This is a genomic window from Kitasatospora sp. NPDC097643 (assembly GCF_040302625.1).
In the GTDB taxonomy this organism is placed as follows: Bacteria; Actinomycetota; Actinomycetes; order Streptomycetales; family Streptomycetaceae; genus Kitasatospora.
Genome location: NZ_JBEOSA010000061.1, coordinates 1 through 56,455, shown reverse-complemented (window position 1 = coordinate 56,455; position 56,455 = coordinate 1). Strand labels below are relative to the sequence as shown.

Annotated in this window: 52 protein-coding genes and 2 pseudogenes; 7 read left to right on the top strand and 47 right to left on the bottom strand. The window is 72.9% G+C overall.

Going from position 1 to position 56,455, the window contains the following annotated elements; translation table 11 throughout:
* Positions 1–151: 151 nt before the first annotated feature.
* The 4 genes from frr to rpsB all read right to left on the bottom strand — a co-directional run bounded on the left by frr (position 152) and on the right by rpsB (position 3,659).
* Positions 152–709: a ribosome recycling factor gene (gene frr, locus ABTY15_RS30695; protein WP_350602363.1), complete on the bottom strand. Its 558-nt coding sequence runs from the start codon at positions 707–709 to the stop codon at positions 152–154.
* 99 nt (positions 710–808) lie between these two features.
* Entirely contained in the window at positions 809–1,573 is a 765-nt protein-coding gene (gene pyrH / locus ABTY15_RS30690) for a UMP kinase (RefSeq protein WP_350602362.1), read from the bottom strand.
* Between the two features lie 262 nt (positions 1,574–1,835).
* The gene (gene tsf / locus ABTY15_RS30685) at positions 1,836–2,675 is read right to left on the bottom strand and encodes a translation elongation factor Ts (RefSeq protein WP_350602360.1); all 840 of its coding nucleotides are present in this window, start codon (positions 2,673–2,675) and stop codon (positions 1,836–1,838) included.
* 129 nt (positions 2,676–2,804) lie between these two features.
* Positions 2,805–3,659 (bottom strand): 30S ribosomal protein S2, encoded by an 855-nt coding sequence (rpsB, locus tag ABTY15_RS30680; RefSeq protein WP_350602359.1) that lies wholly within the window; start codon positions 3,657–3,659, stop codon positions 2,805–2,807.
* Between the two features lie 590 nt (positions 3,660–4,249).
* Here rpsB and ABTY15_RS30675 point away from each other — a divergent pair.
* A pseudogene (locus ABTY15_RS30675) lies at positions 4,250–4,765 on the top strand (peptidoglycan DD-metalloendopeptidase family protein); the annotation flags it as partial.
* Positions 4,766–4,873: 108 nt separating this feature from the next.
* Here ABTY15_RS30675 and ABTY15_RS30670 read toward each other — a convergent pair.
* From ABTY15_RS30670 to proS, 18 genes and pseudogenes are all read right to left on the bottom strand, one after another.
* Entirely contained in the window at positions 4,874–5,458 is a 585-nt protein-coding gene (locus tag ABTY15_RS30670) for a TetR/AcrR family transcriptional regulator (RefSeq protein ID WP_350602371.1), read from the bottom strand.
* Between the two features lie 217 nt (positions 5,459–5,675).
* Positions 5,676–6,470 carry an RNA polymerase sigma factor WhiG gene (gene whiG, locus ABTY15_RS30665; RefSeq protein ID WP_350602369.1) on the bottom strand — a complete coding sequence of 265 codons (795 nt, stop codon included), beginning with the start codon at positions 6,468–6,470 and terminating at the stop codon, positions 5,676–5,678.
* A 609-nt stretch (positions 6,471–7,079) separates the two neighbouring features.
* Positions 7,080–8,273, bottom strand: coding sequence for a DNA-processing protein DprA (gene dprA, locus ABTY15_RS30660; protein WP_350602357.1), 1,194 nt, complete (start codon positions 8,271–8,273; stop codon positions 7,080–7,082).
* On the bottom strand, positions 8,270–10,102 hold the full coding sequence (locus ABTY15_RS30655) for a YifB family Mg chelatase-like AAA ATPase (protein ID WP_350602355.1): 1,833 nt from the start codon (positions 10,100–10,102) through the stop codon (positions 8,270–8,272). The genes dprA and ABTY15_RS30655 overlap by 4 nt, the downstream gene beginning before the upstream one ends.
* 1 nt (position 10,103) lies before the next feature.
* A pseudogene (locus ABTY15_RS39890) lies at positions 10,104–10,511 on the bottom strand (YraN family protein); the annotation flags it as partial.
* A gap of 390 nt (positions 10,512–10,901) precedes the next feature.
* Positions 10,902–11,228, bottom strand: a complete 327-nt coding sequence (locus ABTY15_RS30645) for a DUF2469 domain-containing protein (RefSeq protein ID WP_030056781.1) — start codon at positions 11,226–11,228, stop codon at positions 10,902–10,904.
* A gap of 55 nt (positions 11,229–11,283) precedes the next feature.
* Entirely contained in the window at positions 11,284–11,757 is a 474-nt protein-coding gene (locus ABTY15_RS30640) for an NUDIX hydrolase (RefSeq protein ID WP_350602352.1), read from the bottom strand.
* A gap of 112 nt (positions 11,758–11,869) precedes the next feature.
* Positions 11,870–12,634, bottom strand: a complete 765-nt coding sequence (lepB, locus tag ABTY15_RS30635; RefSeq protein ID WP_350602351.1) for a signal peptidase I — start codon at positions 12,632–12,634, stop codon at positions 11,870–11,872.
* A 145-nt stretch (positions 12,635–12,779) separates the two neighbouring features.
* A complete protein-coding gene (lepB, locus tag ABTY15_RS30630) occupies positions 12,780–13,784 on the bottom strand; it encodes a signal peptidase I (RefSeq protein WP_350602349.1) in 1,005 nt (334 codons plus the stop codon).
* Positions 13,785–14,026: 242 nt separating this feature from the next.
* Positions 14,027–14,809 (bottom strand): signal peptidase I, encoded by a 783-nt coding sequence (gene lepB, locus ABTY15_RS30625; protein ID WP_502893632.1) that lies wholly within the window; start codon positions 14,807–14,809, stop codon positions 14,027–14,029.
* A 145-nt stretch (positions 14,810–14,954) separates the two neighbouring features.
* Complete coding sequence (gene lepB / locus ABTY15_RS30620; protein ID WP_350602348.1) at positions 14,955–15,809, bottom strand: signal peptidase I; 855 nt, start codon at positions 15,807–15,809, stop codon at positions 14,955–14,957.
* A 77-nt stretch (positions 15,810–15,886) separates the two neighbouring features.
* Positions 15,887–16,237, bottom strand: a complete 351-nt coding sequence (gene rplS, locus ABTY15_RS30615; protein WP_030306736.1) for a 50S ribosomal protein L19 — start codon at positions 16,235–16,237, stop codon at positions 15,887–15,889.
* A 154-nt stretch (positions 16,238–16,391) separates the two neighbouring features.
* On the bottom strand, positions 16,392–17,210 hold the full coding sequence (gene trmD, locus ABTY15_RS30610; RefSeq protein ID WP_350602367.1) for a tRNA (guanosine(37)-N1)-methyltransferase TrmD: 819 nt from the start codon (positions 17,208–17,210) through the stop codon (positions 16,392–16,394).
* A gap of 128 nt (positions 17,211–17,338) precedes the next feature.
* Entirely contained in the window at positions 17,339–17,899 is a 561-nt protein-coding gene (gene rimM, locus ABTY15_RS30605) for a ribosome maturation factor RimM (RefSeq protein ID WP_350602346.1), read from the bottom strand.
* A gap of 125 nt (positions 17,900–18,024) precedes the next feature.
* Positions 18,025–18,264 (bottom strand): RNA-binding protein, encoded by a 240-nt coding sequence (locus ABTY15_RS30600; protein ID WP_030306741.1) that lies wholly within the window; start codon positions 18,262–18,264, stop codon positions 18,025–18,027.
* Positions 18,265–18,266: 2 nt separating this feature from the next.
* The gene (rpsP, locus tag ABTY15_RS30595) at positions 18,267–18,695 is read right to left on the bottom strand and encodes a 30S ribosomal protein S16 (protein WP_045700219.1); all 429 of its coding nucleotides are present in this window, start codon (positions 18,693–18,695) and stop codon (positions 18,267–18,269) included.
* 388 nt (positions 18,696–19,083) lie between these two features.
* Positions 19,084–19,662, bottom strand: a complete 579-nt coding sequence (locus ABTY15_RS30590; protein ID WP_350602344.1) for a hypothetical protein — start codon at positions 19,660–19,662, stop codon at positions 19,084–19,086.
* 397 nt (positions 19,663–20,059) lie between these two features.
* Positions 20,060–21,472: a proline--tRNA ligase gene (gene proS, locus ABTY15_RS30585; RefSeq protein WP_350602342.1), complete on the bottom strand. Its 1,413-nt coding sequence runs from the start codon at positions 21,470–21,472 to the stop codon at positions 20,060–20,062.
* A 195-nt stretch (positions 21,473–21,667) separates the two neighbouring features.
* Here proS and ABTY15_RS30580 point away from each other — a divergent pair, with 195 nt between their 5' ends.
* On the top strand, positions 21,668–22,501 hold the full coding sequence (locus ABTY15_RS30580) for a class I SAM-dependent methyltransferase (RefSeq protein WP_502893631.1): 834 nt from the start codon (positions 21,668–21,670) through the stop codon (positions 22,499–22,501).
* Positions 22,502–22,613: 112 nt separating this feature from the next.
* Here ABTY15_RS30580 and ABTY15_RS30575 read toward each other — a convergent pair whose 3' ends face one another.
* The 6 genes from ABTY15_RS30575 to nsdA form a co-directional block, all read right to left on the bottom strand.
* Positions 22,614–23,159, bottom strand: a complete 546-nt coding sequence (locus tag ABTY15_RS30575; RefSeq protein WP_350602338.1) for a GNAT family N-acetyltransferase — start codon at positions 23,157–23,159, stop codon at positions 22,614–22,616.
* A gap of 83 nt (positions 23,160–23,242) precedes the next feature.
* A complete protein-coding gene (ffh, locus tag ABTY15_RS30570; RefSeq protein ID WP_350602365.1) occupies positions 23,243–24,799 on the bottom strand; it encodes a signal recognition particle protein in 1,557 nt (518 codons plus the stop codon).
* 122 nt (positions 24,800–24,921) lie between these two features.
* A complete protein-coding gene (locus tag ABTY15_RS30565; protein ID WP_350602335.1) occupies positions 24,922–27,390 on the bottom strand; it encodes a [protein-PII] uridylyltransferase in 2,469 nt (822 codons plus the stop codon).
* A gap of 219 nt (positions 27,391–27,609) precedes the next feature.
* The gene (locus tag ABTY15_RS30560; RefSeq protein WP_350524594.1) at positions 27,610–27,948 is read right to left on the bottom strand and encodes a P-II family nitrogen regulator; all 339 of its coding nucleotides are present in this window, start codon (positions 27,946–27,948) and stop codon (positions 27,610–27,612) included.
* The gene (locus tag ABTY15_RS30555; protein WP_350602334.1) at positions 27,948–29,324 is read right to left on the bottom strand and encodes an ammonium transporter; all 1,377 of its coding nucleotides are present in this window, start codon (positions 29,322–29,324) and stop codon (positions 27,948–27,950) included. Before ABTY15_RS30555 ends, ABTY15_RS30560 begins: the two co-directional genes overlap by 1 nt.
* 288 nt (positions 29,325–29,612) lie before the next feature.
* Positions 29,613–31,067 carry a transcriptional repressor NsdA gene (nsdA, locus tag ABTY15_RS30550; RefSeq protein WP_350602332.1) on the bottom strand — a complete coding sequence of 485 codons (1,455 nt, stop codon included), beginning with the start codon at positions 31,065–31,067 and terminating at the stop codon, positions 29,613–29,615.
* A 603-nt stretch (positions 31,068–31,670) separates the two neighbouring features.
* On the opposite strand from nsdA, the gene ABTY15_RS30545 reads away from it, so the two are divergent.
* Positions 31,671–32,348 carry a bifunctional DNA primase/polymerase gene (locus ABTY15_RS30545; RefSeq protein WP_350602330.1) on the top strand — a complete coding sequence of 226 codons (678 nt, stop codon included), beginning with the start codon at positions 31,671–31,673 and terminating at the stop codon, positions 32,346–32,348.
* A gap of 81 nt (positions 32,349–32,429) precedes the next feature.
* Here ABTY15_RS30545 and ftsY read toward each other — a convergent pair whose 3' ends face one another.
* From ftsY to ABTY15_RS30515, 6 genes are all read right to left on the bottom strand, one after another.
* Positions 32,430–33,644, bottom strand: coding sequence for a signal recognition particle-docking protein FtsY (gene ftsY, locus ABTY15_RS30540; RefSeq protein WP_350602329.1), 1,215 nt, complete (start codon positions 33,642–33,644; stop codon positions 32,430–32,432).
* Between the two features lie 47 nt (positions 33,645–33,691).
* Entirely contained in the window at positions 33,692–37,333 is a 3,642-nt protein-coding gene (gene smc / locus ABTY15_RS30535) for a chromosome segregation protein SMC (protein ID WP_350602328.1), read from the bottom strand.
* A gap of 179 nt (positions 37,334–37,512) precedes the next feature.
* Entirely contained in the window at positions 37,513–37,716 is a 204-nt protein-coding gene (locus ABTY15_RS30530) for a hypothetical protein (RefSeq protein ID WP_045702518.1), read from the bottom strand.
* Positions 37,717–38,128: 412 nt separating this feature from the next.
* The gene (locus ABTY15_RS30525; protein ID WP_350602327.1) at positions 38,129–38,428 is read right to left on the bottom strand and encodes an acylphosphatase; all 300 of its coding nucleotides are present in this window, start codon (positions 38,426–38,428) and stop codon (positions 38,129–38,131) included.
* A 29-nt stretch (positions 38,429–38,457) separates the two neighbouring features.
* Entirely contained in the window at positions 38,458–38,961 is a 504-nt protein-coding gene (locus tag ABTY15_RS30520) for a winged helix-turn-helix transcriptional regulator (RefSeq protein ID WP_350602326.1), read from the bottom strand.
* A 92-nt stretch (positions 38,962–39,053) separates the two neighbouring features.
* Complete coding sequence (locus ABTY15_RS30515) at positions 39,054–40,415, bottom strand: DUF4381 domain-containing protein (RefSeq protein WP_350602325.1); 1,362 nt, start codon at positions 40,413–40,415, stop codon at positions 39,054–39,056.
* A gap of 293 nt (positions 40,416–40,708) precedes the next feature.
* On the opposite strand from ABTY15_RS30515, the gene ABTY15_RS30510 reads away from it, so the two are divergent.
* Positions 40,709–41,629 (top strand): DMT family transporter, encoded by a 921-nt coding sequence (locus ABTY15_RS30510; RefSeq protein ID WP_350602324.1) that lies wholly within the window; start codon positions 40,709–40,711, stop codon positions 41,627–41,629.
* A 6-nt stretch (positions 41,630–41,635) separates the two neighbouring features.
* Here ABTY15_RS30510 and mutM read toward each other — a convergent pair whose 3' ends face one another.
* From mutM to ABTY15_RS30460, 10 genes are all read right to left on the bottom strand, one after another.
* On the bottom strand, positions 41,636–42,514 hold the full coding sequence (gene mutM / locus ABTY15_RS30505; protein WP_350602322.1) for a bifunctional DNA-formamidopyrimidine glycosylase/DNA-(apurinic or apyrimidinic site) lyase: 879 nt from the start codon (positions 42,512–42,514) through the stop codon (positions 41,636–41,638).
* 41 nt (positions 42,515–42,555) lie between these two features.
* Positions 42,556–43,347, bottom strand: a complete 792-nt coding sequence (rnc, locus tag ABTY15_RS30500) for a ribonuclease III (protein ID WP_350602320.1) — start codon at positions 43,345–43,347, stop codon at positions 42,556–42,558.
* A 20-nt stretch (positions 43,348–43,367) separates the two neighbouring features.
* On the bottom strand, positions 43,368–43,541 hold the full coding sequence (rpmF, locus tag ABTY15_RS30495) for a 50S ribosomal protein L32 (protein WP_030056747.1): 174 nt from the start codon (positions 43,539–43,541) through the stop codon (positions 43,368–43,370).
* Positions 43,542–43,543: 2 nt separating this feature from the next.
* Positions 43,544–44,188 (bottom strand): YceD family protein, encoded by a 645-nt coding sequence (locus ABTY15_RS30490; protein ID WP_350602319.1) that lies wholly within the window; start codon positions 44,186–44,188, stop codon positions 43,544–43,546.
* A gap of 170 nt (positions 44,189–44,358) precedes the next feature.
* The gene (locus ABTY15_RS30485; protein WP_350602318.1) at positions 44,359–45,546 is read right to left on the bottom strand and encodes a F0F1 ATP synthase subunit B; all 1,188 of its coding nucleotides are present in this window, start codon (positions 45,544–45,546) and stop codon (positions 44,359–44,361) included.
* Positions 45,547–45,784: 238 nt separating this feature from the next.
* Positions 45,785–46,276 (bottom strand): pantetheine-phosphate adenylyltransferase, encoded by a 492-nt coding sequence (coaD, locus tag ABTY15_RS30480; protein WP_350602317.1) that lies wholly within the window; start codon positions 46,274–46,276, stop codon positions 45,785–45,787.
* A 49-nt stretch (positions 46,277–46,325) separates the two neighbouring features.
* Positions 46,326–46,910 (bottom strand): 16S rRNA (guanine(966)-N(2))-methyltransferase RsmD, encoded by a 585-nt coding sequence (rsmD, locus tag ABTY15_RS30475; RefSeq protein WP_350602315.1) that lies wholly within the window; start codon positions 46,908–46,910, stop codon positions 46,326–46,328.
* Between the two features lie 215 nt (positions 46,911–47,125).
* Positions 47,126–47,659 carry a hypothetical protein gene (locus tag ABTY15_RS30470; RefSeq protein ID WP_350602313.1) on the bottom strand — a complete coding sequence of 178 codons (534 nt, stop codon included), beginning with the start codon at positions 47,657–47,659 and terminating at the stop codon, positions 47,126–47,128.
* A 105-nt stretch (positions 47,660–47,764) separates the two neighbouring features.
* Entirely contained in the window at positions 47,765–49,996 is a 2,232-nt protein-coding gene (gene recG / locus ABTY15_RS30465; RefSeq protein ID WP_350602312.1) for an ATP-dependent DNA helicase RecG, read from the bottom strand.
* 40 nt (positions 49,997–50,036) lie between these two features.
* Positions 50,037–51,668 carry a DAK2 domain-containing protein gene (locus tag ABTY15_RS30460; protein ID WP_350602309.1) on the bottom strand — a complete coding sequence of 544 codons (1,632 nt, stop codon included), beginning with the start codon at positions 51,666–51,668 and terminating at the stop codon, positions 50,037–50,039.
* Between the two features lie 301 nt (positions 51,669–51,969).
* Here ABTY15_RS30460 and rpmB point away from each other — a divergent pair, with 301 nt between their 5' ends.
* Complete coding sequence (gene rpmB / locus ABTY15_RS30455) at positions 51,970–52,155, top strand: 50S ribosomal protein L28 (RefSeq protein ID WP_344639849.1); 186 nt, start codon at positions 51,970–51,972, stop codon at positions 52,153–52,155.
* A gap of 185 nt (positions 52,156–52,340) precedes the next feature.
* Here the strand turns inward: rpmB and thiD are convergent, their stop codons facing one another.
* From thiD to ABTY15_RS30440, 3 genes are all read right to left on the bottom strand, one after another.
* A complete protein-coding gene (gene thiD, locus ABTY15_RS30450; RefSeq protein ID WP_350602307.1) occupies positions 52,341–53,132 on the bottom strand; it encodes a bifunctional hydroxymethylpyrimidine kinase/phosphomethylpyrimidine kinase in 792 nt (263 codons plus the stop codon).
* A gap of 47 nt (positions 53,133–53,179) precedes the next feature.
* Positions 53,180–54,205, bottom strand: a complete 1,026-nt coding sequence (locus tag ABTY15_RS30445; protein ID WP_350602305.1) for a 6-phosphofructokinase — start codon at positions 54,203–54,205, stop codon at positions 53,180–53,182.
* Positions 54,206–54,385: 180 nt separating this feature from the next.
* Entirely contained in the window at positions 54,386–55,351 is a 966-nt protein-coding gene (locus ABTY15_RS30440) for a thiamine-phosphate kinase (RefSeq protein ID WP_350602304.1), read from the bottom strand.
* Between the two features lie 211 nt (positions 55,352–55,562).
* Here ABTY15_RS30440 and ABTY15_RS30435 point away from each other — a divergent pair, with 211 nt between their 5' ends.
* Together ABTY15_RS30435 and ABTY15_RS30430 are read left to right on the top strand one after the other, a co-directional pair.
* Positions 55,563–55,796: an Lrp/AsnC family transcriptional regulator gene (locus ABTY15_RS30435; protein WP_350602303.1), complete on the top strand. Its 234-nt coding sequence runs from the start codon at positions 55,563–55,565 to the stop codon at positions 55,794–55,796.
* A 20-nt stretch (positions 55,797–55,816) separates the two neighbouring features.
* On the top strand, positions 55,817–56,335 hold the full coding sequence (locus ABTY15_RS30430; RefSeq protein WP_350602301.1) for a DUF3515 domain-containing protein: 519 nt from the start codon (positions 55,817–55,819) through the stop codon (positions 56,333–56,335).
* Positions 56,336–56,455 lie beyond the last annotated feature (120 nt).

The following is a 56,455-nucleotide window of genomic DNA, read 5'->3' as shown; positions in this document are numbered from 1 at the left end:
CCCGGGACCGGCGCCGGCGCCGGGTAGTCGCCGTACCCCGGCGCCGGGTGCTCCGGCTGCCGGGGGGCCTGCGGCTGCGGCGCCGGGCGGTAGGGCTGGTACTGCTGGTCGGATGGGCCCCAATAGCCAGGGGCGTCAGGGGCGTCGTTCATCAGACTTCGAGCAGCTCGGCTTCCTTGTGCTTCAGCAGCTCGTCGATGGAGGCCACGTACTTGGCCGTGGTGTCGTCGAGCTCCTTCTCGGCGCGGCGGCCGTCGTCCTCGCCGACCTCGCCGTCCTTGACCAGCTTGTCGATGGCGTCCTTGGCCTTGCGGCGCACGGAACGGATCGAGACCTTGGCGTCCTCGCCCTTGCCGCGGGCGAGCTTGATGTACTCCCGGCGGCGCTCCTCGGTGAGCTCGGGCAGCACCACCCGGATGATGTTGCCGTCGTTCGACGGGTTGACGCCCAGGTCGGAGTCGCGGATCGCCTGCTCGATGGCCTTCAGCGCGGTCTTGTCGAACGGCGAGACGACCGCCATCCGGGGCTCCGGCACCGAGAAGGAGGCCAGCTGGTTGATCGGCGTCACGGCGCCGTAGTACTCCGCGACGATCTTGGCGAACATCGCCGGGTGCGCGCGGCCGGTACGGATGGCAGCGAAGTCGTCCTTGGCGACGGCGACGGCCTTCTCCATCTTCTCCTCGGCCTCGAGGAGGGTCTCTTCGATCACTGTGATCTCCCTGTCCGGTTCATCTGCTGTTGTCCCGACCGGTGCCGGCGCCGGGGCCGGTCGAGGCCCGCGACACCGTCCCGTACGGCTGGTTGCTGCTCAGGCCCGGACAGAATCCTGGCTGATGAGTGTGCCGATCTTCTCACTCTTCACCGCGCGCGCGATATTGCCCTCCGCCAGCAGCTCGAAGACCAGCATCGGAAGGTTGTTGTCCTTGCACAGCGTGATCGCGGTGAGGTCAGCGACCTTGAGGTCGCGCGCGATGACCTCGGAGTACTCCAGCGCGTCGAACTTGACCGCGTCCGGGTTGGTCCGGGGGTCGGAGTCGTAGACGCCGTCCACGCCGTTCTTGCCCATCAGCAGGATGTCGGCGTGGATCTCCAGGGCCCGCTGGACGGCGGTGGTGTCGGTGGAGAAGTACGGCATGCCCATACCGGCGCCGAAGATCACCACGCGGCCCTTCTCCAGGTGCCGGACGGCCCGCAGCGGCAGGTACGGCTCGGCGACCTGGCCCATCGTGATCGCGGTCTGGACCCGGGTCTCGATGCCCTCCTTGACCAGGAAGTCCTGCAACGCCAGGCAGTTCATCACGGTGCCCAGCATGCCCATGTAGTCGGAGCGGGCCCGGTCCATGCCGCGGACCTGCAACTCGGCACCCCGGAAGAAGTTGCCGCCGCCGATGACCACCGCGACCTCGGTACCGGCACGGACGACCGTGGCGATCTCCCGGGCGATCGCGTGCACGACGTCCGGGTCGACGCCGAGCCCGCCGCCACCGGCGAAGGCTTCACCGGACAGCTTCAGCAGCACCCGGCGGCCCGAGCCGACCTTGGTGTCCTGCGCGGTCTCCTGCGTCTCCTGCATGGACTTCTCCTTTTTGCACCTACTGGCTCACAGGCGAGGGTGTGCGGATGCCCTGCCTGCGCGTACACGCGAGGAGGCCACTGCCGCGGGAACCGGTACGGTGTCCTGCACGGCAATGGCCTCCTCGTCGTTCATGGTGCCGACGTGGCCCGCCCATAGACGGATGGCGCTGGGTGAGCCCGTTCGGCGTTCCGCCCGCCCCTGGTCAGCGGGCGGGGGTGGTTCCCAGCGTAAGGGCGCCGGGGACCAGGTGGAACGTGGCTCAGGCGCCGACGCGGAAGCGGGCGAAGCGCTTGAGGGCGACGCCGTTCTCCTCGAGGACCTTGGCGACGGTCTTCTTGTTGTCCTTGGCGAAGGCCTGCTCCAGGACGGAGTTCTCCTTCACGAAGCCGGTGACGCGACCCTCGACGATCTTCGGCAGGGCGGCCTCGGGCTTGCCCTCCTCGCGAGCGGTGGCCTCGGCGACGCGGCGCTCGTTCTCGATGTCCTCGGCCGGGATGTCCTCGCGGGACAGGTACTTCGGCGCGAAGGCGGCGATGTGCTGCGCGACGTCCTTGGCGACCTCGGCGTTCTCCTTGTCCAGCTCGACCAGGACGCCGACGGCCGGCGGCAGGTCGGGGCTGGTCTTGTGCAGGTAGACCGCGACGAAGCCGTCACCGTCGAACTGGGCGAAGCGACGGAAGACGATCTTCTCGCCCAGGGTCGCGTTGGCCTCGTCGACGAACTGCTGGACGGTCTTGCCGGCCTCGATCTCGGAGGCGAGGGCGGCGTCCAGGTCGGCCGGGGCGGTGGCGGCCACGTGGGCGGCGATCGCGTCGGCGACCTTGACGAAGTTGTCACCCTTGGCGACGAAGTCGGTCTCGCAGTTCAGCTCGACCAGGACGCCGGACTTCTTGTCCTCGGCGATCAGCGCGGCGACGGCGCCGTTGGAGGCGTCACGGCCCTCGCGCTTGGCGACGCCCTTCTGGCCCTTGATGCGCAGGAGCTCGACGGCCTTCTCGACGTTGCCCTCGGCCTCGTCCAGGGCCTTCTTGCAGTCCATCATGCCGGCGCCGGTGAGCTCACGGAGCTTCTTGACGTCCGCGGCGGTGAAGTTCGCCATGGTGTGAATCTCTTCTCGCGTCTCGCGTGTCTGCGGGGAGGTGCGCCGGGACCGGTGGTTCGGTCCCGGCACGGGAGAGAGGGGCACCTACCGGTTTCGTACCGGCGAGTGCCCCTCACCCTTGGTACGTCAGGCCTGCTCGGCCGGAGCCTCGGTGGCCGGAGCCTCGGTGGCCGGAGCCTCGGCGGCGGGGGCCTCCTCGGCCTTCTTCTCGCCCTCGATGAGGTCCTTCTCCCAGTCGGCGAGCGGCTGGTCGGCGCCCGGCTCGGCCTTGGTGTCGCCCTTGGCGACACCGGCGCGGGCCTTGAGGCCCTCGGCCACGGCGTCGGCGATCACGCGGGTCAGCAGGGTGACGGAGCGGATCGCGTCGTCGTTGCCCGGGATCTTGTAGTCGACCTCGTCCGGGTCACAGTTGGTGTCGAGGATGGCGACGACCGGGATGTTGAGCTTCCGGGCCTCGCCGACCGCGATGTGCTCCTTCTTGGTGTCCACGATCCAGACGGCGCTCGGAACGCGCTGCATGTCGCGGATACCGCCGAGGGTCTTCTCCAGCTTGTCGTGCTCGCGCTGGAGGACCAGGAGCTCCTTCTTGGTGAGGCCGGAGCCGGCCACGTCCGAGAAGTCCAGCTCGCCGAGCTCCTTCAGGCGCTGCAGGCGCTTGTAGACGGTCGAGAAGTTGGTCAGCATGCCGCCGAGCCAGCGCTGGTTCACGTAGGGCATGCCCACGCGGGTGGCCTGCTCGGCGATGGCCTCCTGGGCCTGCTTCTTCGTGCCGACGAAGAGGACGCTGCCGCCGTGGGCAACGGTCTCCTTGATGAACTCGAAGGCGCGGTCGATGTAGTTCAGCGACTGCAGGAGGTCGATGATGTAGATGCCGTTGCGCTCGGTGATGATGAAGCGCTTCATCTTCGGGTTCCAGCGGCGGGTCTGGTGACCGAAGTGGACGCCGCTCTCCAGCAGCTCCCGCATCGTGACGACGGCCATAGCCGTGCTCCTCAGGTGTTACGGCCCGGCTGTCGCAGTGAACGGCGGTTCGCGCGGTGGCGCTCCCCGCTCGCGCGGCTGCGTCCGGCCGGGTCAGGCTCGGTTTGTCCGTGGCGGCCAGGTGACAGCCACGCCTGACGCCCCGAACGTGCCGAGCCGCTTGCGCCCGTCCGGTCCGGGACCGGTCGGGCTCGGCGGACCGAGCGGCACTCGCACCGGGCGGGGGCTGCGGACGAGCCGCATCCGTCCACCGGTGGCGGGGCGTGCGAAGTCGACCCGGCGGACCGGGTCGCGTGTGAAGTGTACGGGAAGCGCCGAGGGGCGGGCGACTCAGTGAGTGGCGGAGGGCCTGCGGCAGGCGGGTCCGCGGGGGCGGCGGCGCCCCCGGCGGGCCGGTCCACCAGGGCCGGCGGGGAGTCGCCCGAGCCGCTGGTCCACCGGATGGCGGCACCCGTACACCCGTCCGTGCACCCCTCCGTACACCCGCCCGTACACCCGTCGGAGGGACAGCCGTTGTCCACAGGGGCGGTTTGTCCACAGGAATCCGGAAGTGGGTGGTGTGCGGGGCACGCCGCGGCGAGGCTCCGGCCATGACTGCTCGCACCGGGGTCCGGGCTCGGCTTCCGTTCACCACACTGCTGACGGCGGTGGTGGTGGTGGCGGCCGTCCTGCTGCTGGGCGCGGCCGGTGCGGCGGGGCGCCCGGTCCGAACCAGCGCCGCCACCTCCGTCGCCACCTTCGCCACTGCTTCCGTCGCCGCGTCCGTCGCCGCGGAAGCTCCCGCTCCGGGTGGCGGACGGGCCTGGCCGGTGGGCGGGCCCGGCGCTCTGCTCGGGCGGTTCGAGCCGCCGGCGCGCCCCTGGGCCGCCGGGCACCGGGGCGTCGACCTCGCCGCGACGGCCGGGGCCGAGGTCCGGGCGGCGGCGGCCGGGGTGGTCACGTACTCCGGGCTGGTCGCCGGGCGCCCGGTGCTGACCGTCACGCACCCGGGTTCGGGCGCTCCCCCGCTCCGGACCACCTACCTGCCCGTGGCCGGCTCCGTCCCGGTCGGGACCGCGGTCTCCGCCGGGCAACCGATCGGGCGGCTCACCCCCGGCGGGCGGCACTGCGCCGGCCACGACTGCCTGCACTGGGGGCTGCTGCGCGGCAACCGCTACCTCGACCCGCTGGCCCTGTTCGGGGCCGGCTCGGCCCGGCTGCTGCCGCTCGGCGGCTCAGGCGCCGCCGAGCCCGTGCAGGGCCATGGCGACGGCGGCGTCGGCGATCAACTCGGGGCTCTCGGCGGGGCGACCCGCCCGCCCGCCCTCGACGAGCTGCTCGGCGCTGCGGACGGCTGCCTCCACGATCCCCTGGAGCAGCGCCGCGGCCAGCCGGGGCTGTCCGTGGCCGAGTTCCTCCAGAGCCTGCACGACCAGACCGGCCAACCGACCGTGCGCCGCCCGGATCCGCTCACGCGCGGCCTCGTCGAGCTCCAGCGCCGAGATCGCCACCACCGCCCGGTGGCGGGGGTCGGCGGCCAGCACCAGCTGGCCCCGGACATACGCCTCGATCCGGCCGGCCGCGGTGTCACAGCTCCCCATCCCGGCCTCGATCTCGGCCGCCCAGAGCGGGAAGTCCACCTCGCAGAGCGCCTCGACCACGGCGGCGCGGGAGCGGAAGTACTCGTAGACCGAGGAGCGCGCCAGCCCGGTCCGCGCCGCGAGCGCGGGGAAGGTCAGCGCCTCCTTGCCGCCCTCGGTGAGCAGGGTGCGGGCAGCGTCGAGGAGGGCTGCCCGCTGCAGCTGGCGATGCTCGGCCACCGTGGCCGCTCGGATCTTCGGCACGCCCCCACTGTACGGAGCCCTACACGCGCCCGATACGGCGCCGCGCATCCGGCGGGGAGCGCGGGCGCACGGGTGCGCGGACCGGCGCGTGGTGGGGCGTGCGGCCCGAGCGTGCGGCCTGGCGTGCCGGCTCTCGTTGTTTGCCCTGCGTTGCCTGCGCTGCCTGCGCTGCCTGCGTTGCCCGGTGCCGGACCTACCGGACGTCGGACAGCTTGGCGCGCAGTTGGAGGACGGACTTGGTGTGGATCTGGCTCACCCGGCTCTCCGTCACCCCCAGCACCTGCCCGATCTCGGCGAGGGTGAGGCCCTCGTAGTAATAGAGCGTCACCACGGTCTTCTCCCGCTCGGGGAGGGTGTTGACCGCCTGGGCCAGCAGCCGGCGCAGCTCACGGTCCTCGGCCACCTCGACCGGGTTGTCCGCGCCGTGGTCCTCCAGGGTGTCCATCAGGCTCAGCCGGTCGCCGCCCTCACCCACCGGGTGCAGCAGTTCGTCGAGGGCCACCACGTTCGCCAGGGACAGCTGACTGAAGATGGCGTGCAGGTCCTCGGTCGCGATGCCCATCTCGGCCGCGACCTCGGGGTCATGGGGTGTGCGGCGCAGCCGCGCCTCCAGCGTGGCGTACGTCCGCTCGACCGCCTTCGCCTTCTGCCGCACCGAGCGCGGGATCCAGTCCAGTGCGCGCAGTTCGTCGATGATCGCGCCCCGGATGCGGCTGATCGCGTAGGTCTCGAACTTGATGGCGCGGTCGACGTCGAACTTCTCGATCGCGTCGATCAGCCCGAAGACCCCGGAGGAGACGAAGTCCGCCTGCTCGACGTTGGAGGGCAGACCGACCCCGACCCGCCCGGCCACGTACTTGACCAGCGGTGAGTAGTGCAGGATCAGCTGCTCCCGCAGCCGCTGATCCCCGGTCTCCTTGTAGGAGCGCCAGAGCTCTTCGAGCGCGGTGCGGCCCTGACCCGTCGTCTCCTGCCCCGGGCGGGACACGGGTCCGGGCGTGGACGCGGGCTCGGGCGCGGACGTGGGTTCGGGTGTCGACGTGAGCGTGGGCGTGGGCGTGGGCGTGGGCGTGGGTGTCGTGGGTGTGGGCGCGGGCACGGGTGGTGAGGTGCCGTCCGGCGCCTGGGGGCCGCCGTCCGGCGGACGGGGTGCGCCGCCGACGGCGGCCTCGCCGGTCGCCTCCGCGGCGCTCACCGCGTCGGCGGGCTGGCCCGGCACCGCCACCGGCCGGCCGCCCTGCCGCGACAGGCCCCCCATCGCCCCCGTCGCCTTGGGCGGGAACTCGGTCACGGGGCGCCGCTCGGTCCGCGGCCCTCCCGAGGACCGGGCGCCACCGGTCACTCTGTGTCCGGGAATGTGTGTGGGCATGCGTTGGTCTGCGCCGTTCTGCCGAGTCATGTGCTGATAGGGAAGGCATGTGGAGCGTAGCGTGACCGACTCGCTGCAATGCGCTACCGCCACTCGGTCGTCCCCCGATCCGGTGGCATTGCCGCCACCGGATCCGGGCACCCGGTGGGGACCGGCCCGGACCAGCAGGTCAGCCGGGCGATCCCCCTCTGCGCCCCCTTCGGCGTCTGTGCGCTCCCTCCTGGGCCGTCACCTCCTCCGGACCAAGCGCCAGTGCGCGCCGTGCCGCTCCACATAGCCGAGGGATCCCAACTCGTAGAGCCGCTGCAACACTTCGTCCGGCGGGAGCCCGGACAGCCGGGCCAGCCGCTCGATCGGAGCGCCCTCGGCCGTCGCCGGAACGGCCTCCAGTACCCGGGCCACGGCCGGCTCCAGCAGGTCCCTCGGCAGCACCGGTCCAGTGCGCTCCGGCGCCAGGTCGTCCCCGATCGCACCGATCAGTTCGGTGATCTCCGCGGCCTCGGTGACCAGCGTGGCGTCGCCGCTGCGGATCAGGGCGTGCACCCCGGCCGAGAGCTCCGAGGTCACCGGACCGGCCACGCCCATGGTGTGGCGGTTGAGGTCCCGGGCCCGTCTGGCCGTGCTCAACGCCCCGCTGCGCATCGCCGCCTCGACCACCACGGTGCCCCGGGTGAGTGCCGCGATGACCCTGTTCCGGAGGACGAAGCGGAAGCGGTTCGGGTGCTCCCCGGGCGGGAGTTCACTGACCAGCAGCCCCTGGGCACCGATCCGCCGGATCAGTTCGGCGTTCCCCCGCGGGTAGGGCACGTCGACCCCGCAGGCGAGGACGCCGACGGTCATCCCGCCCACGGCGAGCGCCCCGCGATGGGCGGCCGCGTCGATCCCGTAGGCGGCGCCGGACACCACCACCCACCCGCGCTCGGCCAGTTGGGCCGACAGCTCCCCCGCGACGTGGGCCCCGTACGCGGTGCAGGCCCGGGAGCCGACCACCGCCACGGACCGGAGGGCCAGTAGCCGCAGCGAGCCCGTACCGGTCGTCCAGAGCCCGACCGGCCGGCCGTCGCCCAGATCGTCCAACTGGCTGGGCCATTCCGTGTCCCCCGGAATGATGAAGCGTCCACCGACCTCCCGTACCCGTTTCAGGTCCCCGGCCGGATCCAGACCGGGGAGTCTCGCCTGGTAGCCGGTGAGTCGGGTGGCGTCCAGGCCGGGGTGGTCCGGCACGGTACCGTCCCTGATCGCCCGCACCAGGTCGGTGGCGGCGACCTGGCCGAGCCACCGACCGATCATCGCGTCCCCCGGCTCGCTCAACCGGCTGAGCACCACACGGGCCAGGCGCTCGGGTTCGTACGCGGGGGGCCCGGTCTTGGCCGCGTTGTCCGCTTCGAACGGCGGCTGAGGGTGCCGCATCGTCTGGTTCATGCCTCACCGTCCTGGTTCACGGGCCGCCGGTCGTCCTTCCCGGCCCGACCGGGGCGGCTGGGGCGGCCGGAGGACTCCGGCGGGTCCGGCGGGTCCGGCGGGCGCGGCTGGTCCGGTCGATCGGATTGTCCGGATGGATCGGGCGGGTCCGGCGGTGTCCACCCGTCGGGCCAGTCCCCGACCGAGCCGCGTCGCTGGGCGGGGATCCCTCCGAGCCGACCGAAGACCCGTTCGGCCAGTGGCAGCCCCTGTTCCACACCGGTGCGCAGCACCAGCGCGGTACGGACGTCCCGCTGGTCCGGCCGGTCGCGGCCCGCGAGATCGGCGACCGTCCAGGCGACCCGGAGCACCCGGTCCAGGCCCCGGGCTGTCAGCACCCCCCGCTCCAACTGGCGCGCCACGTCGTTCAGCGCACCGGACGCGAGCTGCCAGCGGGTGCGCAGCTCGTGGCCCGGGACCTCCGCATTGGTCCGCCACGGGGTGGCCGCCAGCCGGGCCGCCGCCCGTTCCCGCGCGGCCAGCACCCGGGCCGCGACCGTCTCGGTGCTCTCCGCAGTGCTGTCCCGCTCCATGAGCTCGGCCCTCGTCACCGGGGCGACCTGGACCTGAAGATCGACCCGGTCCAACAGGGGCCCGGAGAGCCTCCCCTGGTAGCGGCTGACCATCGCCGGGGTGCACTCGCAGCCCTCGCCCCGCCGCGAGTGCCGACCACAGGGGCACGGGTTGGCCGCCAGGCACAACAGGAACCGGGCCGGGAGCCGGAGCGATCCGGCCGAGCGGGCGATCACCACCTGGCCCGACTCCAGCGGCTGGCGCAGGGCGTCGAGCACCCGGACCGGGAACTCGGGGGCCTCGTCGAGGAACAGCACGCCCCGGTGCGCCAGGGAGACCGCGCCCGGCCTCGGCAGGCCACTCCCCCCTCCGACGATCGCGGGCATCGTGGTGGAGTGGTGCGGGGCGCAGTACGGCGCGGTGTCGATGAGCGGGCGCCCGGCCGGGAGCAGGCCCGCCACCGAGTGCACGGCGGTGACCTCCAGCGCCTCCTTCTGGGTCAGCGGCGGGAGCAGCGACGGCAGCCGCTCCGCCAGCATCGTCTTGCCCGCGCCCGGCGGTCCCTTGAGATACAGGTGGTGTCCGCCGGCCGCGGCGATCTCCAGGGCCCGCCTGGCCTCGTACTGGCCGGCCACGTCGGCCATGTCCAGCCGCGCCGACCTCTCGTCGGGCAGGCCGCGGACGCCTGCGCTGGGCAGCATCAGCCCGGCCATCAGCGGGTCGGGACGCCCACCGATCGGGTCGGGCGGCTCCTCCGGCGCGGGCACGCCGGTGAGCACGGCGACCAGCTGCCGCAGACTGCGGACGCCGATCACGTTGACCCCGGGGACGAGCGAGGCCTCGGGCGCGGTCTGCTCCGCGACGACGACCCGCTCGTAGCCGGCGTCGGCGGCGGCCAACACCGAGGGCAGCACCCCGCGAACCGGCCGCACCCGGCCGTCCAGCCCCAGCTCACCGATGATCAGCAGGTCGGCGATGGACGACGGATCGAGCCGCTCGGCGGCGGCCAGCACCGCGCAGGCCACCGCGAGGTCGAACCCGCTGCCGCTCTTGGGCACCGAGGCGGGGCTGAGGCCGACCGTCAGCTTGCGCTGCGGCCAGGCCTCGCCGCTGTTCACAACGGCCGCGCGCACCCGGTCGCGGGCCTCGGACAGCGCCTTGTCGGGCAGGCCGACCAGGGTGAACGCGGCCACCCCGGGCTCCAGATCGGCCTGGACCTCGACGATCACCCCGTCGACCCCGACCAGCGCGACGGAACAGGTCCGGGCGAAGGCCATCTCAGACCACCCCCCGCAGGTGGTCGACCACGGCCGCGCCTCGGAGCCGGTTGATGACGGCCACCAGGTCGATCCGCACGCCGCCCGGTGGAGCGGGTGGCCACTGCGGATCCGCCGGCCCGGGGTCGTACCCGGGCCCGGCCAGTCGGGCGAAGTGGCCGGGCCAGCGCTCGGCCATCCAGCGCTCGGCCAGGCGCTGCAAGCGGGCGGCCTTGGCCTGGTCGATCGCCTCGCTGGGTTGCTGGAAGCCCCGCTCGGAGCGGGTCTTGACCTCGCAGACCGCCACGGTGTCGCCGTCGAGCGCGACGATGTCCAGCTCGCCCTCGACGCAGCGCCAGTTGCGGTCCAGGATGCGCAGCCCGGCCTCCGCGAGGCGACGGGCGGCGACCTGCTCGCCGTAGCGGCCGAGCCCGGTGTTGGTGCTGCGGTCCGGCTCGCCGGTGTCGGGCTTCCGGCGCGGGCCCCGGCCGCGGCCCTGCCCGGTGCCGCGGCGCGCGGCACCGCCGGCTACCGCCTGGTCCGGTCCGTCCTGGTCCGGAACGGTCTGCTCCGGCACGGCCTGCTCCGGCACGGCCTGCTCCGGCAGGGCCCGGTCCTGCACGCTCTGGTCCTGCACGGTCGTGTTCTGCATGGTGACCACCTCCGCCGGGGAGGTTGCACCAGTGTGCGCAACGGGATCGGGAATTTCCCTTTCCCTGTGGATAACTCGGCCCTGTGGATAACTCTTGTCACCCGCAGGAGTGAGAATCCCGGATTGCGCAAAATTCCTCTGGACAACGCGGGACCGAGCGGTCCAACGTCAGTTCCCGAAGCCGGACTCGTCCGAGGGCAGCTCCAGATCGCTCTTGGCGAGTTCCTCGATGTTCACGTCCTTGAAGGTCAGCACCCGGACCTTGCGGACGAACCGGGCCGGCCGGTACATGTCCCAGACCCACGCATCCGCCATCGACACCTCGAAAAAGACCTCGCCCTGGACCGAGTGGACCTGAAGCTCGTAGTCATTGGTGAGGTAGAAACGTCGCTCGGTCTCGATCACGTACTTGAACAGGCCGACGACGTCCCGGTACTCCCGGTAGAGCTTGAGCTCCATCTCGGTCTCGTACTTTTCGAGATCTTCGGCACTCATTCAGGCGTCCCCTCAACTTGTCACGTCCACCCATTGTGGACCACAGCACCCACGCTCAGAGCCGTACCGGAGTGACCGGCGGGCCATCGGCCAGCAGCCGCTCCACGAACTCCGCCAGTCCGACCGGATAGACCGTCTCGGCGGTCTCCCTCAGTTCCTCGACCGTCCACCAGCGCGCCGCGAGCAGCTGGGCGTGTTCCTCCTCGCCCATGCCCGAGTGATCCAGACCCGTCTCGTCGGTCCGGGCCAGATGGAACCACTGCTCCTGCTGGTAGCGCTGCCCCTGAAAGGAGAACGACACCGTGCCGTACGCCACCAAGGGCCCCAGGTCCACGCCCCGCAAGCCGGTCTCCTCGGCGAGTTCGCGCGCGGCGGCCGCCCGCACGTCCTCGCCGGGCTCCAAGCCGCCCCCGGGCGTGAACCACCAGGTCACCCCCGGCACCGCCGGGTCGGACCCGAGGAAGAGGAGGATGCGGTCCAGCCCGTCCAGCAGCAGGATCCGCGCCGCTCTGCGACGCCGCGCCGTCATGGCAGCTCTTCACGCTCCTTCCGTTCGCATCGGTGGCGCTACCGATCCTGCCACCCGGCGCGTCCGTCCGGGGCGATGTTCGGCAGAGCCGCCCGACCAGCGGCGGCGGCGTTCAGGAGCTGCGCCCCCGGCGGAGCCGCCCGACCAGGCCCGCCACCCCGCCCACCGCCGACACCACGACGATCAACGCCGCGCCCGCAACGGTCGCGTAGGCGGCCGGCTCCAGCGGTCCGGGCTCACCCGCCTTCGAGCCCCCGATCCCGTCGAAGGCCGAGGTCCGGTCGATCGTGCCCATCCGGCCGAACGGCATCAGGGTGGCCTCCACCCGGGCCTCGACCGCGTCGACCGGGACGGTCCCGGCGTCGACCTCCAGGTGGGACCGGGAGTCGAGCGAGGCCAGCCGGTTGTCGCCGAGCATGAACAACCGCCCCGCCGGCACCGTGATGCTGAAGGCGGTGCCCAGCGGGTCGCCCTGTGCCGCCAGGTAGGGCTCGTCCACCGGCTTGCCGTTCACCGTCAGCCGGCGGTCCGCGCCGGAGGCGACGGCGACGGTGTCCCCGCCGACGGCGACCACGCGCTTGACCATGAGCTCACCGCCACCCCAGGCCTCGTCCCGGAAGACCACCACGTCACCCCGGCCGACGGTCCCGCCACCGGTCTTCCGGGCGAGAACGGTGTCGTTGATCTGGAGCGTGGGCGCCATCGAGGCGGTGGGGATCCGGTAGGGCTTGTAGTCGATCGCGATGAGGGCGAAGCCGCCGATCATCAGCACCAGCCCGAGGGCGATCGCGACGCCTTGCAGCACCGCGGCCACCCGGCGGCGCGGACGGGCCGGCACCGCCGGAAGGTCGGCGGTCTGTTCCACGACACTGCTCATCGACACCGTCCACCTCTGGCCGACCGGAGAACACCACTGGCACGCCGGAGGCACGGGCGGAAAAACCGACGGGCCGTGGCACGTCCGAGCAGATTACTCGTCGGTACCACGGCCCGCGCAAGAGCCGAGGGCAACCCGGTGGAGCTCAGGACTCCTTCCGGCGGTCGGTCCGGTTCCGGACCCGACGCACCAGCGGAAGCAGCGCGACCGCGCCCGCCGCGCCGCCCACGGGCGGCGTCAGCGCCCCGGCCGCCGCCAGGCCCTTCTGGTCGAAGGTGGCCGGCACCGGGAGCGTCGACCAGTGGTCGATCGGCCAGGCGACCACGAAGGCGCGCCCGATGACGTCGTCCACCGGAACGGTGCCACCGCCCGGCTGGTCCATGTGGAAGCGGGAGTCCAGCGAGTCGGCGCGGTGGTCGCCCATCACCCAGAGCCTGCCCTTGGGCACCTTCACCGGGGCGAACGGGTGCAGCCCGCAGGGGGTGTTGCCCGGGTAGACGTACGGCTCGTTGAGCGCGATGCCGTTGACCTTGACCGGTCCGTCGCCCTCGCACTCGACGGTGTCCCCGCCGACCGCGATGACCCGCTTGATCAGGTCCTTCTCGTTGGCGGAGGGCATCAGGCCGACGAAGCTGAGCACGTCCTGGACGCCCCGGAGGAAGGAGTTGTCGCTCTGCTTGACCGGCTCGTCGTTCAGCCAGCCGCCCGGGTCGTGGAACACCACGACCTCACCGCGCTCGGGTTCGGCCCCGAACCAGGGGGTCAGCTTGTCCACCAGGACGCGGTCGCCGACCTGAAGCGTGTTCTGCATCGACTCCGACGGAATGGAGAACGCCTGGACGAAGAAGGTCTTGATCACCAGTGCCAGCACCAGTGCGATGCCGATCAGGATCGGCAGTTCCTTCCAGAAGGACCGCGGCTTGCGCTGCTTGCCCGGGGCCTCCGCCCCCGATTCGTCGGTCGACTCGGCCTTGTCCTGCGGGGGCTCCGAGGAGCCCTCGGCCTCGTCACCCTGTTCGTCAGCGGTCTGGGCCGCGGCCTCCTCGACCGAGGCCGCGGGTGCCGCGGACTCGGCGGACCGGGCCGCCCGGCGGCCGGAGCCCTCGGGCTCTCCGGCGCCTGAGCGGGCGCCGATCACCAAATCCCCCACAACGTCTCCTCCCTGCTGTGCGGACGCCCGCGCGCCCGCGCTCAAAGTGCCGCACAGCGGGCACCACGCTCGCCACGACCATGACCGCCCCAGGGCTGCCCACCACGGACGCCCCTGACACCAGCACAGTCTCGGCGCACGGCCGGGAGCGCTCCCGGCCGCACCTGCACTTCTCTATCACTCCAAGGCATCCGGCTCGCGGTCCCACGCGCGCGACCTGGCCGGTCGAGGGCCTGCGCGGCTCAATCCGGCGGCCGCCCCGGCCGGCGAGCGGCAAGCGGAAGGATGCCCAACACACCCATAACGAGCGGAGGTTCCATCGGAACCGGCTCAACACCCACCGAATTCGGCCCAGTTCCGCCCGCTTGCGGAGCGCGGGCGAGAGAGGAGAGTGAACCCGGCGCATCGAGTTGATGGAAGCGGTCCAGCGGCCAGGCGATGACGAACGCCCGGCCGACGACACCGCTCAGCGGGATCGTCCCCTGGCCCGGATTCCCCATGTGGAAACGGGAGTCGGCGGACACGTCCCGGTGGTCGCCCATGACCCAGAGCCGCCCCTGCGGCACCTTCACCTTGAAGGGCCGTTGGGAGGGCGGGTTGCCGGGCGCGAGGTACGGCTCGTCCACCGGTGTGCCGTTGACGCTCAACCGCCCCTGCGCGTCGCAGCACTCCACGGTGTCGCCGCCGACGCCGATGACCCGCTTGATCAGATCCTGCTCGCTGTCGGACGGCAGCAGCCCGACGAAGGTGAGCACCTGTTTGGCCGCACCCAGCACCGGGCCGTCGTCGGACGGTTTGTGGTCGCTCTCCAGCCAGCCGCCCGGATCCTTGAACACCACCACGTCGCCGCGTTCCGGCTCGGAGCCGAACCAGGGGGTGAGCTTGTCCACGAGTACCCGGTCCCCGACCTGGATGGTCTGCTCCATCGAGCCGGAGGGGATCACGAACACCTGGATCAGGAAGGTCTTCATCACCAGCGCCACCACGAGCGCCACCAGGACGATCAGCGGGAACTCCCGCAGCACCGAACGCCGGCGCCGACGGGCCGCGCGTTTGGCACTGCGGCGGCGCTCGGCCCGGCCACGGAACGGCGCGGCCTCCTCGGCCCCGGGCCCGCCCGACCGACCGCCGTCGGACGGCTCCCGGGCCGGACGGTCGGCCAGCCGACCCTTACCTCTGGTCCCCATGACCACCCGTCCCCGCAGTCGCGGCGAAGGCCGCGGGCCGGTCCAGGTCGGCCCAGCGCGAGATCGGGTAGACCACCCAGTCCGCCCGGCCGATCACCCTGCTCTCGGGCACGAACCCACCGCCGGGCTCGCCGAGGTGGTCACGGGAGTCGCGGGAGGCGCTGCGGTGGTCGCCCATCACCCACAGCTTGCCGGCCGGGACGACCACGTCGAAGGCCACGTTCGAGGGCTGGTCCCCCGGGGCCAGATAGGAGGACTCGTCGATCGGCACACCGTTGACCGTGATCCGCCCGCCCGGGCCGGTGCTGGTCACCCGGTCCCCGCCGACGCCGATCACCCGCTTCACGTAGACCGTGTTCCCGGCCGGTACCACCCCGAGGTCCCGGCCGAGCGAGCGCAGGCCGTCCCAGAAACCGGCCGGCGCGTCCGACTCCCGCAGGAAGGAGCCCGTCCCGTCGAAGACCACGACGTCGCCCCGCTCGGGGCGGCCATCGAAGGCGTAGGCCAGCTTGTTGGCGACCAGCCGGTCGCCCGGGTGCAGGGTGTCCTCCATGGACCCGGACGGCACCGCGAACGGGCGCGCCACGAAGGCGTTCACCAGCAGCAGGGCCAGCAGGCAGATCCCCACCAGCAACATCACGTCCCGCGAGCGCGAACGGCCCGCCGCCTCGCCCTCCGCCGCGGCCGCGTCCTCCGCCGCGGCCGTACGCACCACGGCCGCACCCTCCGCGGCCGCGTCCGGGGCGGCCCCGGAAACGACCGCGGACCGCGACAGCGAGTCCGCACCGGTGGGTGCGGGACTGCTGTCGCGGTCCGCGGGTGGTTCGTGCGTGCTCATCGGGGGGTGAGCTTACCTTGCGGCTGCCCGGCTCCCCAGAGCGATCCGATCCCCCGGCGAGGCCGGGGGCCGGTGGATCAGCGGTCGCGCTTCTCCTTGATCTTCGCGGCCTTGCCGCGGAGGTCACGCAGGTAGTACAGCTTGGCGCGGCGAACGGCACCGCGGGTCACGACCTCGATCTTCTCGACGACCGGGGTGTGCACCGGGAAGGTGCGCTCCACGCCGACGTTGAAGCTGACCTTGCGAACGGTGAAGGTCTCACCGATGCCGGCGCCGTGACGGCGGATGACGACGCCCTGGAAGACCTGGACACGGGAGCGGTTGCCCTCGATGACCCGGACGTGAACCTTCAGGGTGTCACCGGCACGGAAGGCCGGGATGTCGCTACGCAGCGAGGCCGCGTCGACAGCAGCGAGCTTGTTGCTCATGTTGCTCTCCATCGCAGGCGCCACGGGCCGCCCACGGAAGTTCGTCACAATGGGGTTTGCTGCGGGCCGCATCGGCTGACGACGATCCCCCCGTGGCGGGGGCGCCGGTCCACGTGACTCCTACGGAAGGAGCCCAGCGACAGACAGCAGCGGCCTATTCTTCCACACCACCGGCCACCGACCGAAATCGGCCGAGCGACTCGTCCCAGGCCAGCCCGAGCAGGCTGAGCGCCTCCCGGTCCTTCTTGTCGAAGGCCCCGTACTGCCAGCGCTCGACCAGGTCGGGCCGGTGCGCGAGGGTCCGGGCGAAGGCCTGTTCCCGACGCCAGCGCGCGATCCGGCCGTGGTTGCCGCTCAGCAGCACGTCCGGCACGCTCCGGCCGCGCCACTCGGCGGGCTTGGTGTAGACCGGGCCCTCCAGCAGGTCGGCCATGGCACCCGGCGCGAAGGAGTCGTCCCGGTGGGACTCGGCGTTGCCGAGCACTCCGGGCAGCAGCCGGGCGATCGCCTCGACCATCACCAGCACCGCGACCTCGCCGCCGGCCAGCACGTAGTCGCCGATCGAGGCCTCGACCACCGGCATCCGGGTGGCCGCCTCCTCGATGACCCGTCGGTCGATGCCCTCGTACCGGGCGGGGGTGAAGGCCAGCCAGGGGCGGGTGGCCAGCTCTTGAGCCAGCTCCTGGGTGAACGGGCGGCCGCTCGGGGTGGGCACGACCAGCGTCGGCACCTGCCCCTCGGGCCCGCCGGCGACGACCGCGTCCAGCGCCTCGCCCCACGGCTCGGGCTTCATCACCATGCCGGGGCCGCCGCCGTACGGACTGTCGTCCACGGTCCGGTGCACGTCGTGGGTCCACTCGCGCAGGTCGTGGAGCCGCACGTCCAGCTGGCCGCGCGCACGGGCCTTGCCGACCAGCGAGATGTTCAGCGGCTCGAGGTACTCGGGGAAGATCGAGACGACGTCGATCCGCATCCCGCTCTGCACACCGCCGACAGCGCCCTCACCGACAGCGCCCCCGCCAGCGGCGCCCTCACCAGGAGCACCCGCGCCGACCGCGCCCTCGCCCGCGCCGCCGACGCCTCCCGTGGTCTCCTCGGCGCTCACTCCGCCCCCTCCGCGTCCTCCGAGGCCGCACGGACGACCTCGGCCTGCTCGGGGTCGATCAGCCCGGCCGGCGGGGTGATCACGGCGCGCTGGTTCTCCAGGTCGATGGTCGGCACGATCTGGCTGACGAAGGGCACCAGCGCCTCCGTCCCGTCGGCCTTCTTCACGGTGAGCAGGTCCTGGTACGGCAGGTGGACGACCTCGGTCAGCTCGCCGACCAGGGTGCCGTCGGACAGCACCACGTCCAGGCCGATGAGCTGGTGGTCGTAGTACTCCTCCGGGTCCTCAGGACGCTCGTCCGGGTCGACCTCGGAGATCAGCAGGGTGCCGCGGAGGGCCTCCGCCGCGTTGCGGTCCTTGACGCCGGCGAAGCGCAGCAGCAGCCGTCCGCTGTGCACGCGGCCGGACTCGACGGTCAGCGGTCCGGCCGAGGCGGGGTCGGTCATCAGGACGGCACCCGGGCCGAGCCGGAGCTCCGGCTCGTCGGTGCGGACCTCGACACTGACGTCCCCCCTGATGCCGTGGGCGCGGCCGATCTTGCCGACGACGAGCTGCACGGTGATCGTTCTCCTGGGTGAGTGCTGGGGAAAAGCGAAGAAGTGCTGGGGAAAGCGAAGAAGGCCGGCCGGGACGACATGCGTCCCGGCCGGCCTCAAGCCTGACGGCTGAACGAACAGCTGCGTCAGCGAATGCTGTCCACGTCGACCAGGTCGACCCGGACGTTGCGACCGCCGAGGGCGCCGACCACGGTGCGCAGAGCGCGCGCCGTCCGGCCGCCCCGGCCGATCACCTTGCCGAGGTCATCGGGGTGCACACGCACCTCGATGGTGTTCCCCCGACGCAGGTTGCGCGAGCGCACCTGCACCTCGTCGGGGTGCTCGACGATGCCCTTCACCAGGTGGTCGAGGGCGTCCTCGATCACGATCAGGCCTCGGCGGCGGCGTCGGCCTCAGCCTCGGCCTTGTCCGACTTCTTGGCCTTCGGGGTGATGGCGACACCGGTGGTGGCGTCCTCGAAGCCGGCGACGGCCTTGGCGAACAGGTGCGAGAAGTCCTCGACCTTCGGCTCGGCGACCTTCAGCGGCGCCGGGGCCGGCAGGCCCTTGAACTTCTGCCAGTCGCCGGTCAGCTTGAGGATGGCGAGCACCGGCTCGGTCGGCTGGGCGCCGACGGACAGCCAGTACTGGGCGCGGTCGCTGTCGACCTCGATCTTCGAGGGGTTGTAGGTCGGCTGGTAGATGCCGATCTCCTCGATCGCGCGACCGTCACGCTTGGTGCGGGCGTCGGCGACGACGATGCGGTAGTGCGGGGAGCGAATCTTGCCGAGACGCTTGAGCTTGATCTTGACTGCCACGGGAGTGGATTCTCCTGGTGTTGACGTGGGTGAGCAGCCTCGCCGTCGCGTGGGGTTGCGCCGGGGGCCGTTCAAGGGACACGCCAGCCGTAGGAGAGAGGGGTCCTGCTCGGCTGCCGAGTACTCAGCTGTCCATTCTGCCATACCGGCGCGAACCGCCTGCACCCGGCCACCGCGGACCACGGCGTCCAGGGCTCGACCGGGAGCCCCCGCTCCCGGTCAGCCCACAGACTCACCGTTGTCCTGCTGCCGTACTCACGACCGCCGCCGCACTGACGACCGCCGTACCGACCGCCGCCGCACTGACGGCCGCCGGACTCACTGCTGCTGCCGCACGCATTCCGGCCGGACCGTTGCCCGCACAACCGCCCGCCGGATCGTCGATCGACTACGCGATCTTGAACGGCTGCTGGCACGCACCGCAGACGATGGACGCCTGGGCGAGCACCGACGGCACGACCCGGACGTTCCGCCCGCAGCCGCAGACCGCCTTGACCCGGACGCCGCCCCCGGAGGAGCCGTGCCGGGCGGCCGGGCCGCGGAAGGCGCGCGTGGTGCCGTCGCCGGCCACCGCCTCCTGGTGCGCACCTAGGGCGCGATCCAGGCGTTCGATGGTCTCGGCGTAGCGCTCCTGGGTCTCCTTGAGCATGGTCACCTGGGAGAAACCGCTGCTCGCGTGCGGTTCGACCGGGTGCGCCAGGCCGAGCTCGGAGGCCAGCATCAGGAAGCGCCGGTTGTGGTAGCGGCCGGCCCGCGAGGTGTCCCGGATGTCCCGGGCCGCGGCCAGACCGTGGGCAGCCTCGTGGAGGAGCCGCTCGAAACCGAGCCGCGTGCCACAGGCCGAGGAGGACTCGCCGATCAGGGCCTCGGGCGAGGCCAGGTCGGGAAGATCCTGGTGGTAGGCCTGGATGTCGCTCCAGGCAGCGGCCAGTTCGGCCGCGAGGACGAGGGGCTGTGTCGTGCTCACGCTAGACCAACGATGGAGTGCGAGCCGATGTTCCGCATGTTCCCGTTCTCCGGGAATTCCCAGGGAACTCCCAGGAATGCATGGTCGCGCGCGAATTGCGCGTTCCGGATCTGACGCAAGACCAACCCCCTGCCGTTTCGACCGCCGAAGCTCGGCGGGACATCTGAAATTCCACCCGGGGGCGGGCTGTCGCTCCCAGGACGGACGGCCCGTGGACCCGTCGAGTTGACAGGGCCACGGGCCGTACACCGTACCGCTATTCCGTTAATACCGGCAGTTGACCGGCCAGTAGGGATGTCCGAAGTCATGACACCGCCTGGACAGTTACCGGATTCTTACCCATCCGCATTCCGGGCAAATGTTGCCGGCAACGGTCATTACCTACCGGTAACACGCGTCAGTATGCGCGGGCGACGATCGCGATATTGCCGTCCTGGTCGTCGGTCTTCGGGACCGAGCCGTCGGCCGCCACGATGCAGCGCACCGAAACGCTCTGCTCGGCCAGCTTGGCCTCGCCCTCCGGGCCGAGGTCGGCCCAGGAGATCCGACCCCAGCCGGTGGCGGCGGCCTCGACGGCCTCGTCGATGGTCTTGACGTCGACGGTGCGGGCCTCGCGGCGCTCGCGGGACTGGCGCAGCAGCAGCGCCTGGTCCTCGTCCAGGATGCCCGGGAGCAGCTCGGCCAGGCCGTCGATAGCGACCGGCTCCTTGCCGCCCGGGATGCGGCGGGCCAGCATCGCGGTGCCGTTCTCCAGGTCGCGCGGGCCGACCTCGATGCGCAGCGGCACGCCCTTGAGCTCCCAGTCGACGGCGCGGCGGCCGAACGGGGTGTCGGTGCGGTCGTCGACGACCACCCGAATGCCCGCGGCCTCCAGCCGGGCGCCGATCTCACGGACCTTGGCGATGACCGCGTCGTCGCCCTTGATGGCGAGGACGACGGCCTGGACGGCCGCCAGGCGCGGCGGGACCCGCAGGCCGTTGTCGTCGCCGTGGGACATGATCAGGCCGCCGACCATGCGGGTCGAGACGCCCCAGGAGGTCTGCCAGACGTACTCGCGCTCGGCACCCTGCAGCTGGTACGTGGTGTTGAACGCCTTGGCGAAGTTCTGGCCCAGCTCGTGGCTGGTGCCCATCTGCAGCGCCTTGCCGTCGCCCATCATGCCCTCCAGGGTGAGGGTGTTGATGGCGCCGGCGAAGCGCTCCTTGGCGGTCTTGCGGCCGAGCACGACGTCGATGCCGAGCACGTTGGTCATGAAGTCGCCGTAGACCTGCGTGTGGATCATCGACGCGTAGTCGCGGGCGTCCTCGTACGTGGCGTGGGCGGTGTGGCCCTCCTGCCAGAGGAACTCGGTGGTGCGCAGGAAGACGCGCGGGCGCAGCTCCCAACGGACCACGTTGGCCCACTGGTTGATCAGCAGGGGCAGGTCGCGGTGGCTCTGCACCCACTTCGAGAAGTACTCGTTGATGATCGTCTCGGAGGTGGGCCGGACGACGACCGGCTCCTCCAGCTGCTTGCCGCCGCCGTGCGTGACGACCGCGAGCTCGGGCGCGAAGCCCTCGACGTGCTCGGCTTCCTTGGTCAGGTAGGACTGCGGGATGAACATCGGGAAGTAGGCGTTCTGCGCGCCGGCCTTCTTGATCCGCGCGTCCATCTCCTGCTGCATCCGCTCCCACAGGCCGTAGCCGTACGGTCGGATGACCATGGTGCCGCGCACCGGACCGTTGTCGGCCAGCTCGGCCTTGTTGATGAGGTCCTGGTACCAGCGCGGGAAGTCTTCCGCCTGAGGGGTGAGAACGGGTGCCTTAGCCATGGGGCGAATGGTACGGGGAGCGAGGGCCCGGTTTCGAATCGGTATCACCGGAACCTCCGGGGGGCGCACGACCGCAACACGCGCGCACCACCCTGCACCCCTCTGGACGCCGCGCCCCACCCGCTGTTCGCTGGAGTGGGGCGGGACTTTGGGGGAGCCGTAGCAGCACACCGAAGGACCGGATGGGAGGCCGCGATGGCTTCAGCTCGGACGACCGGCACGACCGTACGACCGACGGGCGCACGCCCGCACCACCAGCAGCCCGCGAGGGCGTGGCCCGCGCGGGCGCGCGACTGGGCGGAGATCCAGGAACGCATGCTGGTGCCGCTCCACGAGGCGGTGTACGACCGGCTGGAGGTCGGCCCGGCGAGCAGCGTGCTGGGCCTGGGCTGCCGGTCCGGACTGGCCCTGCTGCTCGCGGCCGGCCGGGGCGCCCAGGTCGCCGGCCAGGAGCCGCGGGACGAGCTGCGCGAACTGGCCCGCGGCCGTCGACTACGGGTCTGCGCGGGCGCCCGCCCGTCGGCCGCCGTCGCCCGCTCGGCCTATTCGCTGGTGACCGTTTTCGAGCAGCTGCCGGGCTCGGCCGATCCGCGCCCGGTGGTCGCCGAGGCCGCCCGGCTCACCCTGCCCGCCGGACACGTGGTGCTGGCCGCCTGGGGCCCGCCGGAGCGCTGCGAGAGCGCCCCGGTGCTGGACGTGGCCCGCCGGATGGCGGGCCGGACCACCGCGCGCGACCCGTTCGAGCTGAGCGCGCCCGGCGCGCTGGAGGACCTGCTCGCCCCGGCCGGCCTGCGCCCGGTCGGCAGCGGGCGGGTGAGCTGCCCGTTCGCGTACGCGGACCTGGACAGTGCGGTGCGCGGCCTGCTCTCCACCGGCCTGTTCGAGGCGGCCGAGGACTTCTCGGGCGCCTCGCTGGTGGCCAAGGAGCTGGAGGAGGCCCTACAGCCCCACCTGCGCCCGGACGGCTCGGTCCGGATGGAGAACGTGTTCCGCTACCTGATCGCCGAACGGCCGCGCCGACGGCCCTGACCGCGCACGACCCCGCCGGCCCTGACCGGACATGCCTCCGGTGGCCCCCCGGCCGCAGGAAACCGGGGGCGCCCGCCGCCACGGCGAGCGCCCCCGGCGACCGGTTCACGCCCTAAGCAGCCCCGGAGCCCGGCCACTCCTCCGCGGTCAGCGCGAACCGCTCGTGGTCCCGCCAGTCCCCCTGGAGGAAGAGCATCCGCGGCGTGAACCCCTCGTGCCGGAAGCCCAGCCGCCGGGCCAGCGCGATCGAACGCCCGTTGTCCGGCTGCACGTTGATCTCCAGCCGGTGCAGGCCCAGCCCGCCGGCCGACTGCGCGGCGAAGCAGCGGTCCAGGACCAGCCGCAGCCCCTCGGTCATCCGCCCGGTGCCGGCGAACGGCAGGTACGAGTCGTAGCCCAGCGCGGCGTTGCAGAACCGGCCCATCACGATGTTGGCGACGTTCACCTTGCCGACCAGCCCGCCGGTCTGCCCGTCGACGATCAGGAAGGTCCGCAGCCCCGGCCCCTGGCGCTCCAACAGCTCCGGCAGCCCGTCCGGCTCGACCGGGTTCCACCGCCCGATGTGCTCGGCGGACCGTCGGACCGCCTCGGCGTACGCAACCTCGTCCTCGGCCCGCGGGGCCCTGATCGTCACTCGCACGCCACCATCATCGGACATGGGAACGGCCCGCCGCCCGGAGGTTCCGGACGACGGGCCGCAGCCGACCGCCGAAGCGGTCGGCCCAGAACTCGGAGCAAGGCTCAGAGCAGGTCCTTGAACTCCTTGGGGAGCTCGAAGTCGGCCGGGCCCTTGCCCGCGCCGAGACCGAACGCACCGCCGTCGGCCGGCGCCTGGGCGCCGAGCGCGCGGCGCTCGGCGGCCGCGGTCTCCTCCTGCGCACGCTTCAGCGGGTTGCCGCTCTTGCGCTTGCCCTTGGCCTGCGGGGCCTTCTTGGCGGACTTCTTCCCGCCGCCGCCCATGCCCGGGATCCCCGGCATGCCGGGCATGCCCTTGCCGGAGGCCATCGCGGACATCATCTTGCGGGCGTCGAAGAACCGCTCGACCAGGTTCTTCACCTCGCCGACCTGGACGCCCGAACCCTTGGCGATACGGGCCCGGCGGGAGCCGTTGATCAGCTCCGGCTCGGCGCGCTCGGCCGGGGTCATCGACTTGATGATCGCGCCGACCCGGTTGACGTCCTTGTCGTCGATGTTGTTGATCTGCTCGCGGATCTGCCCCATGCCGGGCAGCATGCCGAGCAGCTTGGAGATCGAGCCCATCTTCTGGACCTGCTCCAGCTGCGACAGGAAGTCGTCCAGGGTGAACGCCTTCGGGCCGCCGCGCAGCTTGGCCGCGATCTTCTCGGCCTCGGCCTGCGAGAAGGTGTCCTCGGCCTTCTCGATCAGCGAGAGCAGGTCACCCATGCCGAGGATGCGCGAGGCCATCCGCTCCGGGTGGAAGGCGTCGAAGTCGTCGACCTTCTCGCCGTTGGAGGCGAACATGATCTGCCGGCCGGTGACGTGCGCGACCGACAGGGCGGCACCACCGCGGGCGTCGCCGTCGAGCTTGGAGAGCACGACACCGGTGAAGTCGACGCCGTCGAGGAAGGCCTGCGCGGTGGTGACCGCGTCCTGACCGATCATCGCGTCGACGACGAACAGGACCTCGTCCGGGTTCACCGCGGCGCGGATGTCGGCGGCCTGCTGCATCAGCTCGGCGTCGATGCCCAGGCGGCCGGCGGTGTCGACGACGACGACGTCGTACTGCTTCTGCTTGGCGTACTCGATCGAGTCCTTGGCGACCTGCACCGGGTCGCCGACGCCGTTGCCCGGCTGCGGGCCGTAGAAGGCCACGCCGGCGCGCTCGGCGACCACCTGGAGCTGGTTGACCGCGTTGGGGCGCTGGAGGTCGCAGGCGACCAGCAGCGGGGTGTGCTTCTGCTTCTTCAGCCAGTGGCCGAGCTTGCCCGCCAGGGTGGTCTTACCGGCACCCTGGAGACCGGCGAGCATGATCACCGTCGGGCCGTTCTTGGCGAACCGCACCCGGCGGGTCTCGCCACCGAGGATGGTGATGAGCTCCTCGTTGACGATCTTGATGATCTGCTGCGCCGGGTTCAGCGCGCGCGAGACCTCGGCACCGAGCGCCCGCTCCTTGACCTGCTTGATGAAGGCCCGGACGACCGGCAGCGCGACGTCCGCCTCCAGCAGCGCGATGCGGATCTCGCGGGCGGTGGCGTCGATGTCCGCCTCGCTCAGGCGGCCCTTGCCCCGGAGGTTCTTGAACGTCGCTGAGAGGCGATCGGAAAGGGTGTCGAACACGTCGTCGCGGGTCCTCTGCGGCATCGGTATCGGTACGGTCGTCGCCCCCCAGGGTATCCGGCCGCCCCGGGTAAGGTCTCCACCCCCGGTGGCACCGGCGCCCAGCAGGGGCGGAGCGGCACTCAGCCCAGCGCCGCCCGCACCGCCGCCGCCACCTCCCCGGCCCGCTGGGCGGCCAGCGGGCGGCCCTCCTCGTCGGTCAGGTAGAACGAGTCCACCGCCTCCGCGCCCAGCGTCGAGACGTGCGCGGTACGCACCCGCACGCCCGACCCGTCCAGCGCCCGGCCGATCCGGTGCAGCAGCCCGGGGGCGTCGTGCGCGCGGACCTCCAGCACGGTGGCGGTCGCCGACGCGGCCGCCGGCGCCACCACGACCAGCGGCGGCGGGGTAGGGATGCCCCGGCGGCGCGGGGCCGCGGCGTCCCGCTCGGCGAGTCGGCGCGCGACGTCCAGCGAGCCGTCCAGCGCCCGGCGCAGGTCGGCCCGGAGCCGGGCCGCCTCGGGCAGCTCGCCGAACTCGGCCGCCACCCGCCAGGACAGCAGCAGCACCGCGCCCGCGCCGATCGGGTCCAGCTCGCGCAGGCCCGCCGAGCGGACGGTCAGCCGGTGCAGCGCGAGCACCCCGGCGACGGTGCCGAGCAGCCCCGGCCGGTCCGGGACGGCCAGGGTCAGCTCGACGCCCATCGGCTCGGTGCCCGGCTCCGCCCCGTCGGCCTGTGCCAGCAGCGAGAGCGCCGGGCCGCCGGTGCGGGCGGCCTCGACCGCGAGCCGCTCCTGCTCCGCCGTCGGCGCGGCCTCCACCGGGTCGCCGTGGCCGCCCGCCAGCCGCCCGGCCGCCCGGGCCACCAGACCGTCCACCAACGAGGCCCGCCAGCCGCTCCACGCGGCCGGGCCGGTGGCCAGTGCGTCCGCCTCGGTGAGCGCGTGCAGCAGCTCCAGCTGCGGCACGGTGCCGACCACCTTGGTGATCGCCTCGACGGTCGCCGGGTCGTCCGGGTCCCGCCGGGTGGCGGTGTCCACCAGGGTCAGGTGGTGGCGGACCAGCACCGCCAGGGTCTCGGTGTCCTCCGGATCGAAGCCCATCCGGGTGGCGACGTCCCGGACGATCACCTCGCCGGCCTCGCTGTGGTCGCCGGGCCAGCCCTTGCCGATGTCGTGCAGCAGCGCCGCGACCAGCAGCAGGTCGGGCCGGGCCACCCGGCGGGTCATCGCCGCCGCCCGGACCGCCGTCTCCACCAGGTGCCGGTCGACCGTCCAGCGGTGCACCGCGTTGCGCTGCGGACGGCAGCGGACCCGCTCCCAGTCCGGCAGCAGCCGGGTCACCAGGCCCTCCGCCTCCAGCGCCTCCCAGACCGGCACCGCGGCCTCGCCCGCGCCCAGCAGGGTGACCAGCTGCTCGCGCGCCTCGTCCGGCCAGGGCACCGGCAGCGGCCGGCACTCGGCGGCCAGCCGGCGGACCGTCGCGTAGGAGACGGTCAGCCCGTTCTGCGCGGCGGCGGCCGCGGCGCGCAGCGGCAGCACCGGGTCGGCGGCCGGCCGGGCGGCCTGCGCCAGCACCGCCTCGCCGTCCTGCTCGACCACGCCCTCGGCGAGCGGGCGGCGCTCGACCGCGCCCCGGGCCACCGCGCCCGCGCCGCGACCGGCCCCGGTGAACGGGAAGGCCAGCCGGCCCACCCGGCGGCCCCGGCCGGCCCGGGCGGCGAGCACCCGGTCCACCGCCCGCCAGCTGACGTCGCTCGCGTAGGCGATGGTGCGGGCGGCCTCGTAGACCTGGCGCAGCAGGGTGTCGGCGTCCAGCACGCCGAGCCGCTCGGCGACCTGGTCCTGCTCCTGGAGGCTGAGCCGTTCGGTGGCCCGGCCGGTGACCAGGTGCAGCGCGTCGCGGACGTCGGCCAGCCGCAACGCGGCGTCGGCCAGGCCGTCCCGGGGGGCGTCGGCCAGCCAGGTGGCGGCGACCGCGTCGAGCGCGACGACGTCGCGCAGGCCGCCCTTGGCCTCCTTGAGGTCGGGCTCCAGCAGGAAGGAGAGCTCGCCGTGCCGCTCGGCCCGCTCCCGGCCGAGCTCGCGCAGCTCGGGCAGGCGCGCGGGGGCGCTCGCGCGCCAGTCGGTGAGGACGGTGGAGCGCAGGGTGGCGGTGAGCGCCGCGTCCCCGGCGAGGTGGCGGGCGTCCAGCAGGCCGAGCTGGGCCTTGAGGTCGGCGGCGGCGACCGCTCGGGCCTCGGCGACGGTGCGCACCGAGTGGTCGAGGGACGCGCCGGAGTCCCAGATCGGGTACCAGATCCGCTCGGGCAGGTCGCGGGCCACCGGGCCGTCGTGCAGCAGCAGGACGTCGAGGTCGCTGCGCGGGGAGAGTTCGCCGCGCCCGTAGCCGCCGACCGCGACCAGGGCGACGCCGGGCGGGGCGCCGGCGGCCGCGAACAGGCCGGACAGCCAGTCGTCGGTGAGCCGGGCGAGCGCCTCGCGGCGCGGGCGACCGGCCGGCCCGGGGGCGGCGAGCAGCGCGGCCCGGGCGGCGGCATAGCCGGCGCCGTGGGAGCTGGTCCCCTGCTGCCCGTCGTCGGGCGAGGAGGGCGGGGTGGTCTCGGTGGTCATGCGCGTGGTCCCGTCCGTCGTGCGGTTGAGCGGGGGCGCGGGCGGCCGCGGAGCGGGCAGCGGGGCGGCTGGGCGGGGGCGGCCGGGCGCCGATACGCCGTTGGCGGGCCCACGACCCCGGGGGGATCGCGGGCCCGCCTGCGGGCTGTCACACGGGTTCTTCGAACATCCGGTTCCTCGGGTGTCCGGTCAGAGGGTGTCCGGTCAGGGGGCGTCCGGTCAGAGGGCGTCCGGGCCGCGCTCGCCGGTGCGCACCCGTACGGCGGTGTCGACCGGGATGCTCCAGACCTTGCCGTCGCCGATCTTGCCGGTCCGGGCGGCCTTCACCAGGACGTCGATCAGGTCGTCGGCGTCCTCGTCCTCGACCAGGACCTCGATCCGGACCTTGGGGACCAGGTCCACGGTGTACTCGGCGCCCCGGTAGACCTCGGTGTGGCCGCGCTGGCGGCCGTAGCCGCTGGCCTCGGTGACGGTCAGGCCGTGGACCCCGAAGGCCTGAAGGGCGGCCTTGACCTCGTCCAGGCGGTACGGCTTGATCACGGCGGTGATGAGCTTCATCAGGCGTCGACCTCGGTCTTCTCGGCAGCCTTCGCGGCGGCCTGCTCGGTGGTCTTGGGGGCGGGGGACTCGGCGGCGGTCGGGGCCACCGCGGCCGCGACCGTCAGGGCCCGGGCCAGGCCTGCGCCCACCGCGCTGAAATCGTAGGCGGATTCGGCGTGTTCGGCCTGGTCGATGCCGGCCACCTCGACCTCCTCGGTGACCCGGAAGCCGACCGTCTTGTCGATCGCCTTGGCCAGCAGCCAGGAGAGGACGAAGGAGTACGCGGCGACCACGGCCACGCCCATCGCCTGCTTGCCGAGCTGGTCGAGCCCGCCGCCGTAGAACAGGCCCTTGGCGGTCTGGCCGACCCCACCGGTGGCGAACAGGCCGATCAGCAGCGAGCCGATGGCGCCGCCGACCGCGTGCACGCCGACCACGTCGAGCGAGTCGTCGAAACCGAGGCGGTACTTGAGGCTGACGGCCGCCGCGCAGACCGCGCCGGCGATCAGGCCGATCGCCACCGCGCCGAGCGGGCTGACCGAACCGCAGGCCGGGGTGATGGCGACCAGGCCGGCCACCGCGCCGGAGGCCGCGCCCAGGGTGGTGAACGCGCCGTGCTTCAGCTTCTCGAAGACCAGCCAGCCGACCAGCGCGGCGCCGGTCGCGACCTGGGTGTTCACGAAGGCCATCGCGGCGACGCCGTTGGCGGCCAGCGCGGAGCCCGCGTTGAAGCCGAACCAGCCGAACCAGAGCAGCCCGGAGCCGAGCATCACCAGCGGCAGGCTGTGCGGGCGCATCGGGTCCTTCTTGAAGCCGACCCGCTTGCCCAGCACCAGGCAGAGCGCGAGGCCCGCGACACCCGCGTTGATGTGCACGGCCGTGCCGCCGGCGAAGTCGATCACGCCGTTGCGGTCGCCGAGCCAGCCGCCGTTGCCGCCGTCGAAGAAGAACACCCAGTGCGCGACCGGGAAGTAGACGATCGACACCCAGAGGGCGATGAACAGCCCCCAGGCGGCGAACTTGGCCCGGTCGGCGATGGCGCCGCTGATCAGCGCCGGGGTGATGATCGCGAACATCAGCTGGAAGACCGAGAACGCGGTGACCGGGATGGTCCCGACGAGATCGTTCAGGCCGATGCCGCGCATCCCGATGAAGTCCAGGTTGCCGATCAGCCCGGCGAAGGAGTCGGGCCCGAAGCTGAGCGAGTACCCGTAGAGGACCCAGAGCACGCTGACGATGCCGAGCGAGAGGAAGCTCATCGCCAGCATGTTGAGCGTGCTCTTGGCCCTGACCATGCCCCCGTAGAAGAAGGCCAGGCCCGGGGTCATCACCATGACCAGGGCCGCACTGATGAGCACGAAGGCGGTGTCGCCCGCGCTGAAGCCGTCCGGCATCGGCGTCTCCTCTGCGTGAAAGCCGATCCACACCCGGGTTACCTGTCCCGTGCCACCCGGGGTGTCGGCGATGAGGAGGAGCGTGCCGAAGGCTGGTTTCGGCCAGTGCGGCCCGTTGTTTCGCGGCCGTGACGCGTGCGACGCGCGGGTTACACCTACGTGAACCACGGCCCTGCCGCAGGGCCGGATGGCGTACCGTGCCGCCGCGCGGCACGCCGGGTGCCGTACGGGCCACCGACCGTGACGGCGGCGGCCGGCACGGTCGGCGGGGTCCGGCGGGGCCGCGGCTCAGACCACGGAGACGTACTCCGGAATGTCCTGGACGACCCTTTCCTTGAGCCGGCTCACCGCGTCCACGCCCTTGAACCGGGCGGCGGCGGCCTCGGTGGTCTTGCGCACCCGGGAGTTCAGCCGCTCCGAGCGGACCTTGGTGGCGATGTCCACCGCCTGCTCGGCCATCACCGCGGCCTGCTCGGCCTCCTTCTGCAGCAGGTGCACGCTGGCCATGCCGATCAGGTTGAAGGCGTACGAGCGCACGTGGTCGCCGTCCTGGCGGAACAGGTCGACCGCGCGTTCCATCACTGGCGCGGACATCGAGGCGTACAGCTCGGCGTTGTCGGAGTGGTAGGCGAGGTCGCGGAAGGAGTGCGCGTTCTCGGCGTTCAGCTCGGCCGGCGAGAAGAACTTCAGCCAGTCCGGCTCCTCGTCCCCGTCCCGGATGTCGGTGAAGGTGTCCTCGGACAGCCGCACGGCCCGGGCGCAGCGGTTCACCTCGCCGATGGTGGCGTAGGCGCGCGCCTCCATCGCGTACAGCAGCGACTGCTGGCGCGGGGTGGCGGTGTCGCGGCTGCCGTACTGCGCCAGGTGGATCAGCTCCAGGGCGTCCTCGCCCCGGTTGAGGTGGATCATCTGGCGGCTCATGTCGGTGAGGATCAGCGCGCCGAACGGGCGGTCGCCGGCCTCCTTGGCCGCGTGCAGGGCCAGCACGTAGTACTTCTGCGCGCTCGGGTGCATCCCGACGTCGTAGGACATCCACCCGGCCAGGTGGGCGAGTTCGGCGGTGAGCCGGAACAGCCGCCGGGTGGTGTCCTCGTTGTACGTCTCCTGGAGCAGGTCGGTGACCTCGTGGAGCTGGCCGACGACGGCCTTGCGGCGCAGCCCGCCGCCGTTCTGGGCGTCCCACTGCCGGAACATGACCGTGGTCTGCTCCAGCAGTTCGAGCTCGGGCTCGGACAGTCGGCCGGTGAACGGGTCGCCGCCGTTGGCCGCGCTGAGGATCGGGGTCGGCATGCCGGTGGGGCCGGGGGCGAGCCAGCGCTGCATCGGCTCGATCAGGGCGGCGCCGGCGGTCAGCGCGAGTGAGGTGCCGAGGAAGCCCCGGCGGTTGAGCATCAGGTCGCTGCGGGAGTAGTCGCTGATCAGCTGGACGGTCTGCGGCGCGCTCCACGGCAGGTCGACGCCGCCGCCCACGGTGGAGACCGGGATGGCGGCGCGCAGGCCGAGGTCCTCGATCGAGACGACGGAGCCGAAGCGCTCGGAGAAGAGCTCCGACATGATCTTCGGGATGGGCTCGCGGGGCTGCTCGCCGTCGAGCCAGCGGCGCACCCGCGAGGTGTCGGTGGACACGTGGTGGGCGCCGATCTGCCGGGCCCGGCGGTTGACCTGACGGGCCAACTCCCCCTTGGACCAACCGCTGCGGGCGAACCACGTGGTCAGCTTCTCGTTGGGTTGCTTCTCTGCCATGGGAACGTCCCCATCCCGCCCGGCCCCTGCGGGGGCCCCGATCATGTCGCCCGACGGTTGCGGGCTCTTGCCGACGTGCCGTGCCTGACGTGCTGCCGTACCGCCGCGTCGCACTGGTGTGCCATCGTTGCGAACGGGCCGTCAGATCCCCAACTCCCGTTCCCCGACAGCCCGAAGCCCACTCTCCGACGGCGTCCGCACGCTGAACGTAATGCCCCGTGCGGCACCCGTGGGAGCGGCCCTGGCGAAACGCCACCTTTCGCCACCCCCAGGAGTGAACCGAAGCAATGACGCACACGCTTCACTAGGTAGTCCCGGCGGTCCGGCATATGCGGACTGCCAAGTCCCCGCCGAATCCCGGCAGTCCCGGCAATCCACCGCAGTCACAGGCGAGTTTGTCGGCCACCCGGTCGGCGGCCGCCTCGCGCACCCGACGATCCGGCATCGGCGCCGCCCACCACAAGGCGGCGCCCGAGGCGCACCACCACAACTGGCGCACTCCGCACGCTGCGCGCCGCCACCGCACAACGCACCACGCAACGGACAATCAACACAAAGTCACCGTCCCGTAACCATCGGCAACCAGAACCTGTTGGGGGAGGCATGGACAACCTGTTCGGCGAACTTCGACTGGGGCACCTGCGGCTGACACCGCTGGGCGCGCGCCGCCGCACCAAGGTCACCGCGTCCCAGGCCGCCGCGGAGTACACCGGCCGCTGGGGCTGGGCGGTCGCCGTCGGCGACCCGGCGGACTCCGCCACCGCCCCGACCCGCTGTCCCTGCGGCACCACCCGCTGCGCCGCCCCCGGCCTGCACCCCGTCCCCGGCGGCGAGGGCGCGACCCGGACGGCCGGCGCCGAGGGCTCGGTACTGTTCCCCACCGGCCGCGCCTTCGACGTGCTGGACGTCCCTGAGCAGGCCGGCCTCCAGGCCCTGGTCCGGCTGGAGCGGATGGGCACCCAGGTCGGCCCGGTGCTGGCCGCACCCACCGGACGGCTGCAGTTCCTGGTCGCCGCCGGCACCGCCCGCCGACTGCCCGACCTGCTGTACCGGATGGGCTGGGACGACGCCGCGCTCGACCTCACCTGCCACGGCGAGGGCAGCTACGTCGCCGCCCCGCCCACCGTGCTCGGCGCCCTCGGCCCGGTCCGCTGGCTGCGCCGCCCCACCCGCGACAACGCCGGCTGCCCGCCCGAGGCCCGGCTGCTGCTCGGCACCCTCGCCTACGCCTGCCACCGCGGCCGCGAGCGCACCGCCGAACCCGCCTGGCTGGCCTCCTAGCAACACGCCGAAGGGCCCGCCCCCAGCGGGAGCGGACCCTTCCGACGAGCGGAACGACGACCGGCGCGACGGCCGGGAACGTCAGTCCCCGATCAGCGCGTCCACGAAGGCGCCCGGCTCGAACGGCGCGAGGTCGTCCGCCCCCTCGCCGAGGCCGATCAGCTTGACCGGCACGCCCAGCTCGCGCTGGACCGCGATCACGATGCCGCCCTTGGCGGTGCCGTCCAGCTTGGTCAGCACGATGCCGGTGATGTCCACCACCTCGGCGAACACCCGGGCCTGCACCAGACCGTTCTGGCCGGTGGTGGCATCCAGCACCAGCAGCACCTCGTTCACCGGACCGTGCTTCTCGACGACCCGCTTGACCTTGCCCAGCTCGTCCATCAGGCCGGTCTTGGTGTGCAGTCGGCCGGCGGTGTCCACCAGCACGGTGTCGGCGCCCTCGGCGATGCCCTCCTTGACCGCGTCGAAGGCGATCGAGGCCGGGTCGCCGCCCTCGGGCCCGCGCACGGTCCGCGCGCCGACCCGCTCGCCCCAGGTCTGCAGCTGGTCCGCGGCGGCGGCGCGGAAGGTGTCGGCCGCACCGAGCACCACCGTGCGGCCGTCGGCGACCAGGACGCGGGCCAGCTTGCCGGTGGTGGTGGTCTTGCCGACGCCGTTGACGCCGACGACCAGGACCACGGCCGGGCCCTCCCCCTGCTTGACCGAGTGGACGGTGCGGTCGGCGTCCTTGCCGATCAGCTCGACCAGCTCCTCGCGCAGCAGCCCGCGCAGCTCGTCCGGGCTGCGGGTGCCGAGCACCTTGACCCGGGTGCGCAGCCGCTCGACCAGCTCCTGGGTGGGGGCGACGCCGACGTCGGCGGTCAGCAGGGTGTCCTCGATCTCCTCCCAGGTGTCCTCGTCCAGGTGCTCGCGGGAGAGCAGCGAGAGCAGGCCCTTGCCGAGCGAGTTCTGCGAACGGGACAGCCGGGAGCGCAGCCGGACCAGTCGGCCGGCGGTGGGCTCGGGGACCTCGACGGGCGGGGCCGCCTCGGCCTCGGCGACCTCGACGGCGACCTCGGCCGGGGCCTCGGCCTCGGGAAGTTGCACCTCCTCGACGGTGCGGCGGGGCTCCTCGGTCGGCGGCGCGGCCTCCTCGCCGACCTGGGGCTCCGGCGGGGTGGTCGGAGGCGCCGTGATGACCGGCGCCTGCGACTTCGGGGGCAGCTGCTGGCGTCGTCTGCCGGAAACGACGAGGCCTGCGATCGCGGCGACGGCGATCACGGCGATGACTACGGCAAGGATCACGTATTCCATAACCCGTCCAGTATCCGTGACCGGGGCCCGGACGGACCGCAGCCGGACTACGCCGATGCGGTGCGGACGGCCTTCGGCCGCTCCCGGTGCTCTTCGCGCAGCCGCTGGCTGATCACCTGGGAGATGCCGTCCCCCTTCATGGTCACCCCGTAGAGGGCGTCCGCGGACTCCATGGTCAGCTTCTGGTGGGTGATCACGATCAGCTGGGAGCTCTCCCGCAGCTCCTCCATGATCGCGATCAGCCGGCGCAGGTTGGTCTCGTCCAGCGCCGCCTCCACCTCGTCCATGACGTAGAACGGGCTGGGCCGCGCCTTGAAGATCGACACCAGCAGGGCGACCGCGGTCAGCGAGCGCTCCCCGCCGGACAGCAGCGACAGCCGCTTGACCTTCTTGCCGGGCGGCCGGGCCTCCACCTCGACCCCGGTGGTCAGCATGTTGTCCGGATCGGTCAGCACCAGCCGGCCCTCCCCGCCCGGGAACAGCCGGGCGAAGACGCCCTCGAACTGGGCGGCGGTGTCGTGGTACGCCGAGGTGAACAGCTGCTCGACCCGCTCGTCCACGTCCCGGACGATGTCCAGCAGGTCGCGCCGGCTGCGCTTGAGGTCGTCCAACTGCTCGCCGAGGAAGGTGTGGCGCTCCTCCAGCGCCGCGAACTCCTCCAGCGCCAGCGGGTTGACCTTGCCGAGCTGCTGGTACGCCCGTTCGGCGGCCTTCAGCCGCTTCTCCTGCTCCGCCCGGACGTACGGGTACGGCTCGCCCGGCTCCTGACCCTCCTCCGGCGTGGACGGCGGGACGGGCTGGTCCGGCCCGTACGAGCCGAGCAGCGCGCCGCCGTCGATGCCGAACTCCTCCAGCGCCCGGGCCTCCAGCTGCTCGATCCGCAGCCGCTTCTCGGCCCGCAGCACCTCGTCCCGGTGGCCGGCGTCGACCAGCTTGTCCAGCTCCTCCTTGAGGCCGCGGCCCTGCTCGCGGTGCGCCCGCAGTTCGGTCTCGCGCTCGGCGCGCGCCTGTTCGACCGCCGCCCGCCCGGCGTCCGCCCGGGCCAGCGAGACCTCCAGGCAGGCGAGCAGCTGCCGGGCACCGGCCGCGACGGCGTTCGCCACCCGGGCGTCGTGCTCGGCGCGGCGACGGCGCTCGGCGGCCCGGGCACGCGCCTCGCGCTCGGCGCGGGCGGCCCGGTCCAGCTGGTCGGCCCGGCCGGCCAGAGCGCGGCCCCGCTCCTCGTGGGTGCGCACCGCGAGCCGGGCCTCCAGTTCGGCCTGCCGGGCAGCGCTGGCCGCCTCGGCCAGCCGCTGCTGATCGGTGGCGTCCGGCTCGTCCTCGCCGGCCTCCGCGGACTCCTCGGCCACCGCCAGGCGTTCGGCCAACTCCTCAGCGGCAGCGAGCAGTTCGGCCAGACCCTGGTCGGCCCGGGCCGCGGCGGCCGACAGCCGTTCGGCCTCGCCCGCGGCGGCCCGGGCCTGTCCGCCGAGGCGGCCGAGCGCGCCGGCCACCTGGGCCCGCTCCTTCTCCGACTGCCGCTGCTGGTCGGCTAGTTGCTCCACTGCGGCGGCCGACTCCCGGCGCTGCTCGGTGAGTTCGGACAGCCGCTCGGCCGATTCGGCGCAGCGGAGGGCCAGTTGGTCGATCGCCCGGGCGGTCTCGTCCACCGCCGCCTGGGTCTCCAGCAGGCTGGGCGCGCCGCCGGAGCCGCCCTGGGCGAAGCCGGCGCCCAGCCGGTCCCCGTCGGCGGTGACGGCGGTCAGCGCCGGGTTTTCGCCGAGCAGCCGCAGCGCCTCGTCCAGGGCGCCGACGGCCACCACTCCGGCCAGCAGGGTCCGGACGGCGGCCGACAACCCGGCCGGGCCGTCGACCAGATCGGCCGCCCAACGGGCTCCGTCCGGCAGCCCACCCGCCGGGGCGGCGGTGGCAGGCCCACCCGCCGGGGCAGCGGCGGCAGGCCCGCCCGCCGGGGCGCCCGGCCCTGGCGCGCCCGCGATCAGCAGCGCGGCCCGCCCGGCGTCCTGCTCGCGCAGCAGCCGCAGCGCCTCGACGGCGGTGGCGGGCGAGTCGACGGCCACCGCGTCGGCCGCTGCCCCCAGCGCCGCGGCGACCGCGACCTCGTACCCGGGTTCGATCCGCAGCAGCGCGGCAGCCGGGCCGAGCAGCCCGATCAGCCGCTCCCCCGCGTCGAGCAGTGCGCCGGTGCCGTCCTTGCGGCGCAGTCCGAGCGCCAGCGCCTCGTGCCGCGCGGTGAGCCCGGCCCGGTCGCGTTCGGCCGCGCCGGCCGCCTCCCGGGCGGCGGCGAGGTCCCGTTCGACGGCGGCGAGCCCCTCCCGGGCCGCCCGGTACGCGGCGTCGGCCTGCTCGTCCGCCCCGGCAAGACCGTCGACCTGCTGCTGGAGCTGTTCGAACTCGCCCTGCGCGGCCCCGGCCCGCAGCAGCGCCTCGTCCCTGGCCTCGGTGAGCCGGCCGATCTCGGCCTCGGCCGACGCCGCCTTGGAGCGGGCCGCGGTGGCCTGCCCCTGCAACCGGGCCAGGCCCTCCCGACGGTCCGCGATGGCCCGGGCGGCGTCGCGCAGCCGGCGCTCCTCGGCGGCCAGCTCGCGCTCCAGCCCGCCCTTGCGTTCGACCGCCTCGGCCAGCGCGTACTGCGCCTCCTCCAGCGCCTCGGCCAGCGCGGCCTCCTCCTCCCGGACCCGCTCGGCCTCCCGTTCCAGCTCCTCCGGGTCGCGGCCGCGCCGTTCCTCGGCCGCTCCCCCGGCGGCGGCGTGCCGGGCCCTGGCCTCGGCCAGCCCGATGGTGCCGCGGCTGCGCTCGGCGAGCGCGGAGAGCCGGTACCAGGTCTGCCGGGCGGCCTCCAGGCTCGGACCGAGCTGCTGGACCTGCGCCTCCAGGACGGCCTCGCGCTGCACCGCGCGGGCCAGCTCCTGCTCGACGGTGGTCCGGCGCAGCCGCAGCGCCAGTTCGTCGGCGACCTCGGCCTCGACGGCCTTGCGCAGGGTGAGCAGGTCGTCGGCGAGCAGCCGCAGCCGGGCGTCGCGCAGGTCGGCCTGGATGCCGGCGGCCCGGCGGGCGATCCTGGCCTGTCGGCCGAGCGGTCCGAGCTGGCGGCGCAGTTCGGCCACCAGGTCCTGGACGCGGTTGAGGTTGGCCTGCATCGCGTCCAGTTTCCGCAGCGCCTTCTCCTTGCGCTTGCGGTGCTTGAGCACGCCGGCCGCCTCCTCGATGAAGGCCCGGCGGCCCATCGGGTCGGCGTGCAGCACGGAGTCCAGCTGGCCCTGGCCGACGATGACGTGCATCTCGCGGCCGATGCCGGAGTCGGAGAGCAGCTCCTGGATGTCCAGCAGTCGGCAGGTCTCGCCGTTGAGGGCGTACTCGCTGCCGCCGTTGCGGAACATGGTCCGGGTGATGGTCACCTCGGAGTAGTCGATCGGCAGGGCGCCGTCGGCGTTGTCGATGGTGAGGCTGACCTCGGCGCGGCCGAGCGGGGCGCGCCCGCTGGTCCCAGCGAAGATGACGTCCTCCATCTTGCCGCCGCGCAGCGACTTGGCGCCCTGCTCCCCCATGACCCAGGAGAGCGCGTCGACGACGTTCGACTTGCCGGAGCCGTTCGGGCCGACCACGCAGGTGATGCCGGGCTCGAAGCGCAGGGTGGTGCTGGAGGCGAAGGACTTGAACCCGCGCAGCGTCAGACTCTTCAGGTGCACGCGGCCGGTCTCCTCGTCGCTCGCCAGGGGCCCCAGCGGCGACTGTATCCCCCGGCGGCCGAGCGTTCCGGACCCGGACACGACGAAGGGACGCCACATCAGGGCGTCCCTTGCAAGCTGCGTCCCTTGCGGGGCGGCTCAGTGCACAGCGGCGTCGATCGGGGAGGACCGGGCGGGACTCAGGTGAGAGCCGGCTCCCGCTGATCCAGATCGATGCTGTTGAGCAGCGAGTGCTCGTCAGCGACAGCGGTGAGCGCGTCGTTCTCAGCCTGCATCCGCAGGAGCTCGGCTTCGAGGTCCTGGACGCGCTGCTGGAGCCGTCGCATCTCGGAGAGCATTCGCGGGTCGGGGCCGCCGACGTACCCGAGAAGCGCCTTTGCCATGATGAATGGTCCTCCACGCTGAGTGACCGAACCGGAACGGTACAGGTCTAGGGGGAAGGGGGACGCACGCGCGGCGCGCCACCCGAAGTGCTGGCTGGGCACTACGGCACAACCACCGTGAGCTGGGCTCACGAGGGCATGCGCCTGCCGGGAAAACGCGGTCGTGTGCGCGGGCTTCCAGCGTCTCACCAAAGACGGAAAGGGTCAACACGATCACCGCACGCTACCGCGCCCCTGTCACCTGCCTGGCGGTGTCGTCACGCCGGGGGCTCGCGGGTCGGGTCCACCACGTGCTCGTGGATCATCGTTCGATGCGGAGTCAACCACGAGTCTGCCCGGATGGCAACCGCATGACACCGGCAGTTGCGGATCATTTCCGGTCCGCGCGGCCACGGCCCTTGCGCGGCAAGGCTCAGCGGATCTCGAAGCCCTCGTAACCGGTGCCGACGGCCGTCCAGATCTCGGTCACCCCGCTGACCCGGCCCGGCGTGTCCGGGCCGCGCAGCAGCGCCAGCAGCAGCTCGCAGTCGGGGGCGAGCCCCTCGGCCACCACCTGCACCCGGCCGTCGCCGAGGTTGCTGGCGTAGCCGGTCAGGCCGATCTCCAGCGCCCGCGCCCTGGTCCACCAGCGGAACCCGACCTGCTGGACCTTCCCCCGGACCCAGGCGGTCACCCGGATCGGTTCCTCACTGTGGGCGTCGCGACCGTGCATGCCCCGACCCTAACCGTCGAGTCGTGCGGTCACAGCTCCACCGGGCCCTCGACCGTCCAGCCCGGGGTGTGGACCTGCGCGTGCAGCTCGCCCCGGCGGGTCTCCTGCCCGCAGGTGCGGCAGACCAGGGCCGACTCGAAGGGGTGCGGCTCCTGGCCCTCGGGCGCGTGCTCGAAGGTGACCGGCGGCTCGGGCAGCAGCCAGCGGTCGCCCCAGGAGCGCAGTGCGTGGGCGATCGGCGCGAGGTCCCGCCCGGCCTCGGTCAGGTGGTACTCGTAGCGCGGCGGCCGTTCGCTGTAGGCCCGGCGCTCGACCACCCCGGCCTCCTCCAGCGCCCGCAGCCGCGCGGTCAGCCGGTCCCGGGGCGCCCCGGTGTTGCGGGCGATCCGGTCGAAGCGGTGGTTGCCGTAGAAGAGTTCCCGGACGGCCAGCAGCGCCCACTTGTCGCCGACGACCTGGAGGGTCGCGGCGATCGAGCAGGGTCGCCCGGGGACGGCGTTCGGCGTGCGGGGGGCCGCGGGTCGGGAGGTCACGGCGCCAGCCTGCCACACCGGGTTGCCTTCTCAAACCGATGCGGCCCCGCCGGAGGAACCGGCGGGGCCGCGGGGACGGTCAGCTCAGCGGGTCACCAGTCGCCGCCGCCACCGAAGTCGCCACCGCCACCGAAGTCACCGCCGCCGCTCCAGCCCCCGCCGCTGAAGTCCCCGGCGTTGAAGTCGGCACCGGTGTAGTCGCCGCCCTCGTACTGGTCCTGGTAGCCGTGCCCACCGTGACCGCCGTGGTCCATCACCGGCGCCGCGTAGGCCGGGGTGCTGATCATCGAGCCGAGCACGGTGCCGACCAGCAGGCCGGGCAGCAGGCCGCTGCCGAAGCTGCTGTAGTAGCCGCCCGCGTACGGCGCGTAGGCCGGGCCGGCGTTCCAGTACGGCTGCGGGCCGTGCTCGGTGTCGACGGTGCGGACCGCCGGGTCGAGGCCGGCCGCCACCCGGTCCGCGTCGGCCTGGCAGACCGGGACGGAACGGGCGGAGCCGCCGGCCGGGGCCCAGTCGACGTCCTTGACGGACGGGCCGTGCCGCGGGTCCATGAAGCACGGGGGGCGACGCTCGGGCAGCGGGCGACTGTCCCGCCGGGCGGCCAGGGTGGCCAGCGCGAACCGGCCGTCCTCGATCGCCTCGGTGACCTGCTTGACGTCCTCCGGCTTCTTGGCCTCGTCCATCAGCCGCTTGGACTTCTCGTACGCGTCCAGGGCGTGGCTGTAGTCGGTGCGCTGGGCGTCGTCGGCGTCGGCCGCGCGCGGGTTGAAGTCGAGCCGCTCCAGCTCGGTGCCGAAGGCGGTGATGTCCTCGTCGACGACGCGGCGCAGCTGCTCCAGCTCGGCGCGGGCCTGCTCCTCCTTGCGCTTCTTGGCGCGGCGGAAGAGGAAGAAGACGCCGGCGCCGGCCAGTGCCAGCAGCACGACCGGGATGACCACCCAGGCGATCGAGGTGCTGTGGTTGACCCCGGTGCCCTTGGTCTGCGGGGCGGCCTGGTCGACGAAGTCGTTCAGGGTGGCGTTGATGTCGCCCTTGTCGGCACGGCCGACGGCGCCCGAGATCCGCTCCGCGACGCCGACGCTCATCGCGCCGCGGTCGGCGTGGGCCAGGAAGCCGCCGGTGCCTCGCCAGACGCCGTAGACACCGTCGATGCCCACCAGGGTGCGCAGGTCCGTGAGGACGGTGTCCTTGTTGGCGGCGTCGGGGACGACCGCGATGAAGATCGGCTTGTCGGCCTTCTCGATCTTCTTGGTCAGGGCGTCCGCCTGGTCCTGGCTGAAGCGGTTCAGCATCGTCGGATCGACGTAGACCTGCCCCTTCTTCAGGGTCGCGGCGGCGTTGCTCAGGCCGCCGGCGGCCGAGGCCGAGGGCGCCAGGAGGAGCATCAGCCCGAGCAGCGCCGCCACCAGGGCAAGTGGCCCGGCGCCCCGGGTACGTCGAGCAAGGGTTCTCATGTCCCCGACGCTACCGCGACCGGGATCGGAGCACGGCATACCCTTCGCATACTGGTAGTGCCGGGATTCCCCGCCGTCCGCCGGGGCCGCTCCCCTTCTCGGGGATGATGTTTCCCCCAGCCGTCCCTGAAGCGGGTGGTCCGCGGGAACCGCCACCCCGGCCCGGACGTACGTCCCGGCGGGCGCGAGGCGCTCCTGGGGGTGCCCCGACCGTACCGCGCGGGCGGGCACAGTGGTCCCCGACCACTGGTCCCATTACCTGTTCTTGACCCATCTCCCGATCGGAGCGCTTGGTGATCATCGGCCTCGTCACCGCCGTGGCGGCATCCGCCTGCTACGGCACCGGCTCGGTCCTACAGGCCGTCGGATCCCGCCGTTCCGCCCGGGAGGAGGCCGCCAAGGGCAGCTCGACCGCGACCACCGAGCACGGCGGGCCGAGCCTGTCCTCGACCGCGAAGGCCGCCGTCACCTGGGAGTTCATCCTCGGCACGGTGCTCGACTTCATCGGCTTCGGGCTGGGTGCGCTGGCCGCGCGGCTGCTGCCGCTGTTCCTCTCGCAGACCATCATCAGCGCCAACCTGGTGATCACCGCGGTGCTGAGCATCAAGCTGCTCGGCATCCGGCTCAAGCAGCTGGAGTGGGCGTCGATCGGCGTGCTCTGCTCCGCGCTGGTGCTGCTGGCCGTCTCGGCCGGGCCCGAGGGCAGCCACCACGCGGACATGTCCTTCCACTGGTGGCTGCTGCTGATCACCACCGTGCTGCTGGTCGGCGGCAGCCTGCTGGTGCGGCGGATGGGCTCGAAGGGCGCGATCGTCGCCGGTCTGCTCTCCGGTCTCGGCTTCGGCGCGCTGGGCGTCGGCGTACGCATCCTGAACGGCGTCGACCCGTTCGAGCTCGGCCGGCTGCTCTCCGACCCGGCCCTGTACGCGATCCTGATCGGCGGCCTCGGCGGCATGTACGTGCACACCGTGGCGCTCCAGATCGGCTCGGTGAACGGTGCGACGGCCGCGCTCGTGGTCGGCGAGACGGTGCTGCCCGGCGTGGTCGGCGTGATCTGGCTCGGCGACTCCTCCAAGCCCGGCCTCGGCTGGCTGGGCGTGGTCGGCTTCGTGCTCGCGGTGGTCTCGGCGGTGGGCGTCGCCTACTTCGGTCAGGACACCCACGGCGGGCTCGGCGAGGAGGCCACCGACCAGCCCGAACTCGCCAAGCACTGACGCGGGTCAGCCCCCGCTGCGGGTCCGCGGCACGCGCTGGCAGCGGGGGCAGAAGTAGCTGGAGCGGTTCATCCAGGCGGCGCGCCGGATCGGGGTGCCGCAGCGGCGGCAGGGCTCCTGCTCGCGGCCGTACGCGTCGAGGTCGCGGGAGAAGTACCCGCTCTCGCCGTTCACATTGACGTACAGGCTGTCGAAGCTGGTGCCGCCGACGGCCAGCGCCGCCGTCATCACCGCCCGGGCGTTGGCGAGCAGCTCGGCGGCCTGCGGCCGGGTGAGGGTCGCGGTCGGGCGGTCGTAGTGCAGTTTGGAGCGCCACAGCGCCTCGTCGGCGTAGATGTTGCCGACGCCGCTGATCAGGGTCTGGTCGAGCAGCGCCCGCTTCACCGTGGTGCGCTTGGCCCGCAGCGCGGCCGTGAAGGCCTCGTCGTCGAAGCGCGGGTCGAGCGGGTCGCGGGCGATGTGCGCGATGGAGACCGGCGTGCCCTCCGGATCGCCCTCCTCGGCCTCCTCGACGGCGAGGCCGCCGAAGGTCCGCTGGTCGACGAAGCGCAGCTCGCGCCCGCCGTCGGTGAACCGCAGCCGGACCCGCAGGTGGATCTCGTCCGCCGTCGACGGGTCCTGGACGAGGAGTTGCCCGCTCATCCCGAGGTGGCCGATCAGCGAAAAGCCGGCGCCGGTCCCGCTCAGCGGCACCCACAGGTACTTGCCGCGGCGCTGCGCGGCGCCGAGGGTCGTACCGGTCAGCCGGGCCGCGAAGTCGGCCGCGCCGGCGGGCTGGCGGCGCACCGCGCGCGGGTGCAGCACCTGGACGTCGGCGACGGTCCGACCGGCGACCCAGTTCGCCAGACCACGGCGGACGACCTCGACCTCGGGGAGTTCGGGCACGGGAACAGGCCTCCTGCGTAAGGGATCGGCAGGAGGACAGGCTACTGCGTGGCGGCGGGCAGCCGGTCGGCGTACTTCTCCTTGATCGCCCGCCAGGCGCTCTCGGCGGCCTTCTGCTCGGCTTCCTTCTTCGAGCGGCCGACGCCGCTACCGAAGTCCTCGCCGGCCACCCGGGCCACCGCGGTGAAGGTCTTCTCGTGGTCCGGACCGGACTCCATGACCACGTACTCGGGCACCCCGATGCCCACCGAGGCGGTGAGCTCCTGGAGGCTGGTCTTCCAGTCCAGGCCCGCGCCCAGCTGAGAGGACTCCTCGATCAGCGGGTCGAACAGGCGGTGGACGAACTCGGTGGCGGCGTCCAGCCCCTGGTCCAGGTAGACGGCCCCGATCACGGCCTCGACGGTGTCGGCGAGGATCGACGACTTGTCGCGGCCGCCGGTGCCCTCCTCGCCCTTGCCGAGGCGGATGAACATGCCGAGGTCCAGGCCCCGGCCGACGTCCGCGAGCGCGCGGGAGTTGACCACCGCGGCGCGCAGCTTGGCGAGCGTGCCCTCCGGGACGTCCGGGTGGACGCGGTAGAGGGTGTCGGTGACCACCAGGCCCAGCACCGAGTCGCCGAGGAACTCCAGGCGCTCGTTGGTGGGCAGACCCCCGTTCTCGTACGCGTACGAGCGGTGGGTCAGGGCACGCACCAGAAGGGCGCGCTCGAGTGTGTACCCGAGGCGCCCTTCCAGGACGTCGTATTCGGTCGAAGCCGGCCCGCCGGCCTTGCCACCGCCCGAAGAACCCTTCGGGGCGGCGGACGCCTTGCGGGTGGAGTTACCGTCCGACATCGATCCGTGCACCCCGCCGATCAGACCGAGAGGACCTGGCGACGGTTGTACGTGCCGCAGCTCGGGCACGCGATGTGGCCCAGCTTCGGCTCGTGGCAGCGGTCGCACGCCACGAGGGCCGGAACGACGGCCTTCCAGTTGGAACGGCGGTGGCGCGTGTTGCTGCGCGACATCTTCCGCTTCGGAACAGCCACGGCTACTTCTCCTGGTTCTCGGCGAGACCCTCACGGGTGTCGCTGTTCTTGATCCCGTCACCCTCGTCGCCGGGGGCGGCGGAGAGTCCCTGCAGAGCCGCCCACCGGGGGTCGACGGCGTCGTGGTGGTGCGTCGGGTCGTCGCTCAGGCGCGCTCCGCACTCGGAGCACAGGCCCAGGCAGTCGTCCTGGCACACCGGCTGCAACGGCAGTGCGAGCACCACCGCGTCACGCAGCACCGGCTGGAGGTCGAAGAAATCGCCCTCCAGGCGGTAAGTCTCTTCTTCCGAGTCCTCGTCGAGGTCCTCGGCACCGGCGGTCCGGGCGCGGTGACGCTCGTCGGACTCCGGGTAGTAGTACAGCTCCTGGAAGTCCACGTCGATGTCGAAGTCGACGGGCTCCAGGCACCGGACGCACTCGCCCTCGACGTGGGTCTCGGCGGTGCCGGTGACCAGCACGCCTTCCACCACGGACTCCAGGCGGAGCTCCAGGGCGATCTCGCTCTTCTCCGGGACGCCGATCACGTCGATGATCCCCAGGCCCTCGGGGGCCTCCAGGGTCCGGGACACCTTGCGCATCGAGCCCGGGCGACGTCCGAGCTCGTGCGTGTCGAACACGAGGGGGTCGCGGTGGTCGAGGCGGTTCAAGGTGTCCTGACTTCCATGGGAAAACGATTGCGGCGGCGTACTCGTCGGGCGCTGCGCGGGCAAGCCGACAGCCCGACACGGAAAGGCCGGAGTGGTCAGACTACCGGAGACTCCCGCCAGGCCCAACTTCGGTCCCGTCAGGAACCTCCCCGGGCCTCGCGGGATCCGGCTCAGCGGCCGCCCAGCTCCCGGAGGCGGGTCATGTCGATCATGCTGGTGTCGAAGAAGCTGGTCTCGTCCAGGCCCTGCTGCTGCGGCACCGCCGGCGGGAGGGCGGGCTGCTGCGGGTAGCCTCCCCCGGCCTCCGGCTGGGGGTTCCCCCAGGCGTCGTACTGCTGCGCCCCGTAGCCCTGCGGCTGCTGTTGCTGCTGGTAGCCGTAGTCGCCGTGGTGCTGCTGCTGGGCCGCGTAGTCCGGTTGCTGCTGCTGGTAGCCGTACTGCCCCTGGTACGGGTCGCCCTGGCCGGCCGGGTCGAAGCCGCCGCCGTACACCTCGGCATACTGCCCGCCGGGCTGCTGGGCGGCCGCGTACTGGTCCGTGCCCGGCGCCTGCCAGCCCGCCGTGGCCGGGGTCTGCTCCGGCCAGGTCTGCTGCTGCGGCACCTCCTCGCGGTACCAGGCGATGTCGTCGCCGTTCTCGTCCGCGGCGAAGCCCGCGGCGACCGCCTCGGCCCGCTCCTTGGCCTGCTGCGCCTGGTCGGCGGCGGCCAGGTAGGCGCCCAGCTCGTCGATGGGCCGCTTGCCGAGCAGCTTGTCGCGGCCCTTGCCGACGGCCTCCAGGGTGGCGCTGAGGACGTTCTCCAGCGTGGCGAGCTTCACGTCGACGTACTCGTCGACCTCGGGGCTCGGGCTGATCCGCTGCGGCTGGAACTCCTCGCCGTCGGCCTCGCCGTCGAACTCGGTCTCGAAGACGCTGGAGTCGCCGCGCAGCTTGGTCCGGCCACGGCCGACCGCGCCGAGCGTCTTGGTCAGCACGACCTCGAAGTTGGCCAGCTTGCTGTCCACGTAGTCGTCGGCCTCGGCGCGCTTGGTCTCGACCTCGGCCCGGGCCTCGGCGAGGATCTGGTCGGCCTCGGCCTGGGCCCGGCGGACCACCTCGGTGTCGGAGATCAGGGAGCCGCGCTCGGCGTGCGCGCCCTGGATGATCCGCTCGGCCTCGGCCTGGGCGCCGGCCACCACCTGCTCGTGGTCGGCCATCACCGACTGGGCCTGGGCGAGTTCGGCGGGCAGCGCCGCCTTGAGGTCGTTGAGCAGGCCGATCAGCTCGGCCCGGTTCACCACGCAGGAGGCCGACATGGGCATCGAGCGGGCTCCCTCGACCGCCGCGACGATCTCGTCGACCTTGTTCTGCACGTCCACGGGGCTTCGTCTTTCCGTGTGCCGCCGACGGTCCGGCGGAGGCAGGCCCGGCGCGGTGGACCTCACCGCAGGGCAGGAGTACAGACTGTACGGCCACTGCCCGGCGAGGTCACAACGCCCGAGCCGGACCGGCCACCCGGGCACCGGACAATCCGTGACGAACCGGCAGAAACGGACGGCCTGTTCAGGCCCGCCGGGCCCTGTGCCGCCGGCCCGCTCCCCCGGCCCGCCGCTGCGGCTACTGCTCGGCCTTGCGCTCCGCGATCCGCTCGACCAGCCGGCGGTGCACCGCCTCCGGCAGCAGGTGGGAGACGTCGCCGCCGTACGAGGCGACCTCCTTGGCCAGGGTCGAGGAGAGGAAGCTGTAGGTCGGCGAGGTCGGCACGAACAGCGTCTCCACGCCGGTCAGGCCGTTGTTCATCTGGGCCATCTGCAGCTCGAAGTCGAAGTCGCTGACCGCGCGCAGGCCCCTGATGATCGCCGGGATGCCGCGCTCCCGGCAGTAGTCCACCAGCAGACCGTGGTGCGACTCGACCACCAGGTTCCCGAACTGGGCGGTGACCTCCTCGATCAGGGCGATCCGCTCCTCGACGCTGAACATGCCCTGCTTGTTCGGGTTCACCAGGACCGCGACATGCACCACGTCGTACAGCTTCGAGACCCGCCCGATGATGTCGAGATGACCGTTGGTGATCGGGTCGAACGAACCGGGACAGACGGCGCGGCGCATGGCGTGAATGCTCCCTCGTGGGGTGACGGCGACTGCGGGCCTCGCCCCGCTAGTCGTGTTGGCGGGCCTCGGCGGCGGCGCGACCGTACCAGAGCGTGCCCTCGCCGTACCGACGCGAGCGCAGCACGTCGAAGCCCTCGGGCCAGCCGAACTCGCCGCCTCGGGTGCTGCGCTCCACGGTGACGAGTGCGTCCTCCGCAAGCCAGCCCCCGGCCAGGAGTGTGATCAGCATCTCCCGCAGTTCGTCGTCCGTGACGGCGTACGGCGGATCGAGGAAGACCAGGTCGTACGGGGTCTCCGGGGTCGGCCCGGCGATCACCTTCTCCGCCTTCGCGGCCACCACCTGGGCGCCCGGCAGGCCGATCGTCCGGACGTTCTCCCGGATCACCCGGGCCGCCTGGCCGTCCGCCTCGACCAGCAGCACGTGCTCGGCGCCGCGCGACAGCGCCTCCAGACCGACCGCGCCCGATCCGCCGAACAGGTCCAGCATCCGGGCCCCGTGCAGGGTGCCGCGCAGCGCCTCCAGGGTGGAGAACATCGCCTCACGGGCCTTGTCGGAGGTCGGGCGGGTGCCCCGGCCGGGCGGTACGGCCAGCCGACGGCCGCCGGCCGCCCCGGCGATCACGCGGGTCATGGTGGTGGAAGGTCCTTTCGTCGCTGCCCGACCACGCTATCCCGCCCCGAGCCGAAGGGGCGCGCCGGTGCCGAAAGGGAGAAGCGAGGACGCCCGAGGAACGAGGGCGTTGGAGCGCCGACCGTCGGCACCGGGTCAGGAGCGCCCCGGAGGCGAGCGGGCGAGTAGCAGCGGGGGCCCCGCCGACGGATCGGTGGGGCCCCCGGGGTAACCGCTCAGCTCGCCTCGGAGCCCGCCGACTGGGCCGGGACCGTCGCGCCGAGCAGGGCCGGCGAGGCGTAGCGGGACCAGGACAGGCAGCCGTCGGGCGGGCAGAACTCGGGGCGGCGCGGGTCGTGCCCGAGCTCGCGCAGCTTGGTCCGGACGGAGTCGGGCGTGCGGCCGAAGCGGGCGGCGATCCGGGCGATCGTCTCGCCGTCGTGGAAGCGCCGGACCAGCTCCTCCTCGTGCTGCGGCACCCAGGGGGCGCCGTGGCCGGGGTACAGCTCGCGCAGCACGTCGCGGTCGGGGATGGGCTCGGAGACGTCGGCGACGATCGCCAGCGCCCGCAGCGCGCGGTTGAGCGCGATCCGCAGCGAGGCGACGTCCTCGACCGGCAGGCGGAGCTTGCCCGAGGCGAGCGGTGCGGCGGCCGCCCCCTCACGCCAGCCGGTCAGGGTGAGGGTGACCTCGCGGTCGTCGTCGCTGGCGAGTTCGATCCGGAAGACCTTGTCGCCCAGCGGGAGCTCGTTGAGATGACGGAATGCCATGGCAGGACCCCCAAGTGTCGTGCCAGGTACGCACCTTGAGGGTGCGTCCTGAACACCTTCATTCTCTCCCGGGGGTCTGACAATCCGGCCTCCGCGCGGAGCCGCTCAGCCCTTCTCCATGTAGGCCGCGCGGTCCTCGTCGAGCAGGCTCTCCAGCTCGGTGCGCAGCTCCGGGTGGGCGGCGAGCTCCGGGTCCTCGGCGACCAGCCGGGTGGCCTCGGCGCGGGCGGCGACGATGACCTCCTCGTCCTCCAGCACCGAGAGCACCTTGAGCGAGGACTTCACCCCGGACTGCGCCTGGCCCAGCACATCGCCCTCGCGGCGCTGTTCGAGGTCGATCCGGGAGAGCTCGAAGCCGTCCAGGGTGCCGGCCACCGCGTCCAGCCGGGCCCGGGCGGCGCTGCCCCCGGGCATGTCGCTGACCAGCAGGCACAGGCCCGCCGCGCTGCCGCGGCCCACCCGGCCGCGCAGCTGGTGGAGTTGGGAGACGCCGAAGCGGTCGGCGTCCATGATGACCATCGCGGTGGAGTTGGGCACGTTCACGCCGACCTCGATGACGGTGGTGGCGACCAGGACGTCCACCTCGCCGGCCGCGAACCGGCGCATCACCTCGTCCTTGGCCTCCGGGGCCAGCCGGCCGTGCAGGATCTCCACCCGCAGGCCGCTCAGCGGGCCCTTCACCAGCTTCTCGGCGGTCTCCACCACCGAGAGCGGGGGCCGCCGTTCGTCACTGGCGGCGCCGAGGTCGGCGATCTCCTCGAAGTCCTCCTCGGGCGCCTTGCGCTTGCGCTTCGGCCCGGCGGCGGGCTCCTCGTCCCCGATCCGGGGGCAGACCACGTACGCCTGGTGGCCCTTGTCGACCTCCTCGCGGACCCGCTCCCAGGCCCGGGTGAGGAAGTTGGGCTTCTCCAGCGCCGGGACGACATGGGTGGAGATCGGCGAGCGGCCGGCCGGCAGCTGGTCCAGCACGGAGGTCTCCAGGTCACCGAAGACCGTCATCGCGACCGTGCGCGGGATCGGGGTCGCGGTCATCACCAGCAGGTGCGGCGGCTGTTCGCCCTTGGCGCGCAGCGCGTCCCGCTGCTCGACGCCGAAGCGGTGCTGCTCGTCGACCACGACCAGACCGAGGTCCTGGAACTGCACCTTGTCCTCGATCAGCGCGTGGGTGCCGATGGCGATGCCGGCGTCGCCGCAGGCCATGTCCAGCAGCGCCTGCCGGCGGGCCGGGACGCCCATCGAGCCGGTCAGCAGCACCACCTTCGTCCCGAGCTCGGAGCCGCCGAGCATCCCGCCCTCCGCGAGGTCGCCCATCATCTCGACGATCGAGCGGTGGTGCTGCTGGGCCAGCACCTCGGTGGGCGCGAGCAGGACGGCCTGTCCGCCCGCGTCGACCACCGCGAGCATCGCCCGCAGCGCGACCAGGGTCTTGCCGGAGCCGACCTCGCCCTGGAGCAGCCGGTGCATGGGGTGCTCGGTCGCCAGGTCGGCGGCGATCTCGGCGGACACCTTCTGCTGGCCCTCGGTGAGGGTGAACGGCAGCCGGGCGTCGAAGGCGTCCAGCAGGCCGCCGGCCCGGGCCTCGCGCGGCTTGGCGGGCAAAGCGGAGTCGGCGGCCCGGCGCTGGGCGAGGGCGACCTGGAGCACGAAGGCCTCGTCCCAGCGCAGCCGGCTCTGGGCGCGCTCGCGGTCGGCCTGGCTGCGCGGGCGGTGGATCAGCTCCAGCGCCTCGGGCAGCGGGATCAGCTCGTGCCGCTCGCGCAGCTCGGCGGGCAGCGGTTCGCCGACCTTGGCGACGTACGAGTCGAGCGCCATCTCGACGCAGAGCGACAGCTTCCAGCTGGGCATCTGGGCACTCGCGCCGTACACCGGGATCAGCCGGCCGGCGAACTGCTTCGCGGCGTCCCCCGCCTCAGTCGATGCCGTGGCGTCCTCGTCGAGCAGCTGGTAGTCCGGGGAGACCAGCTGGCGGCTGCGGTTGAAGACGCCGACCTTGCCCGCGAACAGGCCCTGGGCGCCGGCCTTGAGCTCCTTCTGCCGCCAGCCCTGGTTGAAGAAGACCAGCGAGAGCCGGCTGCGGCCGTCGGTGACGACGACCTCCAGCCGGTCGCCCTTGCGGCCGCGGAACGGGATCAGGGTGACCTTCTCGATCCGGGCGAGCACGGTGACGTGCTCGTCGATCTCCAGGTCGTCCAGGCTGGTCAGCTGGCCGCGCTCGACGTAGCGGCGCGGGTAGTGGTGCAGCAGGTCCCCGACCGTGCGCAGCTTGAGGCTGTCGGCGAGCACCTTCGCGGTGCGGTCGCCGACCAGCTTGGTCAGTGGTTCATCGAGAGCGCCCATCAGGCCCCTGTTTACACCACGGGACCGACAAAACCCCGTGCTACTCGACCCCGATGAGCAACGGCGCGGACTCCTGGCCGCCGTGGAAGACCACCGCGTCGACCTCGGGCCGGTGGTGCCGGGCGTGCCCGACCAGCCGTTCGGCGAGCGCCTCGTCGGCGCCCTCGCCGAGGATCAGGGTGACCAGTTCGCCGCCCGCGCCGAGCATCCGGTCCAGCACGCTGGCGCCGACCTGCTCCAGCCCGGTGCCGATCACCGCGACGTCGCCGTCGATCAGGCCGAGCACGTCGCCGGCCTGGCAGACCCCGGCCATCGTCCACGACTCCCCTTCGGCGACGGCGAGTTCGGCGTACCGGGTGGCACCGGCGGCGGAGGTCATGGCGACCACGTCCTCGTCGAAGCGGCGGCCGGCCTCGTGCACCGCCAGCGCCGCCAGCCCCTGCACCGGCGACCGGGTGGGCAGCACGGCGATCCGGACGCCCTCCTCGCGCAGCTGGTCGGCGGCGGCCCCGGCGGCGGCGCGCAGTTCGGGGTCGTTGAGCAGCAGGACGACCTCGCGGGCGGCCGAGCGGCGGACGGCGGCGGCGAGCTCGGCGCTGGCCGGCGGGCGGTCCGGGTCGGCGTGCATCACGACCGAGCCGGCCTGTTCGCAGAGCTCGGCCAGGCCCTCGCCGGACACCACGGAGAGCACCGCGCGGGCCCGCTCCTCGCGTTCGCCGCGCTCGGCGGCGGCGCCGGAGCGGGCGGCGGCCTCGGCGAAGTGCGTGATCCGGATCTGGTGCGGGCGGCCGGCCTCGACCCCGGCCTCGACGGCGGCGCCCGCGTCGTCCACGTGGACGTGCACGTTCCACAGGCCGTCGCCGCCGCCGACCACCAGGGAGTCGCCGAGCCGGCCGAGCCGTTCGCGCAGCGCGGGCAGCGCCTCGTCCGGCGCGTCCAGCAGGTAGATGACCTCGAAGGCGGGGTGGCCGGGGCCGGGCGGGCGGACGTGCACCTCGCAGGACTCCAGCGCCCGGACGTCCCCGCGCAGCGCGACCGGGCCCATCGGCTGGTGTCCGGCGACGGCGTCGGCGAGCGCGCCGAGGACGGCCACCAGGCCGCGCCCGCCGGCGTCCACGACCCCGTTCTCGGCCAGCACGGCGAGCTGTTCGGGGGTGTGCCGCAGCGCGTCCCGGGCGGCCCGGTACGCGGTGTCGGCGACCTGCGCGAGCCCGTCCCCGGCCCGGACGGCCTCCCGGGCGGCGACCCGGGCGACGGTCAGCAGGGTGCCCTCGACCGGCTCGGCGACGGCCTGGTAGGCGGAGTCGGCGGCGCGTTGCAGGGCGGCCCGCAGCTGGTCGGCGCCGCCGCCCTCGGCGAGCGTCTCGGCGGTGCCGCGCAGCCACTGGGCGAGGATCACCCCGGAGTTGCCGCGGGCGCCGACCAGCGCGCCGCGGGCCATCGCCCGGACGGCGTCGGCCAGCCCGGGGGCCGGCTCGGCGGCCGGGTCGGCGAAGCGGCTCTCCACCTCGGCGGCGGCGGACTCGACGGTCAGGTAGAGGTTGGTGCCGGTGTCGCCGTCCGGGACGGGGTACACGTTGAGCGCGTCGATCTCCTCCCGGGCCTGGCCGAGCGCGCGCAGGGCGAGCTGGCACCAGGTGCGCACGGCCGGGGCGTCGAGCGTGTGCAGCACCAGGTCTCCTCCGGAACGGGACGCCGCGGTGGCCCGAGGGCAGCAGTACGTTCAAGGCCGCGGCGAGGGGTGATACCGGCAGGTTATCGGGGGCCGGGGAGCACCGCCCGGACCGGCGACCGAACGCGATCACCCCGCCGGTCATGGTAGTTTCGTTGAACGGGAGCAGGCGTTGTATGCTCTCCCGGTTGCCTGGAACAATCCAGGCTCACCCCATTTGTCCGGTCCGGTTCACGTGAGTGTTCTGGTGGGCAGGAGGGGTTTTCGAACGTATCTGATCTGAAGTCTTGGAGTGACTCCTGTGGCTGCCAACTGCGACGTCTGCGGCAAGGGGCCGGGCTTCGGCAACAGCATCTCCCACTCGCACCGCCGTACCTCCCGTCGTTGGAACCCCAACATCCAGACGGTGCGCGCTGTGATTGGGCGGACGCCGAAGCGGCTCAACGTCTGCACCTCGTGCATCAAGGCCGGTAAGGTCTCGCGCTGACGCGCAGACCGGTACGCCGGTCCTCCGGGCAACCGGTTCATCCCTCGGGATGAACCGGTTTCCTGTTTTTCCGGACCGGTCACGGTCCGCGACCACTCGTGATTACCAGCGACCGCTCATGATCGCCCGCGACCGCCCGTGACGGCCGTGGGCGGGCCCGCAGCACCGCCCACGGCCGCGCTCACTCAGCGCCAGCGCCAGGCGTGGTCGACCGGGCCGATCCCGGCGCCGAGCGCGAAGCCCCCGGCGATCGCGCCGGTGATGTACTCCTTGGCCGAGCCGACCGCCTCCGGCAGCGCCTCGCCCTTGGCCAGGCCGGCCGCGATCGCACTGGCCAGGGTGCAGCCGGTGCCGTGGGTGTGCCGGTTGTCGTAGCGCGGCGCCCGGTACCAGTGCACCTCGTCCGGCCCGCCGTAGAGCAGGTCGGCGGCCTCCCCCTCCAGGTGGCCGCCCTTGACCAGCACCCAGCGCGGCCCGAGGTCGAGCAGCGCCCGGGCGGCGTCCAGCATCTGCCCCTCGTTCTCGACGGTCCGGCCGGTGAGCTGCGTCACCTCGTGCAGGTTGGGGGTGGCCAGGGTGGCGACCGGCAGCAGCCGCTCGCGCACGGTGGCGACGGCCTCGGCCGCCAGCAGCGCGTCCCCGTGCTTGGAGACGCCGACCGGGTCGACGACCACCGGGGCGTCCACCCCGGCCAGCAGCTCGGAGACGGTCTCGACCAGCTCGATCGAGGCGAGCATGCCGGTCTTCACGGCCTGCACGCCGATGTCGTCGACCACACTGCGGAACTGCGCCCGGACGGCTTCGGCGGGCAGTTCCCAGTAGCCCTGGACGCCGAGCGAGTTCTGCGCGGTGACGGCGGTGATCACGCTCATGCCGTGGACGCCGAGGGCGAGCATCGCCTTGAGGTCGGCCTGGATGCCGGCGCCACCGCCGGAGTCGGAGCCGGCGACGGTGAGCACGCGAGGGGGTGCCGTCACACGGGGGGGTTCAGTCGAAACCATGAGGTCAACCTACCCCCGACGGGTCAGAGCACCGCTTCCGATTCCGCCCAGCGGTCCGCCGGCACCGTCTTCAGCCGGGTCACCGCCTCGGCGATCGGCACCAGCTCGATCTCGCTCCGCCGCAGCGCGGTGAAGTGCCCGAACGCGCCCTTGTGGACGGCCTCCACCGCGTGCCAGCCGAACCGGCTGGCGAGCACCCGGTCCCGGGCGGTCGGGATGCCGCCGCGCTGGGTGTGACCGAGGATGACCGGGCGGGCCTCCTTGCCGAGCAGGTTCTCCAGCTCGTGGGCGAGCCGGTTGCCGATCCCGCCGAAGGTCTGGTGGCCGTACTGGTCGAGCGCGCCGTGGTCGAAGCGCATGGTGCCGGGCTGCGGGGCGGCGCCCTCGGCGACGGCGATGATGGCGAACTTCTTGCCGCGCGCGAAGCGGTCCTCGACCATCCGGGCCACCGCCTCGATGTCGAAGGGCTTCTCGGGGATGAGGATGCCGTGGGCGCCGCCCGCCATGCCCGCGGTGAGGGTGATCCAGCCGGTGTGACGGCCCATCAACTCGACCACCATGACGCGCTGGTGGGACTCCGCGGTGGTCTTCAGCCGATCGATCGCCTCGGTCGCCACGTGCACCGCGGTGTCGAAGCCGAAGGTGACGTCGGTGGCGTCGATGTCGTTGTCGATCGTCTTCGGCACCCCGACCACGGGCAGTCCGGCGTCGCTGAACAACCGGGCCGCGGTCAGCGTGCCCTCGCCGCCGATCGCGATCAGCGCGTCGATGCCGATGTCCCGGGCCAGCGTCTGCGCGTTGTCCACCGCCCAGGCGATCCGGTCGCGCTGCACCCGGGCCGAGCCCAGGATGGTGCCGCCGAGGGTGAGCAGACCGGTGACGTCGTCGTGCGAGACGGTCCGGGTGCGGCCTTCGATGAGCCCGAGGAAGCCGTCCAGGATCCCGACGATCTCGTCGCCGTGCACATCCGTGCCCCGGTGCACCACGGAGCGGATCACCGCGTTGAGGCCGGGGCAGTCGCCGCCGCTGGTCAGGACACCGATGCGCATGGAGGTGTGCTCTTCCGGTCGCCGTGGTTGAGACCACCCGGGCCCGCCGGACGGACGGGGCGGGCGGGCTCGTACGTCGGCAAGCCTACGCGGAACACCCGGCCGGAACCCGGGAGCCGCACGCCGGGAGCGTCACGTGCCGTACCCGGCGTCCACCCCTCATCCGCCGTGCGCCGTACGTCATTCGGCGAAGTGGTCCCAGCCGCCCACGCGGTCCCAGGGCGCGCCGTCGACCGTCACCCGGCCGCTGCGCGATCCGGTCGGGCGGCCGGTCACCTCGCCCACCACCCGCCAGCGGGCCGGGAGTTGGACCCCGCGCGGGAAGGTCGCCACGATCGCGTGGTCCTCGCCGCCGGACAGCACCCAGACCAACGGGTCCACCCCGACGGCCTGTCCGATGTCGGCCATCTGCGCGGGGACGTCGAAGTCGGCGGCCTTCAGGTCGATGTCCACCTCGCTGGCCCGGGCCACGTGGCCGAGGTCGGCGACCAGCCCGTCGCTCACGTCGATCATCGAGGTGGCGCCCAACTCGGCGGCGGCCGGGCCCGCGTGGTACGGCGGCTCGGGCCGGCGGTGCGCCTCGACGAAGGCCCGCGGGGAGCGGAAGCCGCGTTGCAGCACGGTCAGTCCGGCGGCCGACCAGCCGAGCCAGCCGGTCACCGCGACCACGTCGCCGACCTGCGCGCCGGAGCGCGTCACCGCCGCGCGCCCCTGGAGGTCGCCGAGCGCCGTGATGGCCAGCGTGACGGTGTCGCCGCGCACCACGTCGCCGCCGACCACGGTCGCACCGGCCACCTGGCACTCGTCGCGCAGCCCGTCCATCAGCTCGGTGGCCCAGGTGGTGGGCAGGTCGGCGGGGGCGACCAGGCCGAGCAGTATCGCGGTCGGCACCGCGCCCATCGCGGCCACGTCGGCGAGGTTCTGGGCGGCGGCCTTGCGGCCGACGTCGTAGGCGGTGGACCAGTCCCGGCGGAAGTGCCGGTTCTCGATCAGGACGTCCGTGGTGGCCACCACCCGGCCGTCCGGCGCCTTCACCACCGCGGCGTCGTCACCCGGGCCGAGGTCGACCGCGTCGGTGAGCGGTACCCGGGCGGTCAGCTCCCTGATGAGTCCGAACTCGCCGAGCTCGCCCACGGTCCCCTGCATCTGCCGTCCTCTCGCGTTTCCATCACAACTCGTGCCGCATCGCGCTCCCCCCGCGCGCAGCGTACGCCCTTCGGAGGTGCGGAGGTCTCCCCTCCCCGGCCCACTGCGCGGTAGCGTGGTGATCAGCCTGCCGGTGAGCCCGTTTCCCACCCCGACGCCTGACCGGGCGATCACGGCGGCGTTCCCCGTAACCGGCCGCCGGGAGGCCCCCGTGGTACAGGCATACATCCTGATCCAGACCGAGGTCGGCAAGGCCAGCGCCGTGGCCGAGTCGATCTCCAAGATTTCCGGTGTGCTCACCGCCGAGGACGTCACCGGCCCCTACGACGTGATCGTCCGGGCCGAGGCGGGGACCGTGGACGACCTGGGCCGCCTGGTCGTCGCCAAGGTCCAGCAGATCGAGGGCATCACCCGCACCCTCACCTGCCCGGTGGTCCACCTGTAACCCCCGGCTACCATCGGCGGGTGGCCCGAGAACTCCGTATCCCCCGCGTCCTGGCGGCCCTGCCGGCGCCGGTCCGCTGGCTGGCCCTGCCGCTCGCGCTGACCTGCACGGTCGTGCTGCTGCTCGGCAGTTGGGGCGGCGCCGACGACGGCGTCGAGGTGCCGCAGCCGAGCGGCAAGGCCGCGGGGTACTGCCGCGCGCTCGCCGCCGCGCTGCCGCAGCAGCTGCTCGGACACCCCCGCCGGGACCCGTCGCCCGCCTCGCCGTACGTGGCCGCCTGGGACAGCACGCCCCGGACGGTGCTGCGCTGCGGCGTCGACCGGCCGGAGGAGCTGGACGGCGAGCACGCCAAGGACTGGTCCCCGACGGTCGACGGCGTCACCTGGTGGTCGCAGCAGCTCACCGACGGCGGCCACCGCTTCGTGACGACCATGCGCGCCGCCTACGTCGAGGTGACCGTGCCGGCCGGGGCCGCGCAGAACCCGTTCGACCCGGCCGCCGCGCTCACCGCCGCGGTGAAGGCGACCGTCCCGGGCTGAGCACGCACGCGAGAGGGGCGGGCCGGGGCCGGACTCGGGCTCCAGCTGCGTCAGCACTGCCTGGCGTTCTGCGAGGGGCTGACGCACCACCACACCGGGGAGGACTCCGCGATCTTCCCC

Excerpts from the sequence above, each read along its gene's own strand:
- coaD (WP_350602317.1), bottom strand. The coding sequence starts at position 46,276 with ATGCGCCGCGCCGTCTGTCCCGGTTCGTTCGACCCGATCACCAACGGT.
- ABTY15_RS30515 (WP_350602325.1), bottom strand. The coding sequence starts at position 40,415 with ATGAGAACCCTTGCTCGACGTACCCGGGGCGCCGGGCCACTTGCCCTG.
- ABTY15_RS30445 (WP_350602305.1), bottom strand. The coding sequence starts at position 54,205 with ATGCGCATCGGTGTCCTGACCAGCGGCGGCGACTGCCCCGGCCTCAAC.
- tsf (WP_350602360.1), bottom strand. The coding sequence starts at position 2,675 with ATGGCGAACTTCACCGCCGCGGACGTCAAGAAGCTCCGTGAGCTCACC.
- ABTY15_RS30545 (WP_350602330.1), top strand. The coding sequence starts at position 31,671 with ATGGACAACCTGTTCGGCGAACTTCGACTGGGGCACCTGCGGCTGACA.
- nsdA (WP_350602332.1), bottom strand. The coding sequence starts at position 31,067 with ATGGCAGAGAAGCAACCCAACGAGAAGCTGACCACGTGGTTCGCCCGC.
- proS (WP_350602342.1), bottom strand. The coding sequence starts at position 21,472 with ATGGCTAAGGCACCCGTTCTCACCCCTCAGGCGGAAGACTTCCCGCGC.
- dprA (WP_350602357.1), bottom strand. The coding sequence starts at position 8,273 with ATGAACCAGACGATGCGGCACCCTCAGCCGCCGTTCGAAGCGGACAAC.
- ABTY15_RS30530 (WP_045702518.1), bottom strand. The coding sequence starts at position 37,716 with ATGGCAAAGGCGCTTCTCGGGTACGTCGGCGGCCCCGACCCGCGAATG.
- recG (WP_350602312.1), bottom strand. The coding sequence starts at position 49,996 with ATGGGCGCTCTCGATGAACCACTGACCAAGCTGGTCGGCGACCGCACC.
- ABTY15_RS30575 (WP_350602338.1), bottom strand. The coding sequence starts at position 23,159 with ATGTCCGATGATGGTGGCGTGCGAGTGACGATCAGGGCCCCGCGGGCC.
- rnc (WP_350602320.1), bottom strand. The coding sequence starts at position 43,347 with ATGTCGGACGGTAACTCCACCCGCAAGGCGTCCGCCGCCCCGAAGGGT.
- ABTY15_RS30640 (WP_350602352.1), bottom strand. The coding sequence starts at position 11,757 with ATGACGGCGCGGCGTCGCAGAGCGGCGCGGATCCTGCTGCTGGACGGG.
- ABTY15_RS30560 (WP_350524594.1), bottom strand. The coding sequence starts at position 27,948 with ATGAAGCTCATCACCGCCGTGATCAAGCCGTACCGCCTGGACGAGGTC.
- ABTY15_RS30565 (WP_350602335.1), bottom strand. The coding sequence starts at position 27,390 with ATGACCACCGAGACCACCCCGCCCTCCTCGCCCGACGACGGGCAGCAG.
- rpsB (WP_350602359.1), bottom strand. The coding sequence starts at position 3,659 with ATGGCCGTCGTCACGATGCGGGAGCTGCTGGAGAGCGGCGTCCACTTC.
- ABTY15_RS30555 (WP_350602334.1), bottom strand. The coding sequence starts at position 29,324 with ATGCCGGACGGCTTCAGCGCGGGCGACACCGCCTTCGTGCTCATCAGT.
- rsmD (WP_350602315.1), bottom strand. The coding sequence starts at position 46,910 with ATGACCCGCGTGATCGCCGGGGCGGCCGGCGGCCGTCGGCTGGCCGTA.
- ABTY15_RS30525 (WP_350602327.1), bottom strand. The coding sequence starts at position 38,428 with ATGCACGGTCGCGACGCCCACAGTGAGGAACCGATCCGGGTGACCGCC.
- rplS (WP_030306736.1), bottom strand. The coding sequence starts at position 16,237 with ATGAGCAACAAGCTCGCTGCTGTCGACGCGGCCTCGCTGCGTAGCGAC.
- ABTY15_RS30580 (WP_502893631.1), top strand. The coding sequence starts at position 21,668 with ATGGCTTCAGCTCGGACGACCGGCACGACCGTACGACCGACGGGCGCA.
- ABTY15_RS30645 (WP_030056781.1), bottom strand. The coding sequence starts at position 11,228 with ATGAGTGCCGAAGATCTCGAAAAGTACGAGACCGAGATGGAGCTCAAG.
- ABTY15_RS30470 (WP_350602313.1), bottom strand. The coding sequence starts at position 47,659 with ATGGCATTCCGTCATCTCAACGAGCTCCCGCTGGGCGACAAGGTCTTC.
- lepB (WP_350602351.1), bottom strand. The coding sequence starts at position 12,634 with ATGAGCAGTGTCGTGGAACAGACCGCCGACCTTCCGGCGGTGCCGGCC.
- ABTY15_RS30655 (WP_350602355.1), bottom strand. The coding sequence starts at position 10,102 with ATGGCCTTCGCCCGGACCTGTTCCGTCGCGCTGGTCGGGGTCGACGGG.
- ftsY (WP_350602329.1), bottom strand. The coding sequence starts at position 33,644 with ATGGAATACGTGATCCTTGCCGTAGTCATCGCCGTGATCGCCGTCGCC.
- ABTY15_RS30440 (WP_350602304.1), bottom strand. The coding sequence starts at position 55,351 with ATGCAGGGGACCGTGGGCGAGCTCGGCGAGTTCGGACTCATCAGGGAG.
- lepB (WP_350602348.1), bottom strand. The coding sequence starts at position 15,809 with ATGAGCACGCACGAACCACCCGCGGACCGCGACAGCAGTCCCGCACCC.
- pyrH (WP_350602362.1), bottom strand. The coding sequence starts at position 1,573 with ATGCAGGAGACGCAGGAGACCGCGCAGGACACCAAGGTCGGCTCGGGC.
- trmD (WP_350602367.1), bottom strand. The coding sequence starts at position 17,210 with ATGCGGATCGACGTCGTCTCGATCTTCCCCGAGTACCTCGAGCCGCTG.